Origin of the sequence: Salinivibrio siamensis, from assembly GCF_001996005.1 — a bacterium.
Lineage (GTDB): Bacteria > Pseudomonadota > Gammaproteobacteria > Enterobacterales > Vibrionaceae > Salinivibrio > Salinivibrio siamensis.
Genome location: NZ_MUFB01000018.1, coordinates 57,672 through 114,651, shown reverse-complemented (window position 1 = coordinate 114,651; position 56,980 = coordinate 57,672). Strand labels below are relative to the sequence as shown.

Sequence of the window (56,980 nt, the reverse complement as noted above, 5' to 3'; positions counted from 1 at the left end):
GTTATAATAGACTGAAAGCACATTGATTATTTGATAGTGAAAAAAACCATAAAAAGTCGATTTTTCTCTCGATGCCTTTGCACTCCAACCGCGGGTATTGTAAGTTTCGTTGGCGATTTTTTCTGGTGGAGGTGAGCAAATGGAAAAACACGAAGAAGTACTGGTTGCGCTGCGGCAAATCATCCGCGCAATAGACCTGCATTCACGAARACTTAACAAAGTATCCGGGATCACTGGCCCCCAACTTGTCCTAATGCGTGCGATTAAAGAGCTGGGCCAAGTGACCATTCGTAAGCTCTCGACCCATACCAACATGAGTCAGGCAACGGCAACGACCATTCTTGATCGTCTTGAAAAGCGCGGATTAATTTTGCGTGTTCGCAGCGAGCTTGATAAACGTAAAGTGCATGCCCACTTGACCGAGCAAGGGGAAGCGGCGTTAGAACAAGCCCCCAAACCCCTACAAGAAAACTTTATTTCACGCTTCCAAAGTTTAGATGAGTGGGAGCAATCGTTATTGCTGTCATCGGTACAACGTATCTCTTCGATGATGAACGCCGATGATATTGATGCAGCACCGATGTTAGAAGTGTCTGCCCTCACCTCACACAATTCGCAATTCCAAGCAAAAAAATAAGGGTCTCCGGCGGGTAAACAGGATGTCTCCACCGGTCCACCTGCCAACTATGGCGCAGTAAAATCAAGTGGCGTATTAAAAGCAAAGGACGTTCGCTTTTTGTCGCCATCAGTCATTCATTGGCTCTGCACGCGACACCCAGTCGCACCATTTATCGTGTATATCGTATAACGCTTTCCACTCATCCCTTATCAATGCGCCATATTGCCCCGACTCCGTCACCAGACAATCAACAAAAAAAGACGGCTAATAGCCGCCTTATGGATTGAGAGTCAGTCGGTTACACGCTGTTATTTAAGGTACATTGTGTCCTTTTGACGCCACCCATATCCGATACCATTGCTCACGCGTGAGTTCAAGGTCGTAAGCTGCTTTGGCGGCTTTGACACGTTCAATATTCCCCGAGCCAATAATCGGCAAAGGTTGAGACGGATGACGCATCACCCAGGCATAAATCACCTGATCGATCGTCGCGCCACCGAGCTCTTCGCCAATAGCATGCAAGGTATCACGTACCCGCACAGCCTGCTCAGACTCGCCGTTAAACATCTCACCGCCTGCAAGACAAGACCACGCCATCGGTTTAATACGCAACCGTTGCAACTGATCCAGGGTCCCATCATGGACCACATCAAACCGTAGCGGGTTGATTTCAACTTGGTTGGTGACCAAGGATTCGTCCCAACGAGACTGAAGCAGGTCGAACTGTGCAGGCGTAAAGTTAGACACGCCAAAGTGAGCCACCTTGCCATGATGACGCAACGTGGTGAATGCTTCAGCCACTTCATCCGCATCCATCAACGCGTCAGGACGGTGGATCAGTAACACATCCAGTTTTTCCACGCCCAAACGAGACAATGAGTTATCTACCGACTCCAAAATATGCCGGTAACTGGTATCGTAATGGTTGATTTTGCGGTTTGGAGCCGCTTCACTGACCAACTTGATATCGCACTTCGACACCACTTGGATATCGTCCCTCACGCTGGGATCAAGCTTCAGCGCTTGGCCAAACAGTGTTTCACAGCGGTAGTCACCATAAATATCCGCATGGTCGACCGTCGTCACCCCCAAATCGATATGCGCCTTAAGAAAGCTTAAACGCTGCTGCGGTGTCATTTGCCAATCATCCAGTCGCCAGTAACCTTGCACCATGGGCGAGAAAAACGGACCGACCGGAGAAATAGATGTCGCTTTAAACTCTGACAAAACGGATCCTTTATGCCGAGAAGTGGAGCTATCATGCTAATCCTATCTCCCGCCACCCTCAATGCCTTATCGAGCATTTTGTTAGCCTAACAGTGCGTTCGTTTGTTTTCGCGCAAAGGACAGCACTGTTTGGGTGTTAAATGCACGACAAGTGTTTAATTTATCACCAACACTTGGCGAATGCGGTGAACTTCGTTATCTTATGTCGCGCAAAAAAAGCGAAAAGGAAGCGAAAATGCTTATTCGACGCATGGAATTGCGTGATTGTGACGCGATCAATACGATTTATAATTATTACATTACACACACTGCTATTACGTTTGACTTGTGCCCATGGCAATTAGCTGAACGTGAACAATGGTTCGCTCAGTTTGATCCGTCCTCCTGCTATCAAGCCTGGGTGGCAGAGCAAGACCAACAAATCCTTGGCTTTGCTTACAATACGCCTTTCAATCCCAAGCAGGCTTTCCACATCGCCTCAGAAATCACCATTTATGCGGCCCCCGATGCCGGTGGCCGTGGGGTTGGCTCGGCATTAATGCAAACCTTGCTTGACGGAATGCGCGATAAGGCCCTGCGCCGCGCCTATTCTCTCGTCACGCTACCCAACCCAGCGTCATTGGCATTGCATCGTCGCTTTGGCTTCCAACAAGTTGGACAGCTAAATGATGTCGGTGAAAAATTTGGCCAATACCACAGTGTGGCAATGCTAGAGTGCGACCTAACGGTTTGAGCATGTTATTTCCCTATCGAATAAGCCCCCACCTCCACTTTACGCCAGTAAGGTGCCTTGATTTGATGCCGTCATAACGACGTTTCAGGAGTTTAGTAGTATGAAAGTTCGCACCAAGGTTTCTGCGGCGATCATCTCCGCCTGTGTTATTTGTATTGTCGCCACCGCCGCGGTGTTGGCAAACCGAACCACCACACTGTTTGGCGATGAARTGCGAGAGCAGGCGATTAGCCAGCTTAAAGCCGTACGCGAAGCCAAGCACTCTGAATTAACCAGTTATTTTTCATTTATCGGCCAGCAATTAACCTCAATGGCCGACTCCACCATGACCGAAAACGCGGTGACGTCTTTTAGCCAAGCTTATCGACGCTACAGTCGGGAAGTCCGCACCGATAGAGCGGCCCGGCGCGCGCTGCAAGACTACTACACCGACACCTTCGGCGATGTTTACAAAGCGCGCAATGATACCAACGCCAATGCACGCTCCAACCTCGCAGCGCTTGCCCCTGCCACGCGGACACTGCAGCAATTTTATATCAGCGGCAGCCCCCATCCTTTGGGCGAGAAAGACAAGTTGGTGACCACCAATGATGGCTCCACGTATGACAAGGTGCACACTCAATATCACCCCAACTACCATCGCTTTGCCGAAACGTTTGGCTACCAAGACATCGTGTTAGCCGATGCCAATGGCCGTATCGTCTATTCAGTGGCCAAAGAGATTGACTTTGGAACCAGCTTATTTGCTGGCCCCTACGCTACCAGCGGCATGGGTGACGCCTTCTTAGAGGCGATTGATGCAAAAGCCGGCACCATCAGTTTTGTGGATTATCGCCCTTACTTTCCCAGCTACGATGAACCGGCCTCATTTATCGCCACCCCTATCGTCGAAAACGGCGAAACGCAGGGTGTACTTATCTTTAAATTGCCGATTCAGCGTTTAAGTGGCGTGATCAGCGGTCAAGGCCAATGGCAATCCGCAGGCTTTGGACAAAGCGGCGAAATGTTTATGGTGGGGCCTGATAAAGTCCTCCGCACCGAAGCGCGCGCTTTACAAGAGGACAAATCTGAGTATTTACACTTGTTGCGCACCAATGGCGTCAAACCCGACTTGATTCGCCGCATTGAGTTCACCGATACCGCAGCGGGCCAAATGCCGATGGCATCCCAAAGCATTGCGCAAGCACTGGCCGGCGAAACGGGCACTGGCAAAGAACAGAGTTATCGCAACCAAACCGTCTATACCGCTTACTCACCGATTGATGTCTTCGGCAAGCGCTGGGCGCTGGTCAATCAAATCAGTCAGCAAGAGGCGCTATCACAAGTCGCTGCCATGCAAGACACTATTTTAAAAGCGACGGTTATTACCTCGTTGGTACTTGTTGGCGTGGCGATCGTAATTGCCTATATTCTCGGTGGCAATATTGCCAAACCAATGATTGCGGTCACTACACGGATCAAAACCATTGCAGAAAATAAAGATTTAACCCAACGCTTACCTGATAGCGGTAAAGATGAAATGGCACTGCTCGGCCGCTCGCTCAATGACATGTTCGCCAGTTTCCAACAGGTGATTCAAGAGGCGCACCAAGCTTCTGGGTTACTCGGCCAAGCCTCTAACGACATTAATCAAGACGTGGTCACTATGCGCGATAGGGTCGCCGACCAAGTCAAGCATACCCATCAAGTTGCCTCGGCAGCGACAGAAATGGCCACTTCCGTCACTGATGTTGCCCAATATGCAGACCAAGCCTCCAACGCATCTGATGACATCACCCAAGCCGTCAACACTGGCTCACAAATCGGGGACGATCTGGTTGCGCAAATCCGCACATTGTCATCGAGCATGGACGCTGCGACGGCGACCATGGGGCGTTTATCACAACAGAGCGAAGAAATCGGTACCGTACTGGATGTGATTCAAGCCATTGCCGAGCAAACCAACTTGTTGGCACTGAATGCGGCGATTGAAGCGGCGCGCGCGGGCGAGCAAGGCCGAGGGTTCAGCGTCGTCGCCGAAGAAGTGCGTACCCTGGCTTCTCGTACCCAGGACTCTACGGAGAGTATTCGCGACAAAATTGCCGCATTGCGCCAAGAAACGCAGTCAGCGGTGGCAGATATGGATACTACCAGCCAAACTGTCGAGGCCTGTGTGGATTATTGCCAACAAAATAACGCTGCACTGGTTGATATTGCCAACATGGTTACCGAAATTAATCAGATGACCTCACACATCGCCAATGCCACACAGCAGCAAACGCAGGTGACAACAGAAATCAGCGAAAGCATCACAGACATTGCGCAATCAGCTGAGACCGTTTCACAGCGTACGCATGACACTGCAGAAACCGTCATAGGCTTAAGCCAGCGATCATCGCGCCTCGCTGACACTATCGGCCATTTTAAAACCGAGTAAATACTCACCCCAATCAGGGAGGTCATCAGACCTCCCTGCTTTTCTCTTTTGTCTAGAAAGCGCCCATTACGACTGGTTAGCTAGACACGCGTACACTATTTGTTCAAATTTTACGTCTTTTTCTACGCACTTTTTACCTGCCATGACTAGATTCAAAAACGTGAGGTAGGAAGGAGTGTCACGATGAGAATCAGCAATAAGATCACGCTCGCAATCGTTGCGGCATCATTAACCTGTGTTTTAACTATTGCGGCTATCTTAGCGTTTAGAACCATCGGCTTATCATCACAAGCACTTGATAAGAAAGTAAAATCGCAACTAACGGCGGTGAAAGCGTCGAAAAAGTCGGAAATAAGTAATTACTTCAAGTTCATTGGTGATCAAATTAATACGCTGTCAGACTCCACCATGACAGAAGATGCACTGGCACAATTGGCACAAGCGTTTAAAACCATCGCCGCAGACACTGCCAACTCCCCTAGCCAAGAGAGCCAACTGGCCAGTTATTATCGCAATCAGTTTGCCGCGACCTACCAAGAGATAAACGATAAACGTACCGACGTAATGGGTAGGTATAATCAGTTACCTGATGTCGCGAAACGGTTGCAACACGCGTATATCAGCGACAACCCCCATCCATTAGGAAGTAAAGATGCCATGGCAAAAGCCAACGACGGCAGTGTCTACAGTGAGATCCACAGCGTCTTTCATCCCAACTTTCAGCATTACTTAAAAACCTTCGGCTACTACGACATTTTCCTGGTCGATAATCAGGGCAATATTGTCTACAGCGTTTACAAAGAGCTGGATTACGCGACCAACCTATTAACCGGCCCGTATTCAACCAGTGGCTTGGCTGATGCCTATAAAGCAGTGCGCAAAGCGCCTCAGGGTGAGCTGGGCTTTATAGACTTTCGCCCTTACTATCCCTCCTACGACAGTCCAGCTTCATTTATCTCGAGTCCAGTTTATAAAAATGGTCAGCAGATCGGGGCGTTGATATTTCAAATGCCGATCGATCGTATCAGTGAGCTCATTAGTAATAATGGTCAATGGGCAGAGTCAGGGATGGGCACCAGCGGTGAAATATTATTAGTTGGTCCCGATAACCTATTACGCACGCAGCCACGTCTGTTGAGTGACGATAAAGACGCCTACCTCAGTGCACTAGAAAGCCAAGGGCTCAATGCCGATACCATTCACCGTATTGATTATCAAAACTCCGCCGCTGGTAACCAACCCCTCGATAACCCTGCGGTAAAAAGAGCGCTACGGGGAGAGCAAGGGTTTGTCACGCAAACGAGCTATCGTAATACTGAGGTACTGGCTTCTTATTCGCCCATTGACGTCTACGGGGTGACATGGGCGGTGATCAGTCAGCAAGACACCGATGAAGTCTTTACAGCCATTACCAAATTACGCACAGACATCGGCGTTGTGACCGCGTTTACGGCAGTGCTGCTAGGCAGTCTCGCCGCACTAGTAGCGTATTGGTTGGGTAAAAGCATTGGCGCGCCTATCTTAAAACTCGCCACCAGTATCAAACAGGTGGCAGACAGTAAAGATTTGACGATCACGTTGCACCATACCAGTAAAGATGAGCTCTCTACGTTGGCTGACAGCCTCAATGAAATGTTCCAAAGCTTCCGAGACGTGATTCAAAAAACACACGACGCGTCAAAAACCTTGTTGTCATCAGCCAACGATATCAGTGATGACGTAGTGGCTGTGCGTGGGCAAGTGGATGAGCAAGCCAAAAGCTCGAACCAAGTCGCTACCGCTGCCACACAGATGGCCGCCTCCATCAGCGAAGTATCAGAGCATGCGAGCAATGCCTCTGAAGCGTCTGATACGATTACCCAAACCGCCAATGAAGGCAGCCAAAAAGGCGAAGCCTTGGTCAGCCAAATGCAAACACTCAAAGATCATATGGACAAAGCCACCCGCTCGATGGAGAAGCTATCACACGAGAGTGAGTCCATTGGGTCGGTGTTGGATGTGATTCAAGAAATTGCCGAGCAAACCAATTTGTTAGCCCTCAATGCGGCGATTGAGGCGGCCCGTGCTGGTGAACAAGGACGCGGGTTTGCTGTGGTCGCTGACGAAGTGCGTTCTTTGGCAACACGAACCCAATCCTCTACGGAGGAAATTCGTGCCAAAGTCGATGCCTTGCAACAGGAGACGCGCGGTGCCGCCGATGGGATGAGCCAAGCCAATGACGCGGTGACCCAAAGCGTTGAGCATTGTCACGAAAACAACGACAAGCTGGGGCAAATCAAAACCATGATTGAGCAAATCAACGAGATGAACATGCAAATTGCCACCGCAGCCAACCAGCAAACGCAGGTGACCGATGAAATCAGCCAAAATGTCAACACGATGGCACAATCGGCCGACCATGTTTCAGAGCGTACGCGCAACACTGAACAAACCGTCAATCACTTACGTGAACATGCCCGTACCCTGGAAGCGCGGATCAGTCACTTTAAAACCGACTAAAACCCAAAGGGGTCGGCCTCAAGGTCGACCCCTTCGTTTTCGCCTTGTCTGACGATTATTCCATCACCGGCTCACGCTCTAGCTCCCGACGCTTCTCTTCACCAAACCCGCGCAAGCCCACAACATGAACGTGCTCGCGGTCATTGAAGATTTTACGGACCAGTTTATACGTCGTGCCTTGCTCTGGGCTGATGTTTTCTGGTGCCGCAATCAACAGCTGCATATCTAAACGATGACACAACTCAAACAAGGTCGAGATCGATTTGGCATCCAGACGGGCCGCCTCATCAAGGAAAAGTAAGCGACATGGGATCACATCTTTGCCACGCAGTCGGCGTGACTCCTCTTCCCAGCTTTGGATCACCATCAGCAAGATTGCTTGGCCGGTACCAATCGCTTCACCGGTCGACAACGCGCCGGATTCCGCTTTCAGCCAACCATCCGTTCCACGGTTGACTTCAATGCCCAAGTCCAGATAGTTACGGTAGTCCAATAGCTCTTCGCCCAGTGTCTGCGGGGCACGTTGTCCCATTTCAATATGCGGGTTCAAACGTTGGAACAACTTGGCCATCGCTTCTGAAAACGTGAGATTTGGATTGCCGAATAAATCTTGGTGCTGGTCAGCATGTTCAGCCAAGCCCATCAGCAACTGTGCATGGGTTTCACGGATAGACACATTGAGGCGCACACCTTGCACTTGACCAAAGCCCACGCTCTGTAGCCCTTGGTTGAGCATACGGATCCGGTTTTGCTCGCGCTGAATGGTCTTGCGAATAATGTTGGCTACTGACTCGGAGCTGATCGCCAGACGTTGTTCACGCTGCGTGAGCTCTTCAGTGAGCCTTGCCAGCTCGACTTCCATTTCCTCAATCGCTTCGACCGGATCATCGGTGCGAATAATGTCGTGACGGATACGCTCGCGCAAATGCTGATACACAGCCACATAGAATAAGACTTTACGCTCAGGCCGTCCGACATCCTCCGACGCACGCAAGGCATCACGCAAGGTTTCATTGTCAGCGACCGCAAGGCGCAATGCCCCCAAGGATTTATCCGACAAAGAGCGAAGCTCGTCAGCTGACATGTATGCCATTTCTCGACGATGCAGTTGTTTTTCCACCCCGTTGTCGCGCGCAATACGCAGGACACTGCACCAACCCGCTTTGGCGTTGACCACAAACTGACGAAGCGCTTGGTACTGCTTGAGCAGTTTACGCAATTCCTTGGTGAGCGACTTGGTTTCCATGTCCAGTGACGTAATCCCACGCGAGAGTTCACTGTGACGCTGCCGGGCCTGATGCATTTGCTCGTACAAGGCATCACGGCGGCTTTGTGCGCGCATTAAAGCGTCTTCGTCCGCTTGCACACCTAACTCACCGAGCTCTCGCTTAAACTCGTTCAGCGTCTCTTGCTTAGACTGATGGGCACTTTTGAGTGAGGCAAGCACCTGGTGATATTGACTCGTCTGCGACTGAATTTGCTTGAGCGATTCGCGTTCACGTTGGCGCACCTGCTCGGCATCTTTCAGTTTGGCTTTAAGCTGTTCATTAAGCTCACTGCTTTGCGTCAGCATGTCTGACGCATCTTGATAGGCAAAATGCGGACGACGCTCCGCTAAATCGGCAACAGCAAACACTTGCTGCTTAGTCGCCTGCAAGGTGTTATCCGCCTCTTGGTAGGCTTGCTCCAGCTTATCAAATTGCTCAGGATCACTGTCGAGTGTTGCCAGGCTGGTTTCCAATGCCGCTAAGGTTTCTCCATGTTGCTGGATAAAGCCTTGTGCCTCTTTCGCCGTCTCTACGCGCGCCATAGCCGCTTGCAAGCGTGCCTCAAGATTATCCTCTGTGAGCGCCTCGGCACAGTAGCGAAGCTTATCGAGGATTTGTAGCGCTTGCTGACAACGCGCCACCTCCGCCTCGTGTTGTGCCAACACTTGCTTGGCATCGGTTATCGCCCGCTGAGTCTGTGCGCGTTTTTCGCGGCAAGCGGCGATCGCCTGCTCAGGATCGGGCTCAAACGCCACCGTGAGATGCTCGGCAATAAATTGGCTAAATGCGTGTGACAAGCGTTGCCACTTTTGTACATCAAAGGACGCTTTGGCGTGCTCTTCAACCAAGGCCTCCCGTTGTTCACGTAGCTGCTCAAGGCGGTGCTCACGCGCAGCACGACCAAACAGTGGCGTGGCTGGGAAGCGAGAATAACGCATTTGCCGATCGTTTAGATGTACACACACGGCACCCGACAGCTCTTGTGCATCAAACACGCTATCATCAAACGCGTCGGCATCCCCCTCAATGATGTATAAGTCATCAGGGCAAGCGTCCAAATCCGTGAGCTTATCCTTTACGCCTTTGAGATCGGGCACGACGATGGCATGCCGCGCCGGGCCATAGAGTGCGCTGAAGTAAGGGGCGTCATCTAGAGTGATATCATCATAAATTTCAGAGAGTAAGGTGCCACCAAGGGTATCGGCGAGACCTTGCAATTGTGCATCGTCGCTGCCACCAGTCTGCGCCAATTGCTCAATCGCTTGTTCAATGTCTGCTTTTTGTTTGCCCAGCTGATCTTGGTGCTGCGTGCGCGTGCGTACCGCCTCATGCGTCGCATGCATCGCCTCCATGACCGCTTGACTGTCCACCAAGTTTTTTTCAGTTTGGCTTTCCAGTTTGGTCAAGGCGTCATTGGCCGCAAACCAAGTCGGTGCTTTGAGCTCAAGATCTTGGATTTGTGCGTCCACCGCGTCCTGTGTCCGCGCGAGCTCACGCAGTTGCTCGGCTTGGGTGTCTTTTTCCTCTTGCAGCGCCTCACGTCGCGCTTGCTGCAGCGCCACGGCTTGCTCGACCGCTTCACTGTTAGCCAGCGTTTCGCCCGTTAACGTCTGATACTCCGACACTAACTGGCTCGCGTGCTGATACTGCTCAGCCCGTTGGCTTAATTCGCGCTGTTCATACTGGCGCTGCGTCAGGCTATCGGCCAGATAACGACGCTCTCTACCCTGTTCAACCCAACGCTTGGCGGCCTTGCCAGCCTCAGCACGGTGCACGGATGGATCAAGACGGTGCAAAAGACGTAAGCCCTGTTCAAACTGATTGGCCGTGGCCGAAGCAAGATCGCGTTTGTGTTTGAGGGACAAAACCCGATCCGTTTGTTCTGACTCTTGCGTTTTCAACGCGTGTAAGCGTGTCGTGGCCTCGTCTGCACTGAGGGTCTCATCGTCAGTGAGGCGACGGGCCGTCTCCAAGGCATTAAGGGCTTGTTGGTACTGCAGGGAGCGCGTTTGTTGCGTATTGAGCGCTTGTTGGTAGTCGGCAAGCTGAGTCTTCAGACTATCCACTTCCTCTTCACTCTGCGCCGCGCGCAATTCGGCGTCAGCAAGCTGCTCTGTGGCCTCTTCCACCACCATGATTTGCTCTTCGAGTCGCTCCGACAACTCGAGCAAATCTTCCTCATAACGCTCAATTTTTTCTTGTTGACGCATCGCCGATTGCACCAACTGCAGATGATCGGCCGCCGCTTGGTGATCTTGCTCGAGATGATCTTGCCCGGCTTCCAGCTCGGCTAATTCTGCGCGCATGGTTTCCGCATGCTGCTGCTTTTGCTGCAATGTCTGTTGTGCGGCGTTCAGCTCCGCCCGCAACGACAGCGCTTGTTCCAGCTTGCTTCGGCGCTCATTGGCATGACGCATGTAGTCCGAGGCCACATAATGGGTCGCTTCCGTGATCAAATGCTTAAACAAGTCACGATCGCGCTGCGTCAGCTTAATTGCCTCAAGCGTCATACGGTTTTCTTTCAGCGCCACTTCCATATCTTGGAAGGCTTTTTTCACACCACCATTTTGTGGCAACAAATACTCGCGCAACGACTTGGTGATTGCGCTAGAAATGCCGCCGTAGAGTGACGCTTCAATTAATCGATAAAACTTGCCTCTATCTTGCTGGGTGCGCAGCTTTTTCGGTAGCACGCCAAATTCAAACATTTGCGCGTGATAGTCGGTGACCGAGTTAAAGGCTTTAAAGTGCGCGGTTTCATAGGCGCTCGCCGCCTCTTTTACTTCGTTCAGCTGGCGTACACGCGCTTGACCGTTATTTAAGGTCTCGACCAACACATCGGTTGGGGCCACAGAAGAAGGCAAGCCTTGTAAAACGAACGGCTTGATATCCACCTTCTTATCACGCCCTGCCACTTGTTGAAGACGCACACCAAACAGCACCCGCTGTTGGCGTGAATTCACGACATCCAAGGCGGCATAGCAGGCACCTGGCTGCAATTTACCGTGCAACCCCTTATCACGAGAAGCACTTGAGCTGCCTGCCTCTGTGGTGTTACGGAAATGCAACAGGGTTTGGTCAGGGATCAACGAGGTGATAAACGCCGCCATGGTGGTCGACTTACCCGCGCCGTTCCCGCCTGATAAGGTGGTGACGAGGGAATCAATATCAAAGGTTCGTGCAAAAAAGCCGTTCCAGTTCACCATGGTGAGTGAGTGATACTTACCGCGCTGGCTCATACTGTCGGCTCCTCTGTTGTCTCTGTATCGGCATTGTCTGCGTCTTCATCCGAGTGCTCATCGAGCAAGCTTGATTGAATGTGCGCTTGGCTATGCACCACGGCTTCCCCGTCACGAATCAGACGCAATTGGGCTTCTTGTGGATCGTCACCGCTTCGTACATCAGCACCAAAGCGGAACGTTGCTTCACTGACACGGAATTTACTTCCCTCACCGATGGGTAAGATCATCCCGAGACGACGCAAACGTCGCAGCGAGGTTTTCACTTTGTCGAAAAGCTTCTCACGGTCAAGATCTGAGCCTGTTGCGCGATGCGTGACCAACTTCATCAGTTTCTTCTCGTCAGCCAACGCTAATAGCTCATCAAAAAGCTCTTGGGTGGTAAAGATCCCCTCTTGGGCCAAGCGCTCTGGGCTTAAGTACAGAAAACAAAGGACTTTGCCAACCAGCATATCCAGTTCAGATAGCACGCTACGCCTAATTAAACTGGTTGAGCGAGGACGAAGATAGAAAAAGCCCTCTGGCGCGCGGACCAATTCAGCGTTATAACGCTGGTAAAAAATATTCAGCTCTTGCTCAAATTCCATCAGCAAGGCGTGGTTATCCAGATCGTCGCTGGCAATATGGCGGCCAGCACGCAGTGCACTGTCCAACGCCGGGAACAAAGGGTTAGCAATGGCTTTGGCCAGCCCTTCTGGCATTGGCTGTTCAGTATTTATCGATGACATTCGCTTGTACCTTAGCTCCGAAGTCGTTAATCGCCTGCCAATCAGGCTGAATCGCGTTAAGATCAGATTGGGAGTAGCCCATGCGGACCGCTTGGTTAATCACTAAGCGCGCGAGATCAAAATGGCGAGCTTGTGGGTGCTCGGCTAAGTAATCTTTCAGGACACGACCTAAGTCGATCGCTTGTCCGGTTTCTCGATGGCGGTTGAGCATCTGTGACACTTTCTGTGAAAGGCCATCGTCAACCACACTTAATTGTTCGAACGCCACCTCTTCTGGCATCTCTCCGGTGACTTCATCGTCACGTAACACCAAGGCTTCATCTCGCGTATCACGCAGTCGCTCAGCATCGGCATACGTTAAAAACCATGGCGCGTCAAAGTAGTCCGATACCGACTGACGCAAACGCTGGCTGAATGCACGGTTTTTATCCATATCAATCGCGGTGCGAATAAATTTATGCACATGGCGGTCGTAACCTATCCATAGGTCGATCGCTTGCTGTCCCCAGTTCACGATACGATCCAGCTTCATTTGCAAGCTGTATACCATGCGATCGACGAACTCAAGATCATCACGCCCCCGCACCACTTCTTGAATCTCAAGCAGCTGACTCTGAAGCTCATCCCCCGCGGCCTGCAGCGTTTCTTGTAACTCTTGCAAAGTACTCGAGGTTTCGTTGAGCAAGTATTCACAGTTAGCGATTGCGGCTTGCCAGTCCTGGGTGAGGAGCGCAGCAATATCKTCTTTWACCTGYTGTTGCTGCTCATCCATCACSCGCTGRTTRAGATCGATRCGGTCAAAAATCTCAGCGACCGAGTACTTCAACACACCATAGACGTTATGACGCCAAAAGGTCGCATCCCCATCTTCTTCCGCCGCACGGCGCGCCTTAGCGATTTCGTCAGCCACCATAGACAGTTGTACCGACAGCTTTAGCGTTGAGTATTCACGATGACGGGCGTAATAGTCCGCAATACCTAGCGCCAATGGCGTGAGGCGGTAAATGCTATCACCATCGGTCAYTTCACTGGTAAACCGGCTTAGCAACCGTGCTTGCACCATTTCGTTGATCGCATTGTTGGCGCGAAAAGCGACATTGCCAAGCGTGGCACCTTCACCGCTAACAAACTGCTCACTGACCAGTCGAAAGACATCCACGAGCTCATGCTCGCTCAGTTCGTCCTCCAACCGCTCTTGACTCATCACCGCCATTGCCAGCAAGAATGCCAAGCGCTCTGGCGGCAGGTTTAACCCTAAGTCACTTTGTTTTACCCAACTGACCAACTCAGGTACTGTCTGAGCGTCGTCTGTCCACGACTGGGAAGACTGAGCCTGATCACTCATCCGTTGTCCTTGTTTTTATCTTGATTGCTTGGGGCACTGTGCTGTCCCCATACATGGATATATCGCCCCAGAGACACAAATGGCTCTTGGCGGCAAAGCTGTTGCTCCAACGCCATGACCTGCTCAAAGGTAAAATCACCAATATTGGTATCACGCATATAATCGTGAAAGGTGCGTACGCCTGTTTTACCTTTGAGGATAATGTCACTGTCTTGCATCCATCGATACACGCTCTCTGGTTGCAAGCCTTTAGGTGGCTGAAGCTTAAACCGCTTACGATGCGGCATACCTTCCTCAACATGCGTGAGGTTACCGCACACGAGGTTCTTAAAGAGCAACCCGGTTTGGTTATAGAACATCACCGATGCGATCCCCCCCGGGCGCAGTTGCTTAAGCAAGTCTTTCAACACCTGCTCCGGCTCCGCGGTCCACTCCAGTACCGCATGAAATAAAATCACATCCGGCGGATCACTCAAATGGTCGCCAATCGTCTGCACCGACGAATGAACCAGCTGATACTGCGCAAGTAAGCCCTGTTGTTCAATCTCCTGACGGGCTAAGTCGAGCATTTGCGAAGAAAGATCACATAAAGTGACCCTGTGACCGCGCGCCGCCAAGTGCCGAGACATAGGGGCAACCCCACCGCCGGCATCTAAAATATGCAGGGTCTGCTCAGGCGGAAAACAGTGCTGGATCTGCTCGATGTCCTGCCAAACGACCGCTTGGCGGATTTCGCCTTTGCCCGATCCATAAATGTTTTTAACAAATTTGTGGGCAATGTCGTCGAAATTTTTATCCTCAGTCACAATGGCATTCGTTATCATTGAGTGGTAGAAAGGCATATTCTGTCACAAGCCTTACGTTAATAAAGGTTTATGGCATTATTTGTGCCTCGTTTGACTATATTTCGGGCGACATTGCATGTTTGAATTAAAAAAACTTATCTCAACCTTGATAATGCCCTTGCCCGCGCTGTTATTGTTGGGTCTTTTCGGGCTATGCCTGCTTTGGTTCTCTCAGCGTAAAAGGCTGGCATCTTTTGTTATCTTCGTTGCGTTTGCTGGGATTTTTCTCACTTCGTTTCAACCGGTCGCCTCTGGGCTCCTTCGTCCACTTGAGCGTCAATACACCGCGTTTCTCCCCACGGAAAAGCCGGTAGACTTTGTAATGGTACTGGGCAACAGTCATGTCGTAGATGACGCCATACCCCCAACCTCAGAGCTTTCTCGTGCGGCGTTAATGCGCCTCGCAGAAGGCATCCGTATTCACCGAATGTACCCCACCTCCAAGCTAATTTTGTCGGGCTATGACCATGGTTATGAAGTCAGCCATGCGCGTATGTTGGCACGCGTCGCAATGGCGTTGGGTGTCAATAAAAACAGTATCCTGTTGCTTGAAACCGCCAAGGATACATGGGAGGAAGCCTACCAAGCCGCATCGGTGGTTGGGAGTAGTAACCTAGTGCTCGTGACATCCGCGGCACATATGGATCGTGCCGTCTACGAGTTTCAAAGCGCTGGACTCGATCCCATCCCGGCTCCCACTAACTTCATGGCGCAAAAGCAAATTAAGCAACCATGGATAAAATACGGCCCACGTGCGCAATACCTCGAGCAGTTCGAACGCTATTGGCACGAGCGATTGGGACAAGCGTGGCAACGTCTCCGTGATTTTATCGCTCAGCCGGCCAATTAAGGTCCCACAGCACATCACCCACCAAAAAAGCCGCGATTGATTCGCGGCTTTGTTATTACCATTCGCAGTAGACGTAAAACCGCGCCTATGCGTTGCTATCTGCGGCTAAATAAGCACGCACTGCCTCTAAGTCTGCTTGGGTATCGACGCCATGTGGGGGCGTCTGTGTGGCAACCGCCACATGGATTTTCTCGCCATGCCACAATACGCGCAGCTGCTCTAACGATTCAATCTTCTCCAACGGGCTCGGTGTCCAGTGAATGTAACGGCTAATAAATCCCGCACGATAGCCATAAATACCAATGTGCCGCAACAATGCTTGTGGGATGTCGGGAGAGTCAGCCTCGAAATGGGTGCGATCCCAAGGGATGGTGGCGCGGCTGAAGTACAAGGCAAACCCTTTATGATCCGTCACTACCTTGACCACGTTGGGATTAAATACTTGCTCTTTGTCATCAATTGCAACTGCCAAGGTGGCCATCGGTGCCTGGTCATTCTGACTGAGGTTCTCCGCCACTTGACCAATCACCGCAGAGGGGATCAACGGCTCATCGCCTTGTACATTAACGATAATGTCATCTTCAGCAAAGCCATAGCGTTCAACCACTTCGGCTAAGCGCTCAGTGCCAGACTCATGGTCGGCACGTGTTAAACACACCTCACCGCCAAACGCCCGTACCGCCGCTTCAATACGTTGATCGTCCGTTGCGACAATCACCTGACTGGCACCGGCCGCTTGGGCGCGCTCATAAACGTGTTGGATCATCGGCTTGCCAGCAATATCAGCCAACGGTTTACCCGGCAAGCGGCTCGAGCCAAACCGCGCCGGGATCACCACATAAAACGGGCTCATCCCTGGACCTCTTCCAATGACATATCGCGAGCTTCTGATTCAAGCAGCACGGGAATACCATCAATGATCGGATAGGCAACACGATCAAACTTACAAACTAACTCATTGTTATCGCGTTGATAATAGAGTTTGCCCTGGCATGATGGGCAGGCCACAATTTCAAGCAGGCGGTGATCCATAGCGTTCCTTTATTTTTTATTCGCGTTTGTTTGCAAATGTTCTATCTTGGTGAATACGGCCTGAGCTACCTCGTCAGGCAGCCGTGCCTCTACCGGTAAATACCACCAGTTATCTTGTGCGATCCCTTGGTATTTTACCGCATCTTTTTCTGTCATCAGCAAATGTTGCCCCTTCTTGCTCAACCTGTCCAGCTCGTCGGCGTTGAGGGTTTGATGATCATTAATTCCTTGGCTGTGAACGGGTGTTACGCCCATTTGCTGCAAGGTATTAAAAAAGCGTGGTGGATGGCCAATCCCGGCGACTGCCACCACTTGCGGTAGCATTGAGGCTTGACAGCGTTGTCCCGTACGTAGATTAACGGCCAAGCCAGGCACCAGGTGCATCCCCCACTCTTGGCCTTGTGGTGTCCCACCGTTAGTGACCAACATATCGACGCTCTCAAGCCTATCGAGTGATTCGCGCAACGGCCCCAAAGGCAGATAATGACCGTTACCAAACCGGCGCTGGCCATCAATGATCACGATCTCTATGTCTCTTTCAAGCTGGTAGTGCTGGAGACCATCATCTGTGATCACGATATCGACACCTTCTTGCAGGATACGTTTAACCGCCTCGCTGCGGTTGGGATCGACACAAACAGGAACTTGGGTGCGACGTGCTATCAAAACCGGCTCATCCCCCGCCGTGCGCGGTGGCGTGGTTTGGCTGAGTAAGAGTGGATAGTGCTCAGATTTACCGCCATACCCGCGTGACACCACCCCTGGACGGTAACCATGCGCTTTTAGTTGTTCCACCAACCAAATCACAAACGGGGTTTTGCCATTGCCGCCAATCATGATGTTCCCCACCACGATAACCGGCACTGGCGCCGAATAGCGCTGCGTTTTGCCGCGCAGATACTGACGCCGACGATGGCGCGCTATCATGCCAAACAACGCACTAAACGGTCTTAATAATACCGACCATAGCGGGCGTTGATGACCAAACCACAGTTGCTCTAGCATGCTCAGTCACCAAACTGAATACGGTGAAGCTGCGCATAGGCCCCCTCACGTTCAAGAAGCGCTTGATGACTGCCTCGTTCGACAATCTCACCTTCATCCACAACCAAAATTTGATCAGCATCTTCAATGGTCGACAGGCGATGGGCGATCACCAACACGGTACGGTTTTTTTGCAATTCATCCAGCGCCGCCTGAATAGCGCGCTCCGATTCTGTATCCAGTGCCGACGTTGCCTCATCCAGGATCAAGACGGGCGCATTACGTAACAAGGCACGTGCGATGGCTAAACGTTGGCGTTGTCCGCCAGACAGGCTGACGCCGTTTTCACCAATCATGGTGTCATAGCCATGGTCGAGTCCGCGGATAAAATCATCGGCATAAGCAAGTTTCGCGGCGTGCTCGACTTGCTCACGGCTATATTTGTCTTCTGCGGCATACGCGATGTTATTCGCGACCGTGTCATTAAACAGATGAACGTTTTGCGACACCACCGCGACATGCTGACGCAAATTACCTAGGGTATAGTCCTCAATTGGTACGCCATCGAGCGTAATCACACCACTGTCTAGTTCATAAAAACGGGTTAACAGGTTAGCAATGGTGCTTTTTCCTGACCCTGAACGCCCAACCAAGGCTAGCGTCTGCCCTGCTGGCAATTCAAAGCTCACATGGTTGAGGGCCGGCGCATCTCGAGTGGGATAGGTGAAAACCACATCCTCAACCTTAATGTCGCCACTCACTTGCTCCACCGCGTGTGTCCCGGTGTCTTTTTCGGTCTCCAGCTCCATCAGATTAAATAAACTGTGGCAAGCCGCCATCCCGCGTTGGAACTGAGAGGTCACGTTGGTCAAGGATTTAAGTGGGCGCATCAGACCAAACATGGCACCAAACACCACCGCAAAGGTACCTGCAGTTAGCTCAGAGCGAATCGCCTCTGTGTTGGCCAAAATCAACACCACCACCAATGCCATTGATGCAATCAACTGGATCACTGGGTTGGCAATCGCTTGTGCGGACACCAGCTTCATGGTCTGCTGACGCATACGGTTACTGACTTTCTCAAAACGTGTCTTTTCAACGTCTTGTCCACCGTAACTAAGCACCACTTTGTGCCCTTTGAGCATTTGCTCGGCGGAGCTAGTCACCGACCCCATTGCATCTTGCATATTGGAAGAAATGCGACGGAAGCGCTTAGAGACGATGCGGATAGAAATCGCGACCACCGGCGCAATCACCAGAAGAATAGCGGAGAGCTGCCAGCTTGACCAAAACATCAACGCCATCAAACCAATGATGGATGCCCCTTCGCGCACCAAACTGACCAACGCGCTACTGGTCGCTGACGCCACTTGTTCTGAGTCATACGTAATCCGAGAAAGCAGTGCCCCGGACGACTCTTGGTCAAAAAAGCTGACGGGCATTTTCATAAAGTGATTGAACATCCGGCGGCGCATGGTCATCACCACATGACCCGACACCCAAGATAAGCAATAAGCGGACACAAAGCTCGACAAGCCACGTATCACCATGAGTGCGACCAAATAGACAGGCATCCATTTGAGGAAATCGCCTTTGACATCATCATAGGTAAAGCCTTGATCAAGCAACGGCTTCAGCATTGAGAGCATCAGGGTGTCACTGGCGGCATTAATCACCAAGGCGATAATGGCAACAATGAGCCCTACTTTATAGTTGGCAATGTAGGGCCACAGCTGCTTAAACGTCTGCCAGGTCGTTTTATCTTGATATTCGCTCATTAAAATCGTTTAGATGTGTTAAACAGACGGGCATTCTACTCTTTTACAAGTCCGCGTCCAAATATACTGGCCGACGTTTAAACATCTGACGATACCAATAATCGCTGCGATCCTGCCGCCAACGTGTTAACTGCCAACCAGAGCCGACACTCTGCCAACGCACTTGGCCATTCGCCGCCGTATCAAGCCAGGTGATACCGGCGTTTTGATAGGCCAATTTCACCTCTGGTGACGGAAGCTGCCATGGATTAAGGAGCCCGGTTGACGCCACTCCCCAAACGGGATCAACGGCGCGAATAAACGCGGAGGAAGACGAAGACGCACTACCATGGTGGGGCACCAAAATGATGTCACTATCAAGTGCCTTTTTGTCGGTCAGAGACGCCAACAAATCAGCCTCCCCACTGGCTTCTATATCGCCAGTGAGCAACACGCTACGCCCATCGCCAGACACTCGGATCACACAGGAATCATCATTATCAGCACGCCGCTTTTGTGCCGGAGGCCAGAGTACCGAAAAGGTGAGTCCTTGCCAGCGCCAACGCTCGCCGGCCACACAGGCTTGATACCCAACGCGCCGCTCACTGGCGCGGCGCCACTGTGGTGAATAGGTATCAGACATAAACGTCGCGCCACCATCATGATCACTGTCGCCATGACTGAGAATGAGGCCATCTAACTGTCTAATTTGCCGATGTGTCAGAATCGGCGCGATAACCGCCTGAGCAATGCCACCCACCTGCCAGCGGTTGCCAGTGTCATAGAGCACCGCGCGGTTATTCTTACTGATCAATACCGCCAACCCATGCCCGACGTCCAACACATCAATTTGCCAGTTGACTGGTTTAGGGTCTCGCCAAGCTACCACGGCTGCGACAAGGACCAGCATCACCGCCTTTAAACGATGCCAATGCCACCCGTAGAGTCCCCAAGCGAGCACCATCGCCGATATTGCCCAGCCTGCCGAAGCGACTGGGGCGGGTAACCAGGTGTCCGCCGCCTGATCGGCCAGTACCATCACCGGTTGAAGGCTGGCATTTGCCCCGTCCCACACCCAATCTGCGACACGGGAAAGCGATAAACTCTCACTCAGCAGGCCGACAAAGACCAGCGGTACGGTCACCATACCCACCCAAGGCACCGCCACGAGGTTAATGGGCGTGGCAGCGGCGCTGATCCCTGCAAATAACCCTAGCTGCAAAGGAAGCATTCCTACCAATAGAATCAACTGTATACCGATAAGCTGCTTGATAGGGCGAAGCCAAGACCGTGTTTGTTTTCGACCCTCGGTGGTGTGAGCAAGCGTGTAATGCGCCATGCATAAGGCCCCCACGGCGGCAAATGAGAGCCAAAAACTCATTGAGAAACCGGCGAAAGGGTCGCGGAGCAATACCAATAATAAGGTTAACTGCAACAGATTCAGCGGAGAAATCCGCGCTCCCAAGCGTTTACTGATCGACACCAGCATCAAGGCAATGAGCGCGCGTTGAGTGGGCAGTGCAAACCCGGCTAATGCCGCATAGAGCGACGCCACCCCAACTGCAACGTACAAAGGCAACCATAAAAACAGGCGTCGTTCTGGGAGAAAGACGCGCGCCCAACGGCCGATTTGCCACCCTATTCCGTAGGCCAAACCAATATGCAACCCTGAAATAGCCATCAAATGCGCCAAACCACTGTGCGTCAGCGTGTCCCAGTGCGCTGGGGTTAACCACCCTCGCTCGCCAAGGCTCAATGCCAATAAATGCGGCCCATAGGACAGTGTTGATAAAGCGGGACTAAGCGTATCGAGTAGTTGTTGACGCCAACTCACTTGCTCAGTCAATTGCGTTGCTTCTTTTAGCCGAGCTTTGGCATGTACTCGCCGTGCAACATAATATTTTTCAGCATCAAAACCTGCCTCGTTTAATCGCCCATAAGGCGGCTTAAACGTTACCACCAATTGCCAGCGCTCGCCTTGCTTGGGATACGGGGGAGATTGCCAATAAACACGCACTCGGGCTGAGCGAAAAGGCGGCAATCTTGTGTGATTAATTTTATCGGCGTCAAAAATAATCGCTTGCGCCCCCTTTTTTGCGCTGAAAAGGGTGCCCACTGTCCCACTGATTGTAGTATCCTCTTGGTGTGAAATGACGTGGATCACGTCGGCTTGATACAAGTTTGCGGACAATACAGTCCAAGTGAGTCCTAACGCGCTTCCAGCAAGCCACCACCAACGTCTTTTCCACCCAACAAAGAAGATGATCACTGTCATGATGCAGACCCAAATTGGCGGTAATATTGGCCACCAAGGTAGCGACAGCACGGCCAGTGCGGCAGTCAATGTAAAGGTCAGCGTCATTGCGTAATTTCCAGGTAATGTAAACAGGTATGCCTAAGAAGTTTTTCCAACGCTATATGCCCAAGCGTGAAACATTGCGCGACAATAAGGCACTCAGGGTGTTTGGTAGCCTGTTGCATGATCCCAACTTATGGTGCCTTAACCGCCGGTCGGCTTCCGGTGCCTTTGCCGTCGGCCTGTTTATGGCATTTGTCCCCCTACCAAGCCAAATGATCATGGCTGCCGGCCTAGCGATTCTGTTTGGGGTCAACCTGCCGCTTGCCGTCGCGTTAGTATGGGTAAGCAACCCCATCACCATGCCGGTGCTTTTTTATCTTGCTTATAAGCTCGGCACCTGGATGATGAACAGTCCACCATACCCGTTCCACTTTGAACTATCGTGGCATTACTTGGCGGAGCAAATGAGCCACATCGGCCCACCGTTTTTATTAGGCTGCGCCACCAGCGGACTGGTGATGGCTGTCATCGGCTATTTCACCGTACGTGGCATCTGGCGCTATTCTGTGGTCAGAAGCTGGGAAAAACGTAAGTTACGCTTGCCTAAGAAAATTAAAGAAGTGTTGCCTAACCCAAACAAGCCCTCTTAAATCGTCCTGATTTAATCTACGTGAGGCATCAAACGCGTCCAAACGCCGTCAGGCAGAAGTGCGATTCAGGCGTCAGCGCCGCGTATACACATGATATTCCCTGCAGGGTTCAACGAGGCAGATCAAAAAGAGCCCATTGTCGGGCTCTTGGTTTTTATAAAATAAAGCGTATCAGTGACCAAAGCATACCAAGCGATATGGCCACTATTTGGCACTCAACACCGCGGCTGGCTCGAGCTGACAGGCTCTTCGGGCTGGATACCAAGCGGCAAGCAAACTAAGCAGTATGGCCGTGGTACTCACCAGTATGACATCGGCGGCATGCAGCTCACTGGGTAAGAAATTAATAAAGTACACATCCCCCGATAAAAAGCGATGCCCGAGCCACTGTTCGACCTGAGACAATATCGCCGTGAGGTGAGTGGCGAGGGTGACCCCCAATAGACTGCCCAACACACTGCCTAAGGCACCAGAAAAGAGCCCATACCAAATAAAGATGCGGCGGATCAGTCGATCGTCCGCCCCCATGGTGCGCAAAATAGCAATGTCAGCAGCTCGGTCTTTTACCGACATCATCAAGGTTGAAACCACATTAAAACAGGCCACGCCGATCACTAACACCATCACCAAATACATGATGGTTCGCACCAACTGAATATCCCGATATAAATAACCGAACTCACTCGTCCAGTCTTTCAGATACACATAGGTGGTTAGCGTTTGGCCGACTTCATGCACAATCTGACGGGCCTGCAACACCGGAGACACCTTTAGAGACACACCGGTCACTGACTGTCCTATTTGCATAATAGTTTGCGCGTCCTGAAGTCGCATCAGGGCCAATGAATGGTCGATTTGTCCACCGAGACGCAACAGTCCAGCCACTTGCATTCTCACTCGCTTCGGGGCGCGCAATGCAAGTTGGCTATCCGTCGCGGGAACCATGACCGTTAACCAATCGCCTTGACTGACGCCCAACTTCGCCGCCACGCCTTGTCCCAACACAATCTGCGACTGCCCAGCTGGCAAGCTCTCCCAGCCACCTTCAATATAATCACCAATGCGACTCACGGTTTGCTCATCATCCGGATCGACAGCGCGAATTTGCGCAGGTTGCAGTGCAGAGCCATGCTCCATCAACACCGTCATCTCAACATAGGGAGCCGCAGCCTCGACATTGGGATGCTGCTCAGTCTGACGTTTGACCTGTTGCCAGTTATCGATAGGGCCATTGACACCAAACACTTGTGCATGCGGTACCACAGACAGCACACGTTGATTCAGTTCACGCTCAAAGCCGTTCATCGCAGACAGACCCACAATGATCACCATCACCCCCACCGCAATCCCGATCACTGACGATAAGGAAATAAAAGAGACCAAGCGATTGCGTTGTCTGGCGCGACTAAAACGACGACCGATGGCCAACGATAAAGGCTTCATGCTCCCTCCTGCCCCAGCAACTGGCCGTCTTGCATGGTCAGTTGACGATCCAATTTTGCTGCCAGCTCACCGTCATGGGTTACCACTAAAAAGGCCGTGCCATGTTGGGCATTTAACTGGCGCATCAAATCGTAGATTTCGAGCGCAGTGGTATGATCCAAGTTGCCGGTTGGCTCATCGGCCAGTACCAACTTGGGTTCATTGACTAATGCACGTGCAATGGCCACACGCTGCCGTTCGCCACCTGATAGCTCTGCCGGGCGATGGCTGAGCCGGTGTCCGACCCCTACCGCGTTGAGCATGGCCGTCGCACGTTCAGACGCGGCGCTGTGGCTCATTTTGTTGATCAAAAGCGGCATCATCACATTTTCCAGCGCGGTGAAATCGGCGAGCAAATGGTGGAATTGATAAACAAACCCAAGCGTTTGATTGCGCAGCTTTGCTTGCTGCTTGGCCGTCATCGCATTGACCGCCTCACCCTCAATCCACACATCACCTTCCGAGGGCAAATCGAGTGTCCCTAAGGTGTGTAATAATGTACTTTTCCCCGAGCCAGAGGAGCCCACTATCGCCACCAGCTCTCCCGGGGCAATGGTCAAGGAAACATCGTTTAACACGCAGGTCGGCTGTCCGCCCTCTTGATACGTTTTACTGACGCGGTGACAGGACAACAAAGATTTACTCATAACGCAGTGCCTCAGCRGGGTGAACAGATGCCGCTTTAAACGCAGGAAATAGCGTGGCTAGCACACTTAGCACGACCGCTAAGCCTAATACCATCGCCACATGAAAAGGATTAATAACCACAGGTAACGCTAGGCCGTTACCCAGCAGACTCACACCAAAAATAGACATGATTTCATTGATGTATGCCGATAGGAGCACACCGAGCACGCCACCTACTGCAGCGCCCAGCACACCACTCAAACTGCCTTGGGCAATAAAGACAGCAACAATGTCTTTATCTTGCATCCCAAGAGTTTTTAAAATTGCAACCTCAGATTGTTTCTCCATGACCACCATGATCAGCGCGGAAATAATGTTAAACGCGGCGACAATCACAATCAGGCTGAGCATCAAGCTCATCATGTTCTTTTCCATTTTTACCGCTTGAAACAGCTCGCCGCGCCAAACACGCCAATCCGTCCATGTATCGGGATCAGCGTTTGCCTTTAATTGGGTAATGGCAAATGGATCATCTAAAAACAGGCGTAAATCGTTGGCTTGAGACGGTGACACCCCACTGAGTCTCGCCACATCGTCGATGTTAGCCAGCATTAATTGCCCGTCGACATCCGTCCCTGTGTGAAAGATACCCGCCACCGTAAATAAGCGCTGTGCGGGGATCCGACCTATCGGTGTAAAACGACTGGCACTGGTTACCATCACGCGGACAGCATCCCCGACGCGCAGTTGTAACTCAGCGGCCATGCTACGCCCAATGATCACTTGATAGCGCCCGGCTGCCAGTGCCGACAGTTCACCTTGCAATAGGTGGGAAGCCAAGGGCTCATGCGCACTGGGGTCGATGCCCTCTAACAAGCCGGCGCTTAAGCCTTTGCGGCTTTGAATCACGGCATCCGTGGTTTGTATCGGTGCCGTATCAATCACGTGAGGCCAACGCTCAATCGCGGTTTGATCTGGGTTTGCTTGCCCGTTGGCAATAATCGCGTGAGGCAACACGCCGAGAATTCGGCCTTTCAGCTGAGCTTCAAAGCCATTCATCACCGACGAGACGGTGATCAACGCCATCACGCCAATGGCAATGCCTGCCGTCGACATCGAGGAGACGAAGCGTCCAAAACGGTCGGCTGAGCGGCCGCGTAAGTATCGCAAGCCAATAAACACCGACAAGGGTTGAAACATAGCGCACCTAGCTTATTGTTTTGATTCGCTGCAAGCATACCTGTCCAATGGGGGGACGCCAAGCCGACCTTGTACGAAAGGCACCATTGTCACCCCAATTAACGCCTCACCGCCCCCAGAAACTGCGACTGATCTTTACCTCTTGCCAAGGGTGCGTGATAATCATTAATACAACTGCAATCTAAGGCACAGTGATGAGCCAAGACGAATATTTTTCTGTGCGAGCGGCGATTCGCATTAATGTTGAGCCTCTTGCTGACAATCAAGCCCAGCCAGATGCGCAGGCTTTTACCGCCGAAATCCCGGCACCTTTTCGCCTGGCGAGTCAATGCGGCCAGCTCGATAGCGACGTAGAAAAAGATCTTAAAGCGATCGATCCGGAGGATGCCTCTGCGTTATTCCGGGTGCTGCAGGCTCAAAACGAAAAAATGACACTGATGATGGGCTATATGCTCAGCCACGAAGATCAGCCCGACCATCGCTTTGTGACACACGCCTTTGGGGCGAGCAGTTTTTCTTATCATAGTCATTCGCCGCTTAAAAAAGGCGTGCACGCGCGCGTGAAGTTGTTTCTCGATTATCCGCCGACGGCCATCTATTGCTACGGCGTCGTGACGAGATGCGAGCCTCACACCGACAGTGATCAAGAAAACCCTGACCATGTGATCCAAATTCAGTACACGCGTTTATTGGAAGAAGACCGCGACACGCTCATTCGTGCGGCGCTGCATCATCAGCAAAAACTACTAAAAAAGCGTGCACGAAACCGAAAACAATCAAGCAGTTAAACTCATGACCCAACAACCGCTCTATGCTTTTACCCTGCCCTCAGGGCCAGGCGACGTCAAACATCTTGGCAATTTATCAGGGGCTGCGTTACCGCTAGCCATTGCGACGCTCACCCAGCAACACGCCGGTCCGGTGTTCCTTTTGGTGCCCGACAACCAGACTGCGGTGCGTTTGCAGCCCGCCATTCGTCAATTTACCCAGGGTAACTGCGACCTCCTGCCTGATTGGGAAACCCTGCCTTACGACAGTTTTTCTCCCCATCAGGATATTATCTCCGCGCGTTTGTCTTGCCTGTATCAGCTTCCTCATCAACAAGACGGGGTACTCATTGCGCCCGCGAGCACCGCATTACAGCGCGTGACGCCGCGACATTTTCTCCATCAACATGCCTTAATGGTGAAAAAAGGCGATATCTTATCGCTTGAGAAGTTGCGTGATCAGCTGACAGACGCCGGCTACCGCCACGTTGACCAAGTGATGGAGCATGGCGAGTTTGCGAGCAGAGGCTCGATTCTCGACTTGTTCCCAATGGGCAGTGACGAACCTTACCGGATCGATTTTTTCGATGATGAAGTCGATACCATTCGCCAATTTGATCCAGAAAACCAACGTTCCACGGGTGAGCTAGAACAGATCCAGCTATTACCCGCGCATGAGTTCCCCACCGATGACGCGGCGGTGGAATATTTCCGAGGCCGTTTTCGCGAGCATTTTGAGGCGCGCCGAGAGCCAGAATCTATTTACCAACAAGTGAGTAAAAAAACCTGGCCGGCTGGGATTGAATACTGGCTGCCACTGTTTTTTGAACACACCGAAACCTTGTTCGATTACTTACCGAATAACACCTTGGTTTTATCGGTCGGGGATATTGACAGTGCGATTGACCATTTCCAAGCCGACGTGGCAACCCGCTATGATCAACGACGCGTCGACCCGCTTCGCCCACTGTTACCCCCCGAGGCGTTGTGGCTCAGTAAAGAGCGCTTACACACCACCTTAARGCAGTACCCTCGCTTAAAGCTAGAAAGTGACAGCGTCACAGAAAAAGTGGGGCGAGAAAACCTCGACATTGCGCCGCTGCCAACGTTGACGGTCAATCACCAAGCCAAGGAGCCCCTCGCGGCGCTACGCCAATTTAGTGAGCAATTTAGCGGCACCTTGGTTTTCTCGGTCGAATCGGAAGGACGACGCGAGGCTCTGCTGGATCTTCTCGCCCAAGCCAAAATTCGTCCCATGGTGGCCGACGGCTTGCAAGAAGCTTTGTCGCAACCCGGTCGATTTGGCTTAATCATCGGCCCGGTAGACCAAGGCTTTATTGATAACACCCGACAATTTGCCCTGATTTGTGAAAGCGACATGTTTGGTGAGCGCGCGGTGCAGCAGCGCCGGCGCGATAAACGCAAGCAAAGTGTCAGCAGCGATGCGGTGATCAGAAGCTTGGCGGAGCTAAAACCCGGCCAGCCTGTTGTCCATCTCGAGCATGGTATTGGTCGCTACCAAGGCTTACAAACTCTGGAAGCGGGCGGGCTCAAAACAGAGTACATGACGCTCGAATACCAGCAAGGCGCCAAGTTATATGTTCCGGTTGGCGCCTTACACCTGATTAGTCGCTATTCTGGCGGCGCAGAAGATGCCGCTCCCATACATAAGCTTGGCGGAGAAGCCTGGGAGAAAGCACGCCGCCGCGCCGCAGAGAAAGTGCGTGATGTCGCCGCTGAACTACTCGATGTGTATGCCAAACGAGAGACCAAGCCTGGCTTTGCGTTTAGCCATGACAAAGACGCCTATCGCGCCTTCCGGGCGACTTTCCCGTTTGAAGAAACCAGTGATCAATCACAAGCGATCAACGCGGTGCTTTCCGATATGTGTCGTCCCATTGCCATGGATCGCTTGGTATGTGGCGATGTCGGCTTTGGTAAAACCGAAGTGGCTATGCGTGCCGCCTTCTTAGCGGTCAATAACAGCAAGCAAGTTGCCGTGTTAGTCCCCACCACCTTGCTGGCGCAACAGCATTTCGAGAATTTCCGCGACCGCTTTGCTAACCTTCCCGTCCGGGTGGAGGTGTTGTCACGCTTTAAGTCTGCAAAAGAGCAAAAAGCAATTTTGGCCGATTGTGAAGCGGGTAAGGTCGATATTCTGATTGGCACCCATAAGTTACTGCAATCGGATGTGAAGCTACGCGACCTCGGTTTATTGATTGTTGATGAGGAGCACCGGTTTGGGGTTCGCCAGAAAGAGAAAATTAAGGCGATGCGAGCCAACGTAGATATTCTCACATTAACCGCCACGCCGATCCCCAGAACACTGAATATGGCGATGAGTGGCATGCGCGATCTCTCGATTATCGCCACCCCACCGTCACGCCGCCTCGCGGTGAAAACCTTTGTCCGTGAACGCGAAGATACCCTAATTAAAGAGTCATTGCTGCGTGAGATTATGCGCGGTGGCCAGGTATACTTTTTACACAATGATATCGAGACCATAGAAAAAACGGCGAATGAAATCAGTGAAATGATCCCAGAAGCGCGCGTGACTGTGGCCCATGGCCAAATGCGCGAACGTGAGCTAGAAAAGATCATGAGCGATTTCTACCATCAACGATACAACGTGCTGGTATGTACCACCATTATCGAAACCGGTATCGATATTCCCTCAGCCAACACCATTATTATTGATCGCGCCGATCACTTTGGCCTCGCACAACTCCACCAACTGCGTGGCCGTGTCGGTCGCTCGCACCACCAAGCCTATGCGTATCTGCTGACCCCCCATCCAAAACGGATGACCAAAGATGCGGTGAAACGACTGGACGCCATTGCCTCGCTCGAAGACCTTGGCGCTGGCTTTACCCTCGCGACCCAAGATCTAGAAATACGGGGCGCCGGTGAGCTACTCGGTGACGAGCAAAGTGGTCAAATCCAATCGATCGGTTTCACCCTGTACATGGATATGCTTGAGCAGGCCGTCGAGGCACTAAAAGAAGGCAAAGAGCCGAGCTTAGATGTATTGCTGAATGAACAAACCGACATTGAGCTGCGTTTGCCTGCGCTGTTACCGGATGATTATATTCCCGATATCAATATGCGTTTATCGATGTATAAACGCATTGCCAGCGCTAAGTCCAACGATGATATTAATGAGCTGCAAGTTGAGCTGATAGACCGCTTTGGCCTGCTGCCTGACGCCACCAAAAACCTCCTTCACATCCAGCAGCTCAAGATACGCGCCGCGGCATTAGGAGTGAAAAAGATCGAAGCCAGTGATCGTGGCGGCATGGTCGAGTTTCATGAGGACGCGCAAATTGATCCCGGATTCTTGGTCGGGCTGTTACAATCGCGGCCAGACAAGTATAAATTTGACGGGCCAACCAAAATTAAGTTTATCGAAAGTCTCACCGATCGACGGGAGCGGATGAACTTTATTGATGAGCTGTTGACTCAATTTGCAAGTCACCAACTGGTCGCATAATGGCTTGCCAAAGAAAACGGAGTAACCTGTGAAAAATCATTCATGTCACCCACCAGGCTGGCTAGCACGCTATACCAAGCAGAGCCTTTGGGCGTTGCTACTGATCTCACTTAGCCAACCGGTTTTAGCTAAGCGACTTTATGATGTCGAATTGATTGTGTTTAAGCGCAACCAAGACCCTGCTAGCGTGGAGGAAAGCTGGCCAGCACAAACCGATATGGGATCGGTACGTCGTGCAACGCCAGTGACGAACAACAGCGCACTACAAAATGCAGGACTGACCCCACTACCTCGTAGCCAATGGCAGCTGACAAATGCCTACAACAAACTGTCTAACCATGCGGGCTTTACGCCCATGGTGCATGTTGCATGGCGTCAAGATGACAGTGGCCGCGCTGCCCTGCCTTTGCTGCGTGTCAGTGCCGGAAAAGACTATCGCGACCGTTTTAATCCAGACGGTACGCCGGTGACAGCGCAAGCCACCCCGTCAAGCAATACAGCGTCAGATAGCGAACAAGCGTGGGATGAGCAGGCGCTTGAAACCGCGCCCCCTCGCCAGCCCCTCTATGAGCTAGATGGCACACTGCGCGTCTACGTCCAGCATTACTTGTTCGTCGAGGCCGACATGGTGCTACGAGAGCCAAGCGAGCGGCGCGCACTGGTGGAAGACGTGGTCAATATGCCACTGCAAACCACAGATGCGCAGCAAGGGGCCTCATCAAACACGAATAACGTGCAAGTCGCGGGCCTAGAAAAGGTGAAGAAGCAGTACCACATCGAGCGCTTTTTGCAGCCTTACGCGTTCACGCACAAACGACGGATGCGCAGTGGCGAAATTCACTATTTGGATAACCCCATGATGGGAATGATTATTCAAGTACGCAAAGCGAACTAGCCTGCTCACCAGATATCCGCTCACGCCTTGTCATCACTCACGATGACAAGGCGCTTTTCTATTCGTCACTTTCATGTAAAAGATAAAGATATCAATTTCATCAATTGTGGCTATTGATGCCACATTCAATTAAAAAGCCTTTATTGCTATTTATAATCGCCGCCCGGCAGCCACACTCATTGATTAAGTCTCATTTATCGGTGAATTGGCCTATGAATATGTGTTTCCCGCCTGCTCTCGTTCAATACCGCAATACAGTCACTTTGGTTGCGCTTCTTATCTTAGCTGGCTGCACGTCCCAACCCTCTCAGCAACTGGTCAAAGACTATGCGCAACAGTCCATCAAGGTGCATCACACCGTTGAATCTGTCTACGTTAGCGCGAAACAGGCGCGTGTTGACGCGATTCTATCGCGTGCAGTGCGCGATGGGCTTCCGGCTTCCAAACTCAAGATCACACCAATTGCCGATACCGGACAACAACAAGCCCTCGCCGATCTCGTCCGCTACAGCCAGCTTCTCTCCGCACTCGCCACCGAGGATCACAATGCGCGAATCGACCAGGCATCTGAGCAACTACATGACACCCTGAGCTCTCTTCGCGACAACCCTTTTGTTCACGACATTAAGTCGGTGGAAGACGATGATATCGCGATTGTCTCGACCGGTATCAATGCACTCGGCCGCGCAATGAGCGATACAGCGCGTCATCGACAATTGCTGGCCGTAATGGACGCAGGACAACCCGTGATACAGCAAACTATCGCGCGTCTTCGTCAAGATCTCCCCCATTGGCAAATGGCAACCCGGGTCGCTTTAAATCAAGCCCTATCGATTCGTATGCAACTGCTAAACAACCCGAATCGCTGCCAGCAACGTCGCGAGACTCGCTGCATCACCTTCCATACGTCTTATGATCAGCGGCTTAAAGCCTACCGCCATGCTTATCACACCAAACAAAAGCTACTGGGACTGAATGCCTACTTTGCACGCTTAGATCGTACCTTATCGGACTATGTGGCCATGCATAACGCAATCATTGATTCACTCCGTCTAGATAATACCGCCTCTGTGCAAGGCGCCCGCCGTGCGATTGAGACCACCAAGCACCACCTTGATGCGCTTAACGACTTTCAACAGCAGCTAGAGGAGTGACCATGAGCCCCAACGAAACAAGCTATCACCTACTGAAATCGAATTACGACAGCCTCGACCGTTTTTTGAGTCAAACATTGATTGAGCCACAACTGGAACCATTGCAACGAAAAAGAGAACAGCTAGGCGAGCAACTTTATCACTATCATACCAGCATGATTGCCTTGCATAGCGACCAGTTTGAGCAGGATGCGCACGCACTGGACCGCCTTATCACCCATGCACGCCAAGCACAAAAGGTGATTGATGAGGCAGAAGAGACCATAGAGCACGTGGCAAAAATCGGTAACGCCATTGATAAGGTATTGGCGCAGTTGGCTAAGGTAATCTAAAACAAAAAACCGGCCAACAGCCGGTTTTCTCATTAATCTTCCGCAAACAGGTACCGCATTATGCGCTGTTTTTCGTCCCCGTTGGTCGCGCACGACGGGGTTTGTTAGCCGAATTGGCCTCACCGCGCGCTCGCGACGTATTATCCGCCCCTGGCTTACCGCCGCTTGGTTTGTCGGTATGGCGACGATTTTTCCCTACCGGCTTGTGGCCACGTGCATTGTCACCAGAGCGTTGACCATCCTGACGCGGTTTATTCTTTTTCGGTTTCTTGGGCTTGATCGGACGCGTGTCGAGTTTAGACTCTGGCACTGGATTCGCCACCGGAAAGTCCGCCAAGCTATGGCGCGGGAGAACCTGTTTAATCAAACGTTCAATGGCAAACAAATCTTTGGCTTCATCAGCGCACACCAAAGACACGGCATTGCCTACCGCCCCCGCGCGACCGGTGCGACCAATACGGTGAACATAGTCTTCCGCCACATGAGGTAAATCGAAGTTCACCACTTGTGGCAATTGGGCAATATCAATACCACGCGCTGCGATATCCGTTGCCACCAACACTCGCACGTCACCGGTTTTGAATTGTTCAAGGGCTTTGGTGCGCGCGCCTTGGCTCTTGTTACCATGAATGGCGGCGGCACTTACGCCGTACTCATCCAGATAACGCGACAAGCGGTTGGCGCCGTGTTTGGTTTTGCTAAACACCAGCACCTGTTGCCAGTTATTGTCAGCAATCAAAGAAAGCAGCATCGCGGGCTTTTTCTTTTTATCAACCGGATAAATGCACTGCTCCACCCCTGTCGCGGTTTGGTTCGCAGGGCTCACCGAGATCTCAACCGGATTATTCACCAGCTCTTTCGCTAGCTGGCGGATGTCAACCGAGAAAGTGGCAGAGAACAGCAAGTTTTGACGCTTGGCTGGCAACAGTCCCAAGATCTTACGAATATCACGAATAAACCCCATGTCTAGCATGCGATCAGCTTCATCCAGCACCAGCACTTCCAGCTGAGAAAAACGCACCGCATTTTGCTGATACAGATCCAATAAACGCCCTGGCGTCGCCACCAGCACATCAGCGCCTTTGCGAAGCTTCATCATCTGCGGGTTTATCTTCACCCCGCCAAATACCACCATAGAGCTCAGCGATGTATGCTGGCTGTACTGCTCAACATTTTTATGCACTTGGGCGGCAAGCTCACGCGTTGGGGTCAGAATCAGGGTGCGCACGTGGTTAGGGCGCGCGCGTTTACCTGCTTGTAAACGCTCTAAAATAGGCAAAGTAAAGCCTGCGGTTTTGCCCGTCCCGGTTTGCGCGGCCGCCATCACGTCTTGCCCTTCAATCACCGCTGGAATCGCTTTTTCCTGAATCGGTGAGGGTGTAGTATAGCCTTGCTCTTCTACGGCTTTTAATAGTGGTGCAGATAGTCCTAAAGAGGAGAAACTCATCAATTGATCTCAATAAATTAAAAATGTCGTCACAGGCCGCATGGCCCATCACTTAGGGTCATGAATATCAATATCGTGGTATGAGAAAAACTCGGCGTCAGGAGGGTTGCTCTAGAAGTGATATCAATAATCTTGATTGCGGGGCTATTGTGACGCCTTTCATGTCAGGCGGCAACCACTATCATGCAAAATGCCAGCTCATTCCAGTGCTAACCGGCACGAGCTGGCAACATCACTTAATCGTCAAACGGCTGAGGCACTGGGGTATCAGCGTTGGAAGGCGGAAGTGTCGGCAAGTCAAAGCTCGGCTGATCGCCAGTCAATGTGAGCAAGAATGCCACAATCTTCGCATTTTCATCATCGGTAAACTTACGACCTAATTGCAGACGTCCCATAATGTCGACCGCCTCTGTTAACGTTTGCGCTTCACCGTCATGGAAATACGGATAGGTTAATTCCACATTACGTAGCGTCGGCACCTTGAACATAAAGCGATCCGCGTCTTTACCCGTCACCGCAATACGCCCTTCGACGGGATTCTCAGTTTGATAAGGTTCAAGCAAGCCCATTTTCTGGAACGAGGTACCACCTAACGCACTGCCGTTATGGCATGCCACGCACCCTGACTCGACAAACAGACGATAACCCGCCAACTCATAATCACTAATCGCAGAATCATCCCCCATTAACCACTGATCGAAAGGAGAGTTGGGCGTGACCAAGGTACGCTCAAACTCGGCAATAGCATCCGTCACGTGCTCAATCGTGATCTCCGTGACACCAAACACTTGATTGAATTCACGCACATATTGCGGAATGGACTGCAGAACATCGATGGCGAGCACATGGTTCGACGCCATCTCTCCTGGATTCGCGATCGGCCCGCCGGCCTGCTCTTGCAAATCAGACGCGCGACCGTCCCAAAATTGAGCAATAGACAAGCTAGAGTTCAAAACGGTAGGCGAATTAATCGGGCCTTGTTGCCAATTATGACCAATCGACGTTTTTAGGTTATCACTGCCACCCATGCTGAGGTTATGGCAGGAATTACACGAAATGAAGCCAGACTTAGATAGCCGTGGATCAAAAAACAGTTTCTTACCAAGCTCGGCTTTTCCGATATGGATCTCTTCTGGCGGGGTAATCGGCGAGACGGGTTCGTTGCGGGGTAATGCTGATGCAACCTGACTCGCTATAAGTCCGGTAGCGACAATAACCGTCTTAATGATTGAACGCATTGCTCCTCCTGATGATATTTTTTTATTTAGTCACCACTAATGTAAAATAGTCACCCATCAAGACTTGTGCGAGTATAATGTCTACCTTTATTGACTACGATCAAAAAGACCGAGGCATGCCCCGGTCTTATCGTTTGATTTCGCGGTGCCTGATTCAGGCGCAACGTTTAGTGCAACTTTAGACTCGGACGCAACACGCGGTTAATCCGCCCAACCAGCATCATCAAACCGGTTTTGACATAACCGTGCAACGCAATTTGGTGCATCCGGTATAGGGAAATATAAACCATGCGAGCAATCCGGCCCTCAATCATCATCGAGCCTTTGGTCAGGTTACCCATCAAGCTACCCACGGTAGAAAAGCGGCTGAGTGAGACTAACGAACCGTGATCTTTAAACACATACGGCTTCAGTTCACGCCCATTCAACTTCGCCACAATGTTACTAAAACAGCGACTGGCCATCTGATGCGCAGATTGTGCTCGCGGCGGTACTTTGCTGCCGTCTTCTTGCGTGCACGCCGCACAGTCACCGATCACAAAGATATCGTCATCACGGGTAGTCTGCAGGGTATTTTTCACTTCTAACTGATTGATACGGTTTGTTTCTAAACCGGCGATCTCTTTCAAAAAGTCAGGCGCTTTAATGCCAGCGGCCCACACCATAATATCAGCATGAATGCGCTCGCCTTCTTTGGTTTCTAGCCCTTCTTCATCGGCCTTGGTGACAAAGGTATTGGTTTTCACCTTCACACCTAACTTCAATAATTCTTGATGTGCGGCACTAGAAATGCGTGGCGGCAATGCGGGTAATATCCGCTCACCGGCTTCAACCAAGGTCACGTTCAGTTTCGAGTTATCTAAATCACGGAAGCCATAGTTCCGCAGTTCTTTAATCGCGTTGTGTAGTTCGGCAGACAGCTCCACCCCGGTGGCACCGGCCCCGACAATGGCGATATCGACACTGCCTTGGCCGTGTTTGGCGTGCAATCGCATGAATTCGTTGTTCATCTCACGACGGAAACGATGCGCCTGCTTAGGGTTGTCGAGGAAAATGCAATTGTCCCGTACCCCTGGCGTATTGAAATCATTCGACGTTGAGCCAATCGCCATCACCAAGATGTCGTAATCCAACTCACGCTCAGGCATCAACAGTTCGTTGTTTTCATCATACATGGGCGCTAGCGTGATCACTTTCTGGTCACGATCAATGTCCCACAGCGTGCCCATTTGAAAGTCAAAACCATGGTTTTTAGCATGCGCACGGTAACTAAGCGCATCGACGCCTTCGTCCATCGACCCTGTCGCGACTTCGTGTAACAACGGCTTCCAAAGGTGGCTGCTATTTTTGTCCACCAAGGTAATCTCTGCTCGGCGCTTGCGGCCTAACGTGCGGCCCAGCTTGGTTGCAAGCTCAAGCCCGCCTGCACCGCCACCGACAACGATAATTTTGGTCACTTCTACATCCTTACCTAACTAAAAAAATACACGCTAGCCGCCCATCGGCGACTAGCTAAAACTGGCACTCATTGGCATTTTGTCAGTAACTAACAACATCTGTTGCGTATTCTGCGTTCTTTTTTTATTGGGTTGTTCGTCAACGCAAGGCTCTATTTTGCCGTAAAACGACAATTACTTCGAGCCTTGTCTGCGCTTAATTAATGGATTACATGTAGGAAAATTACACCAAATGCTCGCAACACTGTGGTTACGAGCATGGCATTAGGCCGATTGTTTAAACTCGGCAATGGCTTGTAGGTGGGCGGAGAGATTTTTAAATTTGTGGCTTTGTTTTTCATCCCAACGTACGGGATAAAACGGAGACAGCAGATGGTAGCTACGTTGACTGTCTAACACATCATCTTCTCGCGACAAAATGACCAACGCGCGCTGCTGATTACGTTGGCGAAAATCGGTAACGCATTTCGTGGCGATATCTTCATACTCTTCCGGACGGTCGATTTTGCCCTGCATGTTTTCATAAGGATGCAGATTGGGGTTAATGATCACCTGCTTAATGCCACACAGAAAGCCAATGCGCTCAGACCAATAAGCACCAAGCCCCACGCCGCAAATCAAAGGGGCTGGATCACTGCTTGCTTCAATTTGCGTCTGAACTTGTTTCAGCAGGTGTTGCATATCGTGCTTGGGGTGCATGGTGCTGTAGTTGATGGTGCGCACATCGTCATCAACAAATTGAAGCTGCAGCACCTTTTCATGGTTGCCTGGGCTCGTGGCATCGAAACCGTGAAGATATATGATCATGTAAAGCCATCCTTGGTTGTCGCAAAGCTGWGACCCTTATCAATAGCATAGCCCTCCGGACAGAAAAATGAGCAAGATCACCCTAGAAATAATCAGGGTATTTGACCCGCCACGATGTCACACCTCGTCCCGATAATAAGATAACGCGACCCGCTCCAGCAGACATTGCGCTAGGCAAGGCTCAACGGCTCATGTCACTAAGGCGCGTTTGCCACTCATTAAGACTTTCCACTAAGCGGTTGCGTTGTTCGTCATCCAGGCTGCGATCCAGGCGCAGCAGCCAATCCAGCCGCCGCGAACGATAGATTGCCATTTCGGTTTCCGTCTCTGGCCCGGCTCGCCACGCCACCACATCATTCACCCATTGCGACAACGCCGCTTCGGTATCAATCGATTGTCTGTTATTGATAATGTTGAACAGGCGGCTGACTAACCGCTCACGTACTTGACGGAATGTCGGCATCGCCGCTTGTTGGTATTGCGCCATTTCGGCGAAGAGCGGCTGCTGATGGCGGCCGGTATCACCCACCCACTCTTCGGTATCTTCTTCTAAGTCATCCCGCTGATAGGCAAATTGCTCGTCCTCAGAACGCTTGGCGCGGCGCTGAGTGGCTTGTTCAATTTCCTCTTCCATCCACTGCGTCAGTGCTTGCGCTTGCTCATCGTCAAAACTATCAAGTAAACGTGCGGTGGCGGGCACAAAAGCCTGTAATGTCGCGCGAATTCTCTCTTTCACCGCGTCTTGATGCGCGCGTAATTGCGCCATGGTTTGCCGTTCGGTACTTTGTGTGGCGATCAGTCCTAAGCGCTCAGCAATCGCCGGTAATTCGTGTGTGCGGTGCCATTGTTGAATCTTGTCGAGGTCGGCTTTGACTTGGCGGGACTGTTCGGGGCGCAAATTGACAATATCGTCAATGTAGTAATGAATCCAAAACGGCAAGGTGTTATAGGCCAGCTCTGTGGTACAGCCTACCAGCAAAAGCAAACAGCCAACTAACCACCCTGTTCGACAACCTTGTTTGACCATCCCTTCCTCCGTGTTCAATTAGCCTCGCCTTTGTGCCGCCAGCTGTTCAAAAAGCTGATTAGCCGCCTCTTTATAGGCCGGTAGCCGATACAAGTTCGCACCTACCTCATACCAGCATAGCGCCAAATAGTCGGCAAACGGCAACCACGCCAAGACGCGCCTGCGCACCGCCTCCGTCGCTTTTATCTGTTGCTGCGCACAATAGGTTTCAATCACCGCATCAGGCTGTAGGGCATTGGCACGACAAAACAGCGCAATATCAAGGTGCGCATCGGCCGTACGTGCATATTCCCAATCAAGCACGACAGCGCCACGATGGGGCGTCATCACAACGTTGTAAGCGCCCAGATCCATGTGACACAGCACCGGAATATCGCCCTCTTCGGCAGGTCGCTGCGCGATTGCCCAGGCTTTAATATCCGCTAGACGATGCACGTTGGCGGCTGATAGCTGCCGCTCGTAATGCTGGCATTGTGCATCAACCGAGGCGGTTTCAATTTCAACCGGTAACTGGTGTATACGAACCAACAGGTCGATTAAGATCGCTGCGTGATCATCGTTACATTGATCAAGCGGCTGACCTGGCACCCAGGGCACCAGTAAGCCTTCGGCCAACAGCGCAATCGGCTGAGGTGCCAACCCATGATTGGCGGCCAAGGATTGTGCGTTTGCTTCGCGCGCCCGATCGATGTCAAACGCCCTGACGGCTTGGCTATTAGGGCGCCATACACTCTGTCCACCTTGTGAATCGGTAACGCGCCAACAACGATTGGTCAAACCGGCGGCCAGTGGCTCAGTGTGGATTATCTCTGTCGGCTTGGCGTAAAAGCGGCTCAGTGCCGTGTTAATTGGCGCGTCGAGTGCCGGAGACCAATCATTCACTGACAAACGTCTCAACCCCTTGCCACGCAATCACACCAGAGTGTAAGTCCATCAGTTGCAGGCGCAGATGATAGGGGCTCCCCGCTGTTATTTTGCCACTCAGCTGGTACTCAGCCCCCAGCATTCGACCATATTGAACAATGGTAGACGGGTCGACCAATGCTTGATTTTGCGCAAGCCCAAGTGACTGACGCACCGCTTGCACTCTCGCCTCAGGCACTGGCGTAATGCGGCCAGCAGTGACTAACCCCGCTTTAAGCTGCTCGGAATAAGTTTGTGTCGGAAAGTAGTGGTTACTCAGGTTTTGAATGGGCTGCACCAGGGTGACGGGTGACGATTGCAACGGCTGGCTGTCAAGTAGTCCACTTACTGCCGCGTGCATTGCCTGATCCAAGCTCGGATGAGGCCGACGAGAGGGAGTCGTTGTCGATGGGCTCTGCGCACCCGGTTGATAAACCGGTTGTGTGCGTGGCGCACAGCCAACCACGGTCAGTAAGAAAAACGCCATGAGCAGAGTGGTAAGCAGTGAAGGCTGTCGCAGTGAATACTGTCGCCCCGCCGACGGCATGGGTAAAGAAGCAAAGCGGACAAGTGCCATTGTTATTTCCTCAAGGATAAGTATGAGCCTGGCTGTTGATCTCGACGTAAGGAGGCACGCTAGTGGACAATCACCATGCGGTACTGGGTCGCGCTCGCGGTCGGCATCCGAGTATTGATACGTTTAGAGGCCTTCGCAGGCAACGAAATACGCTGCCACTCAGACGGCGAGGCCTCCACTTGCAGCCCTTGTTTGTCGTACCAATAAAAGCGGTAACGCATCCACTGGGAGTGCTGGCTACGATTAATAAGCGTTAAACAGGTTTGTCGCGTAGTCTTCGCACCGGCACACGCCCGCCGTTTAACGTCGAGTACCTGCGCCAGTGTATTATCCGAATAAACCACAGATTGTCCTGGCGTGATCGAAAGAGATGGCTTGCCGGTGGCACATCCAGCCAACAGGCTCAGGGTTGCCAGTAAACACAACCATTTACCCATACTCTTACCCTCTTAACGCTTGTCTCGACTAGCCAACCACCATTGGCCCCAACGCCCGGCCACCCACTAGATGCATGTGAATGTGGTAAACCTCTTGCCCACCATGCTGATTACAATTCATGATCAAGCGGTAACCGTCTTCGGCAATCCCTTCGTCAGCGGCTAATTTTTTCGCCACCGTAATCATACGTCCCAGCGCAAGCTCATCATCGGTATCCACATCGTTAGTGGTCGGAATCAACTTATTGGGCACGACTAAGATATGCACAGGGGCACGCGGGTTGATATCGCGAAAGGCGGTCACGAGTTCATCCTGATACAAAACATCCGCGGGGATTTCTTTACGAATGATTTTGCTAAAAATTGTTTCTTCCGCCATGGTTCACTCCCTTTTATTGTTGTTTACCGCGCCAAGTATGCGGCAGCCCTACTTGAAGGGCAATACGCTGACGGTGCTAATGTACAACAATTGCGTCAACATCCGGTTAAAACTTGGTTAATCTCCCTAAACAATCAGGGGCTGAATCAAGTAATCGATTGCGTTACCATAGCAACAATGCCTTGACATGTAAGGATCACAGCATGACCACCCTATTATTTAAGAATGTCTCCGTTGTCAACGAAGGACAAGTTGTTGAAACGGACGTCCTCATTGAGCATGGCCGAATCAGCCAAATCGCCCAAGATATCAGCGCGCCCGCCGCGGCCGATTGCCGCGTGATTGATGCCGCTGGCAAGCACCTTCTCCCTGGGATGATTGACGACCAAGTGCACTTTCGTGAACCCGGTTTTCCGAAAAAAGGTACCATCGCCACCGAATCCAAAGCGGCGGTCGCGGGAGGCATTACCACCTACATGGAAATGCCTAACGTCAACCCACCCWCCACGACGCTAGACGCGCTGGAAGAAAAATACCAACGCGCCGCGCAATCCAGCCATGCTAACTACGCATTTTACCTCGGCGCGACCAACGACAATATTGACGAAATTCGTCGTTTAGACCCCAATAGCGCCTGCGGGATAAAAGTGTTTATGGGCGCCTCCACCGGCAATATGCTGGTGAATGATCCAGAGACACTCAACGCCATTTTCGCTGATTGTCCCACGCTCATCGCCACCCACTGCGAAGACACTCCCATGATCAGCGAACTCGAGAGCATCTATCGCGAGAAATATGGTGAAGATGTGCCGATTGATGCCCACGCGCACATTCGCTCTAAAGAAGCGTGCCTTAAATCATCCCAGCTGGCGGTTAACCTCGCTAAAAAGCACGGCACCCGTTTGCATGTGCTGCACTTGACCACCGAAGATGAACTGTATCAGTTTGAGCCAGCCAAAACGCTCGAAGCCCTGCAGCAAAAGCAGATCACTGCTGAAGCCTGTGTCCATCACCTGTTTTTCAACCGAGATGATTACGCGACAAAAGGCACGTTGATCAAATGTAACCCAGCGATCAAAGAAGCTCACCATCAGCAGGCACTGATTCAAGCGGTCAAAGACGGCGTGATTGATGTGATTGCCACCGATCATGCCCCCCATACGTTTGAAGAAAAGCAAAACAGCTACTTCAACGCGCCGGCTGGCCTGCCACTTGTGCAACATGCGTTACAAGTGGCCTTAGAGTTTTATCATCGTGGTATCTTCGATTTGCCTTTGGTGGTGCAAAAAGTCGCACACGCCCCTGCAGTTCGCTATCAGGTGAAAGATCGCGGCTTTATCCGTGAAGGGTATTGGGCCGATTTAGTGCTGGTGGATCTCAACCAAACCCAGACGGTTGGTCAAGATAACCTCTTCTACCAATGCCAATGGTCACCGTTTGACGGCCACACTTTCGGCTCTAGCATTGATATGACTATCGTCAATGGCCAAATTGCCTTTGAGCACGGTCAACACAGCGACGAACGCTATTCAACGCGCCTTGAGTTCGACCGTCAGTAAGTCATTGCATAGGCGCGCGACTATGTGTCGCGCGCACAAGACAGATATTTCACTGTATAACGCGTCAACAAGGGTGTTTTTGTCTGACAGGTCAAACTCTGGCATCACAAACCTTGCGCGCAATAACGATTTGCTTTTATATCCGAATCGTATATTGTGTGGGTGATATATGGATATTCACGCTGCTTGGTTTCAACACCGGATGATGTTGAAAAGCTGTGTTCGCAAGGAGAGGTAACCTTAAGCGTCTTTCGGTTATCGCGACACTCGTATCCTACCTCTTCCACTGGCGCAAGCTGTTCATCATGCCTGTTTTGGCCTTTGATGAAACGCTCCAGCTGGCTGATATCCGCATCAGGGCGTGCATTGTGGCTCCGGCCAACAATGACCAACCCAACACGAATGACGGGCGTTTGCGCATAAATCGCAGGCGACCATCCAAATCATCGAGTATCTGCCGTGCCAACGATACTGAGCGCATTCAGCGTCTATGGCTATTGGTGAACTCGTGACGTCGAATAATCAACCAGTGAGGTGATGATGTCTTCATCTGCTTCTAAGCCACTTCTCAGTGTCGAAAACCTGAGTGTGTCATTTACGACCAACGACGGCATGGTCGATGCCGTTAAAAATGTTAGTTTTGACATCATGCCCGGTGAAACCGTGGCAATCGTTGGTGAATCAGGGTCAGGAAAATCGGTTTCTAGTAGCGCCGTGATGGGGCTGCTCCCCAATAACGCATTAGTTAAGCCGGCCTCTAAAGTGACCTTTAATGACACCAATGTCTTGACGCTATCCACCAAGCAAATTCAGAAGATGCGCGGCGATCGTGTCGCCATGATCTTCCAAGAGCCGATGACTTCGCTTAACCCTTACATGCGTGTTGGCGAGCAGTTAACCGAAGCGATTCAGTGTCACCATCGCACCACTGCTGAGAAGGCAAAACAGCGCATCATCGACTTGTTAAACCTGGTTCACTTGCCTAACCCTACCAGCGCGCTAGAGAAGTATCCGCACGAGTTTTCTGGCGGTCAGCTTCAGCGCATCATGATTGCCATGGCACTGGTTAACGAACCGGATTTGTTGATTGCCGACGAGCCAACCACCGCCCTTGACGTCACGGTGCAAGCGGAAGTGCTTAATCTGATTGGTGAGCTCCAGCAAAAAATGGGCATGGCCATCATGTTTATCTCGCACGACCTCGGCGTGGTGAAACACCTGGCCGATCGTGTGGTGGTCATGTGCAAGGGTGAAGTGGTCGAGACCAACGACACCCAAGCCCTGTTCGAAAATCCACAAAAAGATTACACCAAGATGCTGATCGACGCCGTGCCGCGTGGCCGCAAAGAAGCCCCGCAGGACGATGCAGAAAACTTGCTGACGGTGGATAACGTCACCATCAAGTACTTCTTGGGGGCAGACTTCTTTGGTGGCAACAAACGCTATTTCGAGGCGGTCAGCGATATCAGCTTATCACTGCGCCGTGGTGAGACATTGGGCATTGTCGGTGAGTCTGGCTCAGGGAAATCGACCCTAGGCCGCGCCATTATGCGCCTGTTACCCGTCGCTGAAGGTCGCGTTTGCTTTAAAGGCCAAGATATTCACGGGATCAAAAACAGCGAGAACAAAGCGCTTTGCCGCGATATGCAGATGGTGTTCCAAGACCCATTTGGCTCTTTGTCGCCACGCATGACAGTCGGTGAAATTGTTGCCGAAGGCTTGCGCACGCATTTCCCCGAGTTGAGCAAAAAAGAACGTCTCGAGCGGGTGAAAGATGCACTGTATGAGGTACGTCTAGATACCTCAGCGATCAACCGTTATCCGCACGAGTTCTCCGGCGGTCAGCGTCAGCGTATCGCGATAGCACGTGCGTTGATTTTGAACCCTGCGTTTATCTTGCTGGATGAGCCAACTTCGGCACTGGACCGCTCCGTGCAGCTGACGGTCATCGACTTGCTGAAAGATATCCAAAAACGCCATAACATCGGTTATCTGTTTATCAGCCACGATTTGAGTGTGGTTCGTGCCCTATCCGATCGCGTGATGGTGATGCAAAAAGGGAAAGTCATGGAAGCCGGTACCCCAGAGGAAATCTTCCATCACCCACAAAACGAGTACACGCGTAACCTGATTGCTGCCTCGTTCGACCTTGCAGAAGAGGAAGTGGCCTAGCCCACGCAGTGATGCCCAAACGGGCAACATCGTTAAACAAAAAATGCGCCAATTTGGCGCATTTTTTTATGGTTTCTATCCACTTATACGCTGCCCGACTCAACGCCTTCTTGCTAACGCAAGCAGGCGTTAAGCCAAACAGGCACCATTAACGGGTTAGTCATCCATTTCGGCTATCTTCACCTTCCAGGTGTCTGGACCAATCTGATGCGCATTTTGTCCTTGCGCGTCGACGGCCACCGTGACCGGCATGTCTTCCACGTCAAATTCGTAGATGGCTTCCATTCCCAAATCTTCAAACGCCACCACACGTGCGTGCTTAATCGCTTTTGAAACCAAATAGGCCGCGCCGCCAACCGCCATCAAGTACACGGCTTTGTGGTTTTTGATTGACTCGACCGCCGCCGGGCCACGCTCGGCTTTACCAATCATGCCCATCAAGCCGGTTTCGGCGAGCATCATATCGGTAAACTTATCCATACGGGTCGACGTGGTAGGGCCTGCTGGGCCAACCACTTCATCGCCTACCGCATCGACAGGACCCACGTAATAGATAAAGCGACCGTTAAAGTCGACGCCTTCGGGAAGGCCTTCGCCATTGCGCAGCATTTCTTGCAAGCGTTTGTGTGCGGCGTCGCGTCCAGTCAGAATCTTGCCTGATAAAAGCACGGTTTCACCGGTTTGCCAGCTTTGCACGTCTTCTTTGGTGACCGTATCCAGGTTGACACGACGTACATTCTCGCCGACTTCCCAAGTGACTTGCGGCCACTCTTCCAGTTTTGGTGGTGCCAACTCGGCAGGCCCGGTACCATCAAGTGTAAAGTGAACATGACGTGTGGCGGCACAGTTCGGAATTAAGCACACAGGTTTAGACGCCGCATGGGTCGGAGCCGTTTTCACTTTGACATCCACCACCGTGGTTAAACCGCCCAGCCCTTGGGCACCGATGCCCAGCTTGTTCACACGATTGAAAATATCGAGGCGCAGCGCTTCATCGGCATTGCTTGGACCACGCTCGATAAGCGCTTGAATGTCAATGTGCTCCATCAGTGATTCTTTGGCTAACACCGCGGCTTTTTCTGCCGTGCCGCCAATGCCGATACCCAGCATGCCCGGTGGACACCAACCCGCGCCCATTGCAGGCAACGTTTTTTCTACCCACTCGGCAACATCATCCGATGGGTTGAGCATCACCATTTTGGTTTTGTTTTCAGAGCCACCGCCCTTCGCGGCGATTTGAATATCCACGGTGTCGCCTGGCACCATATCAATGTGCACCACCGCAGGGCTGTTATCACGAGTGTTTTGGCGTTTACCTGCCGGATCAGCCACCACAGAGGCACGCAACGGGTTGTCAGGATTGGTGTACGCACGTCGCACCCCTTCATCCACCATTTGCTGCACCGTCATATCGTGGCGGTCCCACTGTACGGCCATCCCTACTTTGACAAAACAGGTGACAATACCCGTGTCTTGGCAAATCGGGCGCTTGCCCTCGGCCGACATTCGCGAGTTAATCAAAATTTGCGCGATGGCATCTTTCGCCGCTTGGCTTTGCTCCTTGTTGTAGGCTTTTTCAAGGGCTTGAACAAAATCAAGAGGATGGTAGTAAGAGATATATTGCAGGGCATCTGCAACGCTTTCGATCACGTCTTGCTGTTTAATAGTGGTCATCATTGCCTCTGGTGTCATTTGCAGGACCCAAAGCGGGTATCCAGTGTTGGGGAAGCCTTCCCCTCGTTATTATCGTTTGGCTAGGCAGTTTTACTGCTCTGTGATGAGAGAAGTCGATGGTTGACAGCAACCTCGCCTCGTCTTTTATTGTTGCTCGTGCCGGAAAAGGCCTAGCTATGATACGCTTAGCGCTATCTGCGCGCCACACGGCGTCTTAACCGTGATCACAAAAAGAAGAATGCAACCACAAAACGCCATGAAGCTCACTACCACGCCAATCGACTACGCCCCGGATCTTGCGTTGACCCTGTTTGATAAGATAGCTCATCAGCCCTGGGCGATGTTGCTCCACTCGGCCACACGGACACATCCAGATAGTCGCTTCGATATCCTGGTCGCCGATCCCATCGCCACGGTGACCGCGCGCCACAACCAAGTGACCACGCGTTATCCCGATGGGCACACCACCACTGACGATCACGATCCGTTTCACTGGGTCGCACAATTACAAGCACAGCTCTTACCGGCGGTTTCTGAAATCGCCCCCTGGCCGTTTGCCGGCGGTGCCCTTGGATATTTTGGTTATGACTTAGGGCGCTGTGTTGAAACCCTACCCACGCGGGCTAAAGACGAGCTCAATGTCCCTGACATGGCGGTTGGCCTCTACGACTGGGCAGTGGTGATTGATCATCACCAGCATCAAGCGGTGGTGATTGCCCCTGATAGCGATCAGCGCTGGCAATGGCTCACTCATCAAGCTGCACCGTCCCGTCCATCGTTTGCACTCACCGAACGCTGGCGCGCGAACATGACCGAGGCGCAATACCAGCAAAAATTTGCCCAAGTGCAAGCCTATTTACATGCCGGGGATTGCTACCAAATCAACTTAGCTCAACGCTTTTCCGCCCACTATCAAGGGGATGAATGGCACGCCTATCGTAAACTGGCCACCCGCAATGGTGCCCCCTTCTCTGGCTTTATCCGCTTAGCAGACAGCGCCATCTTATCGGTCTCGCCCGAGCGCTTTCTCTCGCTACACAACCAACAGATTGAAACCAAACCTATCAAGGGCACGCGCCCTCGCTATACCGATCCGCAACAAGATGCAGACAGCGCTCAGGCACTGAAATCGGCGGAAAAAGATCGTGCTGAAAACTTGATGATTGTCGATTTGCTCAGGAACGATATTGGCCGAGTTGCCTCGCCAGGTTCGGTTTCTGTGCCTAAACTCTTTGATATAGAGAGTTTTCCTGCCGTGCACCATATGGTGAGTACGGTCACAGGTAGGCTCCCCGAAGACAAAACTGGCCTCGATCTGCTTCGCGCGGCGTTTCCCGGTGGCTCGATTACCGGGGCACCCAAAGTACGCGCAATGGAAATAATTGAAGAGCTTGAGCCACACCGTCGCCATATTTATTGCGGCAGTTTTGCCTACCTCAGCCGCTGTGGTCGCATGGATTCAAGTATTACCATTCGCACCCTGGTCGGTCATCAAGGTCAACTGCACGTGTGGGCGGGCGGTGGCTTGGTTGCTGATAGCAAGGCAGATGCCGAGTACCAAGAGACGCTCGACAAAGTCAGCCACATTCTCCCCGTGCTGGCAGACGATGACAGCTTGGCAGCCCCTTTAACTGATTTAACGGAGTCACGATGACGCTAATCGCCGAAGAGCATGCTTATATCACGCCTATCCGCTGTACGTTACGCGCGAAAGCCGCCTCTTGGTCTGCGTCCTCGACTCATCCTCAACCCATCAGTGACGCGCCAGGCCACCCCTTATCGCCCGCGGATGTCACCCGGGCTTTTTCGTTAACCCCGCTGGCGCGCCACGACAGTCGCATTTTAAACCGCGTTCGCCTCTCACCCAGGATATTGGGAGGCGCCGATTTTCAACCTGCCGCGGTATTAATTGGCTTAGTGCCACGTGAAAACGGGATTCAACTGGTGTTAACCCAGCGCGCGAGTCACCTAAAACATCATCCTGGCCAAGTCAGTTTCCCTGGCGGCAAGCGAGAGCCATCCGATAAAGATAATACCGACACCGCCACGCGGGAAATGTGGGAAGAAACCGGGATTCGCGTTGCCCCTGACGCGATTATTGGCCACCTGTGCCCGCTTCCCACCGTCACCGGCTACTACATTCATCCCGTCCTCGCGTGGGTAGCACCGGATTACCAACCTTATCTTGATGACAATGAAGTCGCTGCCTGCTTTGAAGTACCGTTAGATACCCTTTGCCGTCCCGGGCATATTCGCGAACAGTCTTTCCTACTGTATGGCCAGTGGCACCCTGTGTGTGCGTTTTATCACCAAGACAGACTGGTTTGGGGTGCCACTGCGCAATTACTTCGCGCATTAATCAGCCAGCTAACATTGTTTTCACCCTCGGGTAACCACTCGTCAACCCGCTCATAACCATGTGGTCAATAGGGACTTAGACGCACTTTGATGCATATTTATCCAACAAATATCTATACATCCATGCCTATATAGAAGCGCAATCCGCTCTCCGTTATTGATAGTCATCACATTTTGATGCAATAGTCTGCGCACTGCTTTTCATATAGCGATCTAGCTCTTGGTTTTCTCTGTGGAAATCGCCAGAATTCGCCTTCCCTGATTCCTGTTCCCTACAATGTGAGTAGTATTGTTATGCAAACAACCTCGACGACTGGTACCAGTGCAACGTCGCGCCCGCGCTGGACCAAACAAGATACAACCTGGGCGCTTTCCCTTTTTGGCACCGCGGTTGGCGCGGGTATTCTTTTCCTTCCGATCAACGCAGGCATGAGCGGCTTTTGGCCTCTCGTGGTCATGACCTTGCTTGTTGGCCCAATGACCTTCTTTGCCCACCGCGGCCTCTCTCGTTTTGTTTTATCTTCTAAAAATGCAGGCAGCGACATTACCGAAGTGGTTGAAGAGCACTTTGGTGTTGGCGCGGGCAAACTGATCACCTTGCTGTACTTCTTTGCAATCTATCCGATTGTGTTGATCTACGGCGTCGGGATCACCAACACCGTCGACTCCTTCTTGGTCAACCAGCTTGGCATGGCGTCGCCACCACGTGCGATCCTCTCGCTAGCGCTTATTCTCGGCATGATGTCGGTGATGCTACTGGGCGAAAAAATGATGCTGCGTGTCACTCAGTTTTTGGTCTATCCGCTGGTTGGTATTTTGGTCTTTATGTCCATCTACCTGATCCCAGAGTGGAACACCGCGGCGCTATCGCAAGTCCCGTCTGCCGGTGACTTTGCCATTACCCTTTGGATTTCGATTCCGGTACTGGTTTTTGCGTTTAACCACAGCCCGGCCATTTCGTCTTTCTCATTGGCACAGCGTCGTGACCATGGCGACGAAGCGGAATACAAGTCTGGTCAGATCCTGATGCGCTCGGCCGCCATGTTGGTCGGTTTCGTGATGCTGTTTGTCTTCTCTTGCGTGCTGTCCCTCACGCCAGCGGATTTGGCAGCGGCAAAAGCGGAAAACATCGCAATCCTTTCTTATTTGGCCAACAAGCATGAAAGCCCGTTCATTTCCTTCTTGGGTCCATTGGTGGCCTTTGTCGCGATTGTGTCCTCGTTCTTTGGTCACTACCTAGGCGCACGTGAAGGCCTGAACGGAATTGCCACCAAAGCGCTGCGCAGCATGGGGAAACCCGTTGATCGCAAAAAAATCGACGTGTTCACCGTGGTATTCATGATCCTGACCATTTGGTTAGTCGCCACCCTAAATCCAAGCATTTTGGGGATGATTGAATCACTTGGCGGCCCAATCATTGCCACTATCCTGTTTATTATGCCAATGTATGCCGTGAAAAACGTGCCAGCAATGCAGAAATATTCAGGTACAATCAGCAACGCCTTTGTTCTGATTATGGGGCTGGTGGCAATTTCCGCGATTACGTACAGCATGATCTCTTAATCACTAACGATTCTGAATCAGCCGTTTTGCTTAATCGAACACAGCGCGCGCAGCAGGCGCTATAGGACTGCTGCGTTGGGCTCTATGCCCACCGCATCCATCGATGTTTGCGGATAACAAGGAGCAGTGAAGGCTGCTCCTTTTCATTATGGCGAGCGTGCGCTTGCCATCACAGTCAATACCATGGACGGATGGCGTAAACACTAAATCCATTGCCCTTAGGGCATTGACTGAGGTAGACACATGATCAGTGTTTTTGACATTTTTAAGATTGGCGTTGGCCCATCCAGTTCTCATACGGTTGGCCCAATGAAAGCGGGCAAGTGCTTTGTTGATGAGCTCACCGCCAGTCAGCGTTTAACCGACGTCGATCGCGTCACGGTTGACGTATACGGCTCATTGTCACTCACCGGTAAAGGCCATCACACCGACATCGCCACGATTATGGGCTTAGCAGGCAACAGCCCTGAAACCGTTGATATCGATTCTATTCCCCGCTTTATTAAGCGGGTAGAAGAGACAGAGCAATTGCCACTGGGTGAGCAACAGCACGCCGTCGCCTTCCCGCGTGATGGAGGGATGAACTTTCATACCTCTAACCTCTCACTGCACGAGAACGGCATGCAAATCCATGCCTGGCAAGGCGATGAGTGTGTACTGAGTAAAACCTATTACTCGATTGGCGGTGGCTTTATTGTTGAAGAAGCCGAGTTTGGTCAGCCTGCCATGCAAGCGGTGCAAGTCCCTTACGACTTCAATAGCGCTGACGGCCTACTGGCACTCACCCAAGAAACCGGTTTTTCGATCAGCGGCTTGGTGATGGCCAACATGCGCAGCATGCACAGCCAGGACGAGATTGATACCTACTTCGCTGACATTTGGAAAACCATGCAGGCGTGTATGGCGCGCGGGATGGAAAACGAAGGCGTGTTACCTGGCCCGCTGCGTGTGCCGCGCCGTGCTGCCGCCTTGCGTCACCAATTAAAAACCAGCGAAAAATATAACATTGATCCCATGGCCGTGGTCGATTGGGTGAACATGTTTGCCTTTGCCGTTAACGAAGAAAACGCTGCCGGTGGCCGCGTGGTGACCGCGCCCACCAATGGCGCATGTGGCATTATTCCCGCGGTGCTGGCCTACTACGACAAATTTATCGAGCCGGTTGATAAGTCAATCTACACCCGGTTTTTTGCCGCCTCCGGCGCGATTGGTGGTTTGTACAAGCAAAACGCCTCTATCTCAGGTGCCGAAGTCGGTTGCCAAGGCGAAGTGGGCGTCGCCTGCTCTATGGCCGCCGCTGGCCTCGCTGAGCTGATGGGCGGTAGCCCGCACCAAGTTTGTATGGCGGCCGAAATCGCTATGGAGCACAACTTAGGCCTCACTTGTGACCCGGTTGCCGGGCAAGTACAGGTGCCTTGCATTGAGCGCAACGGCATTGCCGCGGTGAAATCCATTAATGCCTCACGCATGGCACTTCAACGTTCGTCAGAGCCGCGTGTATCACTGGATAAAGTGATTGAAACCATGATGGAAACCGGCAAAGACATGAACGCCAAATACCGCGAAACCTCACAAGGTGGGTTAGCCGTGAAAGTGATGTGTTAATCCTTCACTGTCAGGCTTAATCGCGGATAAAAAAAGCTCGGCCTCTGATGGCCGAGCTTTTTTAGATCTCAACAATGTACCAGGCGTTTAGTATCAGACGTTTACGCCGTTTGCGGCGCTAGCGTTGCTTTTTGCTCACCAACGGGCAACACAGTACGGCCGTACTCTTCGTTAAGCACCTGCGCCATCGCGAAGTAAATCGCACTCAAGCCACACACAATGCCCTCAAAGCCTGCAATGGTGCCAATCAGTGCACTACCGGTAAAATCACGCGCTGCCAGCAAGAAGAAAAGTACGGTCAAGCTAGCAAAGACAAACTGCTTAGCTAGGCAGTAACGGCGTGAACCGATATACATAAAGCCGGTAAACACACCCCACATCACCAAGTACCAACCCATAAAGCCGGCTGGGCTCGGTTGAGCAATCCCCATTTCTGGCATGACGATTAGCCCTACTAGCGTCAGCCAAAACAGGCCATAAGAGGTAAATGCCGTGGTACCAAAGGTATTGCCCTTTTTGAATTCCATGATGCCGACAATCACTTGCGCCAAGCCACCATAAAAAATGCCCATCGCCAAGATCATGCTATCGATAGGGAAAAAACCCGCATTATGAATGTTCAATAATACCGTGGTCATTCCGAAACCCATCAACCCCAAAGGAGCAGGATTTGCCAGTTTGTTTTCCATCAGAGCCCTACTTCGTATAAAAACAATTTAATGTTGAAAATGAGCGCGGATAGTGTCAGATAAAAGTGATTATCACGCGCAAAAACGCGGCAATATTACGGTTTACAGGACAGATGTAAATAGGTTTTAGCGCTTAGAGGCAGGATTAGACAATAAATCCATCAAATCAGATAGCAAACTGGACAAGCTGAGGCGATAAATAATAAAAAAGCAGCAAAACGCTGCTTTTTTATCCATCACGTTTAGGCGCTCTCTTAACGGATGCTAAACCCTTTGCTGTGCAGAAAGTCTTTCATAAACGGACGCGCTTCTTTTTCTAACGTGGCGGAGATCTGCTCGCTCCAACTCATGTCTTTATTGCCGCCCGTGCGCGTTTGATAATACTCGCGCACTTGGTTGTCATAGTCGCTTAGCGCCGCCTCATCGATGGCTTGATAGCTGTTCTCGTGCACCAAAAGCTGTGCAGGTAATTTAGGCTTGGTTTCGGGGTCTTGCGCTGGCACACCCAAGCACATACCAAACAAAGGCATCACGTGATTCGGCATCGCCAACAACTCGGCCACCTTTTCCGGCTGATTGCGTAAGCCACCGATATATACGCCGCCAAGGCCCATCGATTCCGCTGCCACCATCGCATTTTGCGCCATAATCGCGCCATCAATCGCACCGATAAGCGTCTGCTCGGTAAAGCCTAATTTGGCATTAGGGTTGATTTGCTCGTGACGATGGAAGTCCGCACACCACACTAAGAACTCGGCACAATCGGCCACATACGCTTGGTTGCCTGCATATTCTGCCAATAAGCGTCGTTTTTCTTTGTCCGTCACACGGATAATGCTGGTGCACTGTAAGAAGCTTGAGCTGGATACCGCGCGCGCCGCATCAATAATCTGGGTTAATTGCTCGGGAGAAATGGCATCTTGAGTAAATTTGCGAATAGAGCGGTGAGAAAGAAGTGTCTCAATCGTTGGATTCATTGTGCTTCCTTATTTGACGTTGAGCCGTAAAAGCGGGACTTGATGGTTTTACACCTTTATACTCAGCGAAGCAATCACCCTGCTCTGGCGCTTTATGTCCCACTCACCCCACAAGCACGTGACCCCACGCACTGGCACGCCTTGACGCTTATCATCGGTTTTTCCTATTGGTGCGAGAGGGAAATTCATCTTTTCTAACGCGCGCCCATCAGGCATAGTAAGACCATTAACGCTAAAGGAGATGAATATGTTCGTCGTGATTTTTGGTCGCCCCGGCTGCCCATTCTGTGTTCGCGCTAAAGACCTCGCGGAAGAGCTAAAAACAAACCGTGACGATTTCAACTACCGTTATGTTGATATCCATGCAGAAGGCATCAGCAAAGCCGATCTAGAAAAAACCGTCGGCAAGCCGGTTGAAACCGTGCCACAAATCTTTGTTGACCAAGAGCACGTTGGCGGCTTTACCGAGTTTGAAGCCTACGCCAAAGAAAACCTCGGCCTTTTCCAAGACTAATCTGCCGAGTGACCGATTTAAAAAAACCAGCCAATGAGCTGGTTTTTTTGTGTTCTGTGTTCGTGACGACCTTGCACATATGCACCAATCAGCCCGTCATTGGTGATCAATAAAGCGGGTAATCGCGTTCATAATCAGCCTGTGCGCCTCTTCTCGGGATTGTTGCGCTGACGTTTGGCAAAGATGGCCTTCCCCTTCCAATGCTAATATCTGCACACCTTTTGCCGTACAGCGACTAAACGCACTAAAAATAGTGGTATGCGGCGTTTTCATTAGCGTCATATTCGGAATCGCGGCAATAGACTCAGCGACCTCCAGTTCCGGCAGCGCAGCATGACGGCCACGAATATCCATCAATTTCACGGGCACCTTGATGTCACCAAGACTCTGTGCATCCAATGTTTTGGTTAATTCAGGATTAATCGCCACAATGGCTTTGACACGATCATCGTGATTGGTGCGGCTAAGCATGGACTCAGACACCTTGCTCAAATCCACCTTGTTTTTCTGGAGCCATTGGCAATCAATATTCACCTCTTCCTGTGCGCAAGATTGCTTGTAAAGTGCCGGCTCAAACCTCGCCCCCGCCAGTGACAGCATGGACGTGCCGCCCAAGAAAAACCCAACCCCATACACATGGTCAGTATCGATAGCCTGCTTAAACGGCGCGGTATCTATGAGATGCGTCAAACTGATTGATAGATCGCTCGGCCGCAACCACAACTCACTTGGTGCCGACGTAACATTCGCGGCCGAAAACCCAAGTTGCTGCGGCACCACCACGATAAATCCCGCTTTGGCCAAACCGGACGCCACCCACCCCGCGTGGAAGGGCGATGCACGCATGCCGCCATGTGCCAACAGCACAACAGGGTGTTTGCCCGACGCAACCGGCGCATTCCGGTTGGTTTTCGTCCCTACAAATACTTTGTTTTTGCCGAACTCAAAATGGGTTGAATCCAATGTGGTGGGATACCAAATATCCACCTCGATCGTCGATTCACGCTCGGGGTTAAACACCGTCTGTGAAGCCAAACCACTGGCTGCAAATTCCTTGGCACTCACAGTGAAGGACAATGCCAGCCAAGCCATTACCATCAACCATCGTTTTATGTTCATCGCACGTCCTTACGCTGTGAGCCAGAAAAATAATAGGCCGGGGGATGTCCCATTGCCTTTTTAAACATGGCGATAAAATTACTGGGGGTCGCGTAGCCTAACGCAAAGGCCACATCGCCCACCCGTTCACCTTGCGCCAATAGTGCTAATGCGTGATTCAACTGCGCTTGGTTTCGCCATTGCACAAAGGTCAGGCCGGTTTCGGCCGGCATTAAACGTCGCAGTGTTCGGGCTGACAATGCCCCCACTTCAGCCCACTGCTCCGCAGTATTTTTGCTATCTGGGTGACGTAAAATCGCCTCGGCAACGCGCACTAATCGCGGATCAGTTGGCATCGGTAGATAAAGCGCTTCAGCCTCTGCAGTGCGGATTTCATCAATGATCACATCAGCAATGCGTCGGTTCTCCGCAGTGAGCTGCGCTTGATCCCATCCCGCGCTTCGCACCACCATCGACTCCAGCATTTGATTCAACCCGACCACTTGGGGGCGATTCGGCAACGACTGGCATACGGCAGGTAAAAGTAACACCGAATAGCCGCTCACCGCATTACAAAAAAGCACGCTGTGTTTCGCGTTGGGAGGGATCCAGCCAGCGCGAGACGGTGGTAACACCCATGTGCCCTCAGCCGTTTTTATCTGCACCAGTCCCGATTGCACACATAAAAGCTGCCCTCTATGGTGCGTGTGCCAGTGATACCGCTTTGTGTCTCTTTTACCAGTATCAGCCTCACGTGACCACGAACAGGTGATCAGCGCCGCGCCTGACGCTCTTTCACTTGTCTCCCAAACGCCCATACCGCTCTCCCTACTTGGCCATATTTCATTATTATTAGGCCAAAGCGCATTAACATGCCAATACAATAACACCCTACAGTGAAGTCTTGTGGTTAGCAAAAGAAAGGAACTGTCGATGATCGACGTAACATTCGCCATTTATTACGCGTTATTAGGAATAGGGGTCGGCTTTATTGCCGGTTTGGTGGGTGTCGGAGGAGGTGGGCTAACGGTGCCAGCCTTTACCTTATTGTTTGCGGCGCAAGGGATTGGCGACCAACACGTCGTCCATATGGCGCTCGGGAGCTCAATGGCCGCGATGGTGTTCACCACCTTCAGTAGTATGCGTGCCCATTATGCCAAAGGCCATGTCCATACATCACTTGCCACTAACATGGCGATCGGTGTGATGGCCGGCACCTTTATCGCCACCACCATAGCCGCGGCTGTCAACGGTGTGGCGCTCGCTCTCTTTTTTAGTCTGTTTATGCTTTATGTGGCTTACAAAATGTTCCAACCCAAACGCCCACAAGCCAACTTAACGCCACACAAACCGGCAGGCAATGTCGCGGTCGGTACACTGATTGGTACCATTTCTGCCCTCGTCTCAGTCAGCGGCGCCGGCRTGATCGTCCCTTATTTAATCGGCCAAAACTTAGCAGTAAAAAACGCGGTTGGCACCTCGGCAGCGATTGGGTTTCCACTCGCCATCACGGGCACCTTGGGGTATTTGCTCAACGGCTGGGAAAACACCACACCGGAGCAACTCACATTTGGCTATATTTACCTTCCCGCGGTGGTGCTGTTCTCGCTCGCCAGTTACTTCTCGGCACCACTGGGTGTCGCCTGTGCCGCACGCTTGCCCGCCGATAAACTGAAAAAGACATTGGGCGTGTTATCCCTCTTGCTCAGCATCAAAATGCTCATGCATGTTTTGCAGGGTTAACGTCACACCGATAAACGACTCACAAACCAAAAAGCCAGCAATGTGCTGGCTTTTTGCTTAATACACAAAGTTGCGTATCGTTTTTTACGCCGCCGCGTTGGCCGCTACCTGCGCAAATGCGGTTTCCAACACTGCTTTGGGTGGTTGCAATAAAAACACCTCGTGAACCAGCTGAGTTAATGCCTCGACGCTATCGATGCTTTTATCGGTAATAAGGTGCCCTGCCGCATCCCAGACCAAAAACTGCTGATTACGGATCAAATAGCGGTGTGAAGCGGTGATCAACGACACCACAAGGTTATTGACGAAAACCGCATC

The 56,980-nt window shown here is 51.7% G+C and carries 47 protein-coding genes (1 of these 47 running past the window's edge); 19 read left to right on the top strand and 28 right to left on the bottom strand.

Annotated elements, in window-relative coordinates; genetic code table 11:
- Window positions 1-139: 139 nt before the first annotated feature.
- On the top strand, window positions 140-637 hold the full coding sequence (locus BZG73_RS10940) for a MarR family winged helix-turn-helix transcriptional regulator (protein WP_077668305.1): 498 nt from the start codon (window positions 140-142) through the stop codon (window positions 635-637).
- A 294-nt stretch (window positions 638-931) separates the two neighbouring features.
- Here the strand turns inward: BZG73_RS10940 and BZG73_RS10935 are convergent, their stop codons facing one another.
- Window positions 932-1,792 carry an aldo/keto reductase gene (locus BZG73_RS10935; RefSeq protein ID WP_077668307.1) on the bottom strand — a complete coding sequence of 287 codons (861 nt, stop codon included), beginning with the start codon at window positions 1,790-1,792 and terminating at the stop codon, window positions 932-934.
- A gap of 289 nt (window positions 1,793-2,081) precedes the next feature.
- On the opposite strand from BZG73_RS10935, the gene BZG73_RS10930 reads away from it, so the two are divergent.
- From BZG73_RS10930 to BZG73_RS10920, 3 genes are all read left to right on the top strand, one after another.
- On the top strand, window positions 2,082-2,579 hold the full coding sequence (locus BZG73_RS10930; RefSeq protein WP_077666200.1) for a GNAT family N-acetyltransferase: 498 nt from the start codon (window positions 2,082-2,084) through the stop codon (window positions 2,577-2,579).
- A 100-nt stretch (window positions 2,580-2,679) separates the two neighbouring features.
- Entirely contained in the window at window positions 2,680-4,995 is a 2,316-nt protein-coding gene (locus BZG73_RS10925; RefSeq protein ID WP_077668304.1) for a methyl-accepting chemotaxis protein, read from the top strand.
- A gap of 183 nt (window positions 4,996-5,178) precedes the next feature.
- Window positions 5,179-7,494, top strand: a complete 2,316-nt coding sequence (locus tag BZG73_RS10920) for a methyl-accepting chemotaxis protein (RefSeq protein ID WP_077668303.1) — start codon at window positions 5,179-5,181, stop codon at window positions 7,492-7,494.
- A gap of 55 nt (window positions 7,495-7,549) precedes the next feature.
- Here the strand turns inward: BZG73_RS10920 and mukB are convergent, their stop codons facing one another.
- The 4 genes from mukB to cmoM are packed head-to-tail and all read right to left on the bottom strand — an operon-like array spanning window position 7,550 to window position 14,880.
- Window positions 7,550-12,001, bottom strand: a complete 4,452-nt coding sequence (mukB, locus tag BZG73_RS10915) for a chromosome partition protein MukB (protein WP_077668302.1) — start codon at window positions 11,999-12,001, stop codon at window positions 7,550-7,552.
- On the bottom strand, window positions 11,998-12,729 hold the full coding sequence (gene mukE / locus BZG73_RS10910; protein WP_046073147.1) for a chromosome partition protein MukE: 732 nt from the start codon (window positions 12,727-12,729) through the stop codon (window positions 11,998-12,000). The genes mukB and mukE overlap by 4 nt, the downstream gene beginning before the upstream one ends.
- Window positions 12,710-14,074 (bottom strand): chromosome partition protein MukF, encoded by a 1,365-nt coding sequence (gene mukF / locus BZG73_RS10905; protein WP_077668301.1) that lies wholly within the window; start codon window positions 14,072-14,074, stop codon window positions 12,710-12,712. Before mukF ends, mukE begins: the two co-directional genes overlap by 20 nt.
- Entirely contained in the window at window positions 14,071-14,880 is an 810-nt protein-coding gene (cmoM, locus tag BZG73_RS10900; protein WP_201247900.1) for a tRNA uridine 5-oxyacetic acid(34) methyltransferase CmoM, read from the bottom strand. Before cmoM ends, mukF begins: the two co-directional genes overlap by 4 nt.
- Before the next feature lie 115 nt (window positions 14,881-14,995).
- On the opposite strand from cmoM, the gene elyC reads away from it, so the two are divergent.
- Window positions 14,996-15,769: an envelope biogenesis factor ElyC gene (gene elyC / locus BZG73_RS10895; RefSeq protein ID WP_046073145.1), complete on the top strand. Its 774-nt coding sequence runs from the start codon at window positions 14,996-14,998 to the stop codon at window positions 15,767-15,769.
- Between the two features lie 85 nt (window positions 15,770-15,854).
- Here the strand turns inward: elyC and kdsB are convergent, their stop codons facing one another.
- Genes kdsB through BZG73_RS10870 form a run of 5 tightly spaced genes read right to left on the bottom strand, consistent with a single transcriptional unit; the run spans window position 15,855 to window position 21,817 of the window.
- Window positions 15,855-16,622: a 3-deoxy-manno-octulosonate cytidylyltransferase gene (gene kdsB / locus BZG73_RS10890; RefSeq protein ID WP_077666196.1), complete on the bottom strand. Its 768-nt coding sequence runs from the start codon at window positions 16,620-16,622 to the stop codon at window positions 15,855-15,857.
- Window positions 16,619-16,801, bottom strand: coding sequence for a Trm112 family protein (locus BZG73_RS10885; protein WP_046073143.1), 183 nt, complete (start codon window positions 16,799-16,801; stop codon window positions 16,619-16,621). The genes kdsB and BZG73_RS10885 overlap by 4 nt, the downstream gene beginning before the upstream one ends.
- Before the next feature lie 9 nt (window positions 16,802-16,810).
- Complete coding sequence (gene lpxK, locus BZG73_RS10880; protein ID WP_077668299.1) at window positions 16,811-17,806, bottom strand: tetraacyldisaccharide 4'-kinase; 996 nt, start codon at window positions 17,804-17,806, stop codon at window positions 16,811-16,813.
- A gap of 2 nt (window positions 17,807-17,808) precedes the next feature.
- Window positions 17,809-19,563 (bottom strand): lipid A ABC transporter ATP-binding protein/permease MsbA, encoded by a 1,755-nt coding sequence (msbA, locus tag BZG73_RS10875; RefSeq protein WP_046073142.1) that lies wholly within the window; start codon window positions 19,561-19,563, stop codon window positions 17,809-17,811.
- Between the two features lie 43 nt (window positions 19,564-19,606).
- Window positions 19,607-21,817 carry a DNA internalization-related competence protein ComEC/Rec2 gene (locus tag BZG73_RS10870; RefSeq protein WP_158075299.1) on the bottom strand — a complete coding sequence of 737 codons (2,211 nt, stop codon included), beginning with the start codon at window positions 21,815-21,817 and terminating at the stop codon, window positions 19,607-19,609.
- Window positions 21,818-21,933: 116 nt separating this feature from the next.
- On the opposite strand from BZG73_RS10870, the gene BZG73_RS10865 reads away from it, so the two are divergent.
- On the top strand, window positions 21,934-22,491 hold the full coding sequence (locus BZG73_RS10865; protein ID WP_046073140.1) for a DUF2062 domain-containing protein: 558 nt from the start codon (window positions 21,934-21,936) through the stop codon (window positions 22,489-22,491).
- 204 nt (window positions 22,492-22,695) lie between these two features.
- On the opposite strand, the gene lolE is transcribed toward BZG73_RS10865, so the two are convergent.
- Genes lolE through BZG73_RS10850 form a run of 3 tightly spaced genes read right to left on the bottom strand, consistent with a single transcriptional unit; the run spans window position 22,696 to window position 25,800 of the window.
- Window positions 22,696-23,934: a lipoprotein-releasing ABC transporter permease subunit LolE gene (lolE, locus tag BZG73_RS10860; RefSeq protein ID WP_046073139.1), complete on the bottom strand. Its 1,239-nt coding sequence runs from the start codon at window positions 23,932-23,934 to the stop codon at window positions 22,696-22,698.
- The gene (gene lolD / locus BZG73_RS10855; protein WP_046073138.1) at window positions 23,931-24,620 is read right to left on the bottom strand and encodes a lipoprotein-releasing ABC transporter ATP-binding protein LolD; all 690 of its coding nucleotides are present in this window, start codon (window positions 24,618-24,620) and stop codon (window positions 23,931-23,933) included. Before lolD ends, lolE begins: the two co-directional genes overlap by 4 nt.
- A complete protein-coding gene (locus BZG73_RS10850; protein WP_077668297.1) occupies window positions 24,613-25,800 on the bottom strand; it encodes a lipoprotein-releasing ABC transporter permease subunit in 1,188 nt (395 codons plus the stop codon). The genes lolD and BZG73_RS10850 overlap by 8 nt, the downstream gene beginning before the upstream one ends.
- A gap of 194 nt (window positions 25,801-25,994) precedes the next feature.
- On the opposite strand from BZG73_RS10850, the gene BZG73_RS10845 reads away from it, so the two are divergent.
- The 5 genes from BZG73_RS10845 (at window position 25,995) to BZG73_RS10825 (ending at window position 32,438) form a co-directional block, all read left to right on the top strand.
- Entirely contained in the window at window positions 25,995-26,588 is a 594-nt protein-coding gene (locus BZG73_RS10845; protein WP_077668296.1) for a hypothetical protein, read from the top strand.
- A gap of 4 nt (window positions 26,589-26,592) precedes the next feature.
- Window positions 26,593-30,057, top strand: a complete 3,465-nt coding sequence (gene mfd / locus BZG73_RS10840; RefSeq protein ID WP_077668295.1) for a transcription-repair coupling factor — start codon at window positions 26,593-26,595, stop codon at window positions 30,055-30,057.
- A gap of 28 nt (window positions 30,058-30,085) precedes the next feature.
- The gene (locus BZG73_RS10835; RefSeq protein WP_077577738.1) at window positions 30,086-30,952 is read left to right on the top strand and encodes a peptidoglycan binding protein CsiV; all 867 of its coding nucleotides are present in this window, start codon (window positions 30,086-30,088) and stop codon (window positions 30,950-30,952) included.
- Window positions 30,953-31,164: 212 nt separating this feature from the next.
- Window positions 31,165-32,106, top strand: a complete 942-nt coding sequence (locus BZG73_RS10830; protein WP_131826194.1) for a hypothetical protein — start codon at window positions 31,165-31,167, stop codon at window positions 32,104-32,106.
- A gap of 2 nt (window positions 32,107-32,108) precedes the next feature.
- A complete protein-coding gene (locus BZG73_RS10825) occupies window positions 32,109-32,438 on the top strand; it encodes a hypothetical protein (RefSeq protein WP_077668293.1) in 330 nt (109 codons plus the stop codon).
- A gap of 58 nt (window positions 32,439-32,496) precedes the next feature.
- Here the strand turns inward: BZG73_RS10825 and BZG73_RS10820 are convergent, their stop codons facing one another.
- The 9 genes from BZG73_RS10820 to hinT form a co-directional block, all read right to left on the bottom strand.
- Window positions 32,497-33,885 (bottom strand): DEAD/DEAH box helicase, encoded by a 1,389-nt coding sequence (locus tag BZG73_RS10820; RefSeq protein ID WP_077668292.1) that lies wholly within the window; start codon window positions 33,883-33,885, stop codon window positions 32,497-32,499.
- 236 nt (window positions 33,886-34,121) lie between these two features.
- Window positions 34,122-35,111, bottom strand: coding sequence for a cytochrome-c peroxidase (locus BZG73_RS10815; RefSeq protein ID WP_369795683.1), 990 nt, complete (start codon window positions 35,109-35,111; stop codon window positions 34,122-34,124).
- A gap of 179 nt (window positions 35,112-35,290) precedes the next feature.
- On the bottom strand, window positions 35,291-36,580 hold the full coding sequence (locus BZG73_RS10810; protein WP_046073129.1) for an NAD(P)/FAD-dependent oxidoreductase: 1,290 nt from the start codon (window positions 36,578-36,580) through the stop codon (window positions 35,291-35,293).
- Window positions 36,581-36,844: 264 nt separating this feature from the next.
- On the bottom strand, window positions 36,845-37,387 hold the full coding sequence (gene ycfP / locus BZG73_RS10805) for an alpha/beta hydrolase YcfP (protein WP_046073128.1): 543 nt from the start codon (window positions 37,385-37,387) through the stop codon (window positions 36,845-36,847).
- Window positions 37,388-37,568: 181 nt separating this feature from the next.
- A complete protein-coding gene (locus tag BZG73_RS10800; RefSeq protein ID WP_077668291.1) occupies window positions 37,569-38,414 on the bottom strand; it encodes a DUF6279 family lipoprotein in 846 nt (281 codons plus the stop codon).
- A gap of 18 nt (window positions 38,415-38,432) precedes the next feature.
- Complete coding sequence (locus BZG73_RS10795; protein WP_046073126.1) at window positions 38,433-39,296, bottom strand: phosphotransferase; 864 nt, start codon at window positions 39,294-39,296, stop codon at window positions 38,433-38,435.
- Complete coding sequence (locus BZG73_RS10790) at window positions 39,289-39,894, bottom strand: hypothetical protein (RefSeq protein WP_077668289.1); 606 nt, start codon at window positions 39,892-39,894, stop codon at window positions 39,289-39,291. The genes BZG73_RS10795 and BZG73_RS10790 overlap by 8 nt, the downstream gene beginning before the upstream one ends.
- Window positions 39,895-39,953: 59 nt before the next feature.
- Window positions 39,954-40,331 carry a DUF1425 domain-containing protein gene (locus BZG73_RS10785; protein ID WP_077668288.1) on the bottom strand — a complete coding sequence of 126 codons (378 nt, stop codon included), beginning with the start codon at window positions 40,329-40,331 and terminating at the stop codon, window positions 39,954-39,956.
- Window positions 40,332-40,359: 28 nt separating this feature from the next.
- Complete coding sequence (gene hinT, locus BZG73_RS10780) at window positions 40,360-40,710, bottom strand: purine nucleoside phosphoramidase (RefSeq protein WP_046073123.1); 351 nt, start codon at window positions 40,708-40,710, stop codon at window positions 40,360-40,362.
- Window positions 40,711-40,913: 203 nt separating this feature from the next.
- Between hinT and BZG73_RS10775 the strand changes: the two genes are divergently transcribed.
- Together BZG73_RS10775 and BZG73_RS10770 are read left to right on the top strand one after the other, a co-directional pair.
- Entirely contained in the window at window positions 40,914-42,269 is a 1,356-nt protein-coding gene (locus BZG73_RS10775; protein WP_077668287.1) for a dihydroorotase, read from the top strand.
- A 540-nt stretch (window positions 42,270-42,809) separates the two neighbouring features.
- Window positions 42,810-44,441, top strand: coding sequence for an ABC transporter ATP-binding protein (locus BZG73_RS10770; RefSeq protein ID WP_046073121.1), 1,632 nt, complete (start codon window positions 42,810-42,812; stop codon window positions 44,439-44,441).
- A gap of 156 nt (window positions 44,442-44,597) precedes the next feature.
- Here BZG73_RS10770 and BZG73_RS10765 read toward each other — a convergent pair whose 3' ends face one another.
- Window positions 44,598-46,115, bottom strand: a complete 1,518-nt coding sequence (locus tag BZG73_RS10765) for a fumarate hydratase (protein ID WP_046073795.1) — start codon at window positions 46,113-46,115, stop codon at window positions 44,598-44,600.
- A 256-nt stretch (window positions 46,116-46,371) separates the two neighbouring features.
- Between BZG73_RS10765 and pabB the strand changes: the two genes are divergently transcribed.
- From pabB to BZG73_RS10745, 4 genes are all read left to right on the top strand, one after another.
- The gene (pabB, locus tag BZG73_RS10760) at window positions 46,372-47,769 is read left to right on the top strand and encodes an aminodeoxychorismate synthase component 1 (RefSeq protein WP_077668306.1); all 1,398 of its coding nucleotides are present in this window, start codon (window positions 46,372-46,374) and stop codon (window positions 47,767-47,769) included.
- Window positions 47,766-48,530 (top strand): NUDIX hydrolase, encoded by a 765-nt coding sequence (locus BZG73_RS10755; RefSeq protein WP_077668286.1) that lies wholly within the window; start codon window positions 47,766-47,768, stop codon window positions 48,528-48,530. The genes pabB and BZG73_RS10755 overlap by 4 nt, the downstream gene beginning before the upstream one ends.
- Before the next feature lie 237 nt (window positions 48,531-48,767).
- Window positions 48,768-50,036, top strand: a complete 1,269-nt coding sequence (locus BZG73_RS10750) for a serine/threonine transporter (protein ID WP_046073120.1) — start codon at window positions 48,768-48,770, stop codon at window positions 50,034-50,036.
- Between the two features lie 243 nt (window positions 50,037-50,279).
- The gene (locus BZG73_RS10745; RefSeq protein WP_077577728.1) at window positions 50,280-51,641 is read left to right on the top strand and encodes an L-serine ammonia-lyase; all 1,362 of its coding nucleotides are present in this window, start codon (window positions 50,280-50,282) and stop codon (window positions 51,639-51,641) included.
- Between the two features lie 101 nt (window positions 51,642-51,742).
- Here BZG73_RS10745 and BZG73_RS10740 read toward each other — a convergent pair whose 3' ends face one another.
- Together BZG73_RS10740 and nfsA are read right to left on the bottom strand one after the other, a co-directional pair.
- On the bottom strand, window positions 51,743-52,330 hold the full coding sequence (locus BZG73_RS10740) for an acetate uptake transporter (RefSeq protein ID WP_046073118.1): 588 nt from the start codon (window positions 52,328-52,330) through the stop codon (window positions 51,743-51,745).
- Between the two features lie 254 nt (window positions 52,331-52,584).
- Window positions 52,585-53,307, bottom strand: coding sequence for an oxygen-insensitive NADPH nitroreductase (gene nfsA / locus BZG73_RS10735; protein WP_077668285.1), 723 nt, complete (start codon window positions 53,305-53,307; stop codon window positions 52,585-52,587).
- 247 nt (window positions 53,308-53,554) lie between these two features.
- Here nfsA and BZG73_RS10730 point away from each other — a divergent pair, with 247 nt between their 5' ends.
- Complete coding sequence (locus BZG73_RS10730) at window positions 53,555-53,821, top strand: GrxA family glutaredoxin (RefSeq protein WP_077577726.1); 267 nt, start codon at window positions 53,555-53,557, stop codon at window positions 53,819-53,821.
- 96 nt (window positions 53,822-53,917) lie between these two features.
- Here the strand turns inward: BZG73_RS10730 and BZG73_RS10725 are convergent, their stop codons facing one another.
- Window positions 53,918-54,940: an alpha/beta hydrolase family protein gene (locus tag BZG73_RS10725; protein WP_077668284.1), complete on the bottom strand. Its 1,023-nt coding sequence runs from the start codon at window positions 54,938-54,940 to the stop codon at window positions 53,918-53,920.
- The gene (locus tag BZG73_RS10720) at window positions 54,937-55,599 is read right to left on the bottom strand and encodes an AraC family transcriptional regulator (RefSeq protein ID WP_231637369.1); all 663 of its coding nucleotides are present in this window, start codon (window positions 55,597-55,599) and stop codon (window positions 54,937-54,939) included. Before BZG73_RS10720 ends, BZG73_RS10725 begins: the two co-directional genes overlap by 4 nt.
- Before the next feature lie 253 nt (window positions 55,600-55,852).
- Here BZG73_RS10720 and BZG73_RS10715 point away from each other — a divergent pair, with 253 nt between their 5' ends.
- Window positions 55,853-56,662 carry a sulfite exporter TauE/SafE family protein gene (locus tag BZG73_RS10715; protein ID WP_077668283.1) on the top strand — a complete coding sequence of 270 codons (810 nt, stop codon included), beginning with the start codon at window positions 55,853-55,855 and terminating at the stop codon, window positions 56,660-56,662.
- A gap of 84 nt (window positions 56,663-56,746) precedes the next feature.
- On the opposite strand, the gene BZG73_RS10710 is transcribed toward BZG73_RS10715, so the two are convergent.
- A protein-coding gene (locus BZG73_RS10710; protein ID WP_077668282.1) for an arylamine N-acetyltransferase family protein crosses the window boundary here: on the bottom strand, window positions 56,747-56,980 show its 3' end. Its footprint extends 582 nt past the window's final position; the window shows 234 of its 816 coding nt (coding positions 583-816); the start codon falls outside the window, past its right edge; it ends in the stop codon at window positions 56,747-56,749.

Coding starts and splice junctions, on each gene's coding strand:
- hinT (WP_046073123.1), bottom strand. CDS start 40,710: ATGGCGGAAGAAACAATTTTTAGCAAAATCATTCGTAAAGAAATCCCC.
- ycfP (WP_046073128.1), bottom strand. CDS start 37,387: ATGATCATATATCTTCACGGTTTCGATGCCACGAGCCCAGGCAACCAT.
- BZG73_RS10865 (WP_046073140.1), top strand. CDS start 21,934: ATGCCTAAGAAGTTTTTCCAACGCTATATGCCCAAGCGTGAAACATTG.
- BZG73_RS10730 (WP_077577726.1), top strand. CDS start 53,555: ATGTTCGTCGTGATTTTTGGTCGCCCCGGCTGCCCATTCTGTGTTCGC.
- BZG73_RS10790 (WP_077668289.1), bottom strand. CDS start 39,894: ATGGCACTTGTCCGCTTTGCTTCTTTACCCATGCCGTCGGCGGGGCGA.
- lpxK (WP_077668299.1), bottom strand. CDS start 17,806: ATGCTAGAGCAACTGTGGTTTGGTCATCAACGCCCGCTATGGTCGGTA.
- BZG73_RS10885 (WP_046073143.1), bottom strand. CDS start 16,801: ATGGATCACCGCCTGCTTGAAATTGTGGCCTGCCCATCATGCCAGGGC.
- BZG73_RS10930 (WP_077666200.1), top strand. CDS start 2,082: ATGCTTATTCGACGCATGGAATTGCGTGATTGTGACGCGATCAATACG.
- BZG73_RS10770 (WP_046073121.1), top strand. CDS start 42,810: ATGTCTTCATCTGCTTCTAAGCCACTTCTCAGTGTCGAAAACCTGAGT.
- BZG73_RS10725 (WP_077668284.1), bottom strand. CDS start 54,940: ATGAACATAAAACGATGGTTGATGGTAATGGCTTGGCTGGCATTGTCC.
- nfsA (WP_077668285.1), bottom strand. CDS start 53,307: ATGAATCCAACGATTGAGACACTTCTTTCTCACCGCTCTATTCGCAAA.
- BZG73_RS10830 (WP_131826194.1), top strand. CDS start 31,165: ATGAATATGTGTTTCCCGCCTGCTCTCGTTCAATACCGCAATACAGTC.
- kdsB (WP_077666196.1), bottom strand. CDS start 16,622: ATGAGCCCGTTTTATGTGGTGATCCCGGCGCGGTTTGGCTCGAGCCGC.
- BZG73_RS10750 (WP_046073120.1), top strand. CDS start 48,768: ATGCAAACAACCTCGACGACTGGTACCAGTGCAACGTCGCGCCCGCGC.
- BZG73_RS10745 (WP_077577728.1), top strand. CDS start 50,280: ATGATCAGTGTTTTTGACATTTTTAAGATTGGCGTTGGCCCATCCAGT.
- BZG73_RS10820 (WP_077668292.1), bottom strand. CDS start 33,885: ATGAGTTTCTCCTCTTTAGGACTATCTGCACCACTATTAAAAGCCGTA.
- pabB (WP_077668306.1), top strand. CDS start 46,372: ATGAAGCTCACTACCACGCCAATCGACTACGCCCCGGATCTTGCGTTG.
- BZG73_RS10755 (WP_077668286.1), top strand. CDS start 47,766: ATGACGCTAATCGCCGAAGAGCATGCTTATATCACGCCTATCCGCTGT.
- BZG73_RS10800 (WP_077668291.1), bottom strand. CDS start 38,414: ATGGTCAAACAAGGTTGTCGAACAGGGTGGTTAGTTGGCTGTTTGCTT.
- BZG73_RS10785 (WP_077668288.1), bottom strand. CDS start 40,331: ATGGGTAAATGGTTGTGTTTACTGGCAACCCTGAGCCTGTTGGCTGGA.
- BZG73_RS10920 (WP_077668303.1), top strand. CDS start 5,179: ATGAGAATCAGCAATAAGATCACGCTCGCAATCGTTGCGGCATCATTA.
- BZG73_RS10870 (WP_158075299.1), bottom strand. CDS start 21,817: ATGACAGTGATCATCTTCTTTGTTGGGTGGAAAAGACGTTGGTGGTGG.
- BZG73_RS10845 (WP_077668296.1), top strand. CDS start 25,995: ATGAGCCAAGACGAATATTTTTCTGTGCGAGCGGCGATTCGCATTAAT.
- mukE (WP_046073147.1), bottom strand. CDS start 12,729: ATGTCATCGATAAATACTGAACAGCCAATGCCAGAAGGGCTGGCCAAA.
- BZG73_RS10935 (WP_077668307.1), bottom strand. CDS start 1,792: ATGGTGCAAGGTTACTGGCGACTGGATGATTGGCAAATGACACCGCAG.
- mukB (WP_077668302.1), bottom strand. CDS start 12,001: ATGAGCCAGCGCGGTAAGTATCACTCACTCACCATGGTGAACTGGAAC.
- BZG73_RS10825 (WP_077668293.1), top strand. CDS start 32,109: ATGAGCCCCAACGAAACAAGCTATCACCTACTGAAATCGAATTACGAC.
- msbA (WP_046073142.1), bottom strand. CDS start 19,563: ATGAGCGAATATCAAGATAAAACGACCTGGCAGACGTTTAAGCAGCTG.
- BZG73_RS10765 (WP_046073795.1), bottom strand. CDS start 46,115: ATGACCACTATTAAACAGCAAGACGTGATCGAAAGCGTTGCAGATGCC.
- lolD (WP_046073138.1), bottom strand. CDS start 24,620: ATGAGTAAATCTTTGTTGTCCTGTCACCGCGTCAGTAAAACGTATCAA.
- lolE (WP_046073139.1), bottom strand. CDS start 23,934: ATGAAGCCTTTATCGTTGGCCATCGGTCGTCGTTTTAGTCGCGCCAGA.
- BZG73_RS10740 (WP_046073118.1), bottom strand. CDS start 52,330: ATGGAAAACAAACTGGCAAATCCTGCTCCTTTGGGGTTGATGGGTTTC.
- elyC (WP_046073145.1), top strand. CDS start 14,996: ATGTTTGAATTAAAAAAACTTATCTCAACCTTGATAATGCCCTTGCCC.